This is a genomic window from Collinsella aerofaciens (assembly GCF_032584215.1).
Taxonomy (GTDB): Bacteria; Actinomycetota; Coriobacteriia; order Coriobacteriales; family Coriobacteriaceae; genus Collinsella.
The window spans coordinates 1-57,671 of sequence record NZ_JAWHPN010000009.1 but is presented as its reverse complement, the minus strand read 5'-3'; the positions used below and the strand labels follow the sequence as shown (position 1 = coordinate 57,671).

Annotated in this window: 46 protein-coding genes and 1 tRNA gene (1 of these 47 running past the window's edge); 23 read left to right on the top strand and 24 right to left on the bottom strand. The window is 60.9% G+C overall.

The genetic code is table 11. The annotated features are described in order from the left end of the window. Positions 1-2,494: the 3' portion of an FtsW/RodA/SpoVE family cell cycle protein gene (locus RX395_RS04135; protein ID WP_035136730.1), read on the top strand. It extends 377 nt beyond the left edge of the window; 2,494 of the gene's 2,871 nt are visible here — the last part of the coding sequence; its start codon lies beyond the left edge, outside the window; its stop codon occupies positions 2,492-2,494. A 132-nt stretch (positions 2,495-2,626) separates the two neighbouring features. Next, positions 2,627-4,594 (top strand): Stk1 family PASTA domain-containing Ser/Thr kinase, encoded by a 1,968-nt coding sequence (gene pknB / locus RX395_RS04130; protein WP_316365673.1) that lies wholly within the window; start codon positions 2,627-2,629, stop codon positions 4,592-4,594. Positions 4,595-4,891: 297 nt separating this feature from the next. Here pknB and RX395_RS04125 read toward each other — a convergent pair. The 7 genes from RX395_RS04125 to RX395_RS04095 all read right to left on the bottom strand — a co-directional run bounded on the left by RX395_RS04125 (position 4,892) and on the right by RX395_RS04095 (position 12,191). Continuing rightward, positions 4,892-4,967: transfer RNA gene (locus tag RX395_RS04125), tRNA-Arg, on the bottom strand. Positions 4,968-5,102: 135 nt separating this feature from the next. Further along, entirely contained in the window at positions 5,103-5,501 is a 399-nt protein-coding gene (locus RX395_RS04120) for a DUF956 family protein (protein WP_006235193.1), read from the bottom strand. A gap of 120 nt (positions 5,502-5,621) precedes the next feature. Next, positions 5,622-6,542 (bottom strand): PTS system mannose/fructose/sorbose family transporter subunit IID, encoded by a 921-nt coding sequence (locus RX395_RS04115; RefSeq protein WP_022094170.1) that lies wholly within the window; start codon positions 6,540-6,542, stop codon positions 5,622-5,624. Between the two features lie 16 nt (positions 6,543-6,558). Continuing rightward, positions 6,559-7,377 carry a PTS mannose/fructose/sorbose transporter subunit IIC gene (locus RX395_RS04110; protein WP_316365668.1) on the bottom strand — a complete coding sequence of 273 codons (819 nt, stop codon included), beginning with the start codon at positions 7,375-7,377 and terminating at the stop codon, positions 6,559-6,561. Positions 7,378-7,395: 18 nt separating this feature from the next. Then, the gene (locus tag RX395_RS04105) at positions 7,396-8,385 is read right to left on the bottom strand and encodes a PTS sugar transporter subunit IIB (protein WP_006235196.1); all 990 of its coding nucleotides are present in this window, start codon (positions 8,383-8,385) and stop codon (positions 7,396-7,398) included. A 405-nt stretch (positions 8,386-8,790) separates the two neighbouring features. After that, positions 8,791-9,219 (bottom strand): hydrogenase maturation nickel metallochaperone HypA/HybF, encoded by a 429-nt coding sequence (locus RX395_RS04100; RefSeq protein ID WP_316365665.1) that lies wholly within the window; start codon positions 9,217-9,219, stop codon positions 8,791-8,793. A 194-nt stretch (positions 9,220-9,413) separates the two neighbouring features. Then, positions 9,414-12,191, bottom strand: a complete 2,778-nt coding sequence (locus tag RX395_RS04095) for an FAD-dependent oxidoreductase (RefSeq protein WP_316365663.1) — start codon at positions 12,189-12,191, stop codon at positions 9,414-9,416. A gap of 188 nt (positions 12,192-12,379) precedes the next feature. On the opposite strand from RX395_RS04095, the gene RX395_RS04090 reads away from it, so the two are divergent. The 3 genes from RX395_RS04090 (at position 12,380) to RX395_RS04080 (ending at position 15,846) form a co-directional block, all read left to right on the top strand. Further along, the gene (locus RX395_RS04090) at positions 12,380-13,042 is read left to right on the top strand and encodes a TetR/AcrR family transcriptional regulator (RefSeq protein ID WP_316365662.1); all 663 of its coding nucleotides are present in this window, start codon (positions 12,380-12,382) and stop codon (positions 13,040-13,042) included. A gap of 63 nt (positions 13,043-13,105) precedes the next feature. Beyond that, positions 13,106-14,113 carry a DUF5692 family protein gene (locus RX395_RS04085; protein WP_118205874.1) on the top strand — a complete coding sequence of 336 codons (1,008 nt, stop codon included), beginning with the start codon at positions 13,106-13,108 and terminating at the stop codon, positions 14,111-14,113. A gap of 236 nt (positions 14,114-14,349) precedes the next feature. Beyond that, complete coding sequence (locus tag RX395_RS04080) at positions 14,350-15,846, top strand: hypothetical protein (RefSeq protein ID WP_316365659.1); 1,497 nt, start codon at positions 14,350-14,352, stop codon at positions 15,844-15,846. A 73-nt stretch (positions 15,847-15,919) separates the two neighbouring features. On the opposite strand, the gene RX395_RS04075 is transcribed toward RX395_RS04080, so the two are convergent. The 3 genes from RX395_RS04075 to clpB form a co-directional block, all read right to left on the bottom strand. Next, a complete protein-coding gene (locus RX395_RS04075; protein ID WP_316365657.1) occupies positions 15,920-17,272 on the bottom strand; it encodes an ATP-binding protein in 1,353 nt (450 codons plus the stop codon). Positions 17,273-17,593: 321 nt separating this feature from the next. Next, on the bottom strand, positions 17,594-17,794 hold the full coding sequence (locus RX395_RS04070; protein ID WP_117746527.1) for a hypothetical protein: 201 nt from the start codon (positions 17,792-17,794) through the stop codon (positions 17,594-17,596). Between the two features lie 125 nt (positions 17,795-17,919). Beyond that, positions 17,920-20,547 (bottom strand): ATP-dependent chaperone ClpB, encoded by a 2,628-nt coding sequence (gene clpB, locus RX395_RS04065; RefSeq protein ID WP_316365656.1) that lies wholly within the window; start codon positions 20,545-20,547, stop codon positions 17,920-17,922. A gap of 887 nt (positions 20,548-21,434) precedes the next feature. Here clpB and RX395_RS04060 point away from each other — a divergent pair. Continuing rightward, on the top strand, positions 21,435-22,082 hold the full coding sequence (locus RX395_RS04060) for a hypothetical protein (RefSeq protein ID WP_260699699.1): 648 nt from the start codon (positions 21,435-21,437) through the stop codon (positions 22,080-22,082). A gap of 168 nt (positions 22,083-22,250) precedes the next feature. Here the strand turns inward: RX395_RS04060 and RX395_RS04055 are convergent, their stop codons facing one another. The 5 genes from RX395_RS04055 to dnaK all read right to left on the bottom strand — a co-directional run bounded on the left by RX395_RS04055 (position 22,251) and on the right by dnaK (position 29,297). Next, positions 22,251-24,551, bottom strand: coding sequence for a hydratase (locus RX395_RS04055; protein WP_316365652.1), 2,301 nt, complete (start codon positions 24,549-24,551; stop codon positions 22,251-22,253). 445 nt (positions 24,552-24,996) lie between these two features. Continuing rightward, on the bottom strand, positions 24,997-25,413 hold the full coding sequence (locus RX395_RS04050; protein ID WP_006235210.1) for a heat shock protein transcriptional repressor HspR: 417 nt from the start codon (positions 25,411-25,413) through the stop codon (positions 24,997-24,999). A gap of 72 nt (positions 25,414-25,485) precedes the next feature. Continuing rightward, complete coding sequence (locus RX395_RS04045) at positions 25,486-26,451, bottom strand: DnaJ C-terminal domain-containing protein (protein WP_316365649.1); 966 nt, start codon at positions 26,449-26,451, stop codon at positions 25,486-25,488. A gap of 108 nt (positions 26,452-26,559) precedes the next feature. Beyond that, complete coding sequence (locus RX395_RS04040; protein WP_118267368.1) at positions 26,560-27,402, bottom strand: nucleotide exchange factor GrpE; 843 nt, start codon at positions 27,400-27,402, stop codon at positions 26,560-26,562. A gap of 2 nt (positions 27,403-27,404) precedes the next feature. Beyond that, the gene (gene dnaK, locus RX395_RS04035; RefSeq protein ID WP_006235214.1) at positions 27,405-29,297 is read right to left on the bottom strand and encodes a molecular chaperone DnaK; all 1,893 of its coding nucleotides are present in this window, start codon (positions 29,295-29,297) and stop codon (positions 27,405-27,407) included. Positions 29,298-29,890: 593 nt separating this feature from the next. Between dnaK and RX395_RS04030 the strand changes: the two genes are divergently transcribed. After that, complete coding sequence (locus RX395_RS04030) at positions 29,891-30,142, top strand: indolepyruvate ferredoxin oxidoreductase subunit alpha (protein ID WP_158564522.1); 252 nt, start codon at positions 29,891-29,893, stop codon at positions 30,140-30,142. A gap of 200 nt (positions 30,143-30,342) precedes the next feature. Here the strand turns inward: RX395_RS04030 and RX395_RS04025 are convergent, their stop codons facing one another. Genes RX395_RS04025 through nadA form a run of 4 tightly spaced genes read right to left on the bottom strand, consistent with a single transcriptional unit; the run spans position 30,343 to position 34,210 of the window. After that, positions 30,343-30,888, bottom strand: a complete 546-nt coding sequence (locus tag RX395_RS04025; protein ID WP_316365645.1) for a transcription repressor NadR — start codon at positions 30,886-30,888, stop codon at positions 30,343-30,345. After that, positions 30,888-31,748 carry a carboxylating nicotinate-nucleotide diphosphorylase gene (nadC, locus tag RX395_RS04020; protein ID WP_117793939.1) on the bottom strand — a complete coding sequence of 287 codons (861 nt, stop codon included), beginning with the start codon at positions 31,746-31,748 and terminating at the stop codon, positions 30,888-30,890. The genes RX395_RS04025 and nadC overlap by 1 nt, the downstream gene beginning before the upstream one ends. A 3-nt stretch (positions 31,749-31,751) precedes the next feature. Then, complete coding sequence (locus RX395_RS04015; RefSeq protein ID WP_316365642.1) at positions 31,752-33,128, bottom strand: L-aspartate oxidase; 1,377 nt, start codon at positions 33,126-33,128, stop codon at positions 31,752-31,754. 56 nt (positions 33,129-33,184) lie between these two features. Then, positions 33,185-34,210 carry a quinolinate synthase NadA gene (nadA, locus tag RX395_RS04010; protein WP_316365640.1) on the bottom strand — a complete coding sequence of 342 codons (1,026 nt, stop codon included), beginning with the start codon at positions 34,208-34,210 and terminating at the stop codon, positions 33,185-33,187. A gap of 292 nt (positions 34,211-34,502) precedes the next feature. On the opposite strand from nadA, the gene RX395_RS04005 reads away from it, so the two are divergent. Continuing rightward, positions 34,503-35,225: a LytR/AlgR family response regulator transcription factor gene (locus tag RX395_RS04005; protein ID WP_316365637.1), complete on the top strand. Its 723-nt coding sequence runs from the start codon at positions 34,503-34,505 to the stop codon at positions 35,223-35,225. Beyond that, the gene (locus RX395_RS04000; RefSeq protein WP_316365635.1) at positions 35,225-36,502 is read left to right on the top strand and encodes a GHKL domain-containing protein; all 1,278 of its coding nucleotides are present in this window, start codon (positions 35,225-35,227) and stop codon (positions 36,500-36,502) included. The genes RX395_RS04005 and RX395_RS04000 overlap by 1 nt, the downstream gene beginning before the upstream one ends. A 64-nt stretch (positions 36,503-36,566) precedes the next feature. Here the strand turns inward: RX395_RS04000 and RX395_RS03995 are convergent, their stop codons facing one another. Then, complete coding sequence (locus RX395_RS03995; RefSeq protein WP_117786248.1) at positions 36,567-37,142, bottom strand: hypothetical protein; 576 nt, start codon at positions 37,140-37,142, stop codon at positions 36,567-36,569. A gap of 136 nt (positions 37,143-37,278) precedes the next feature. Between RX395_RS03995 and trxA the strand changes: the two genes are divergently transcribed. The 9 genes from trxA to RX395_RS03950 all read left to right on the top strand — a co-directional run bounded on the left by trxA (position 37,279) and on the right by RX395_RS03950 (position 44,582). Then, entirely contained in the window at positions 37,279-37,599 is a 321-nt protein-coding gene (gene trxA / locus RX395_RS03990; RefSeq protein ID WP_022093990.1) for a thioredoxin, read from the top strand. Between the two features lie 231 nt (positions 37,600-37,830). Continuing rightward, positions 37,831-38,079, top strand: a complete 249-nt coding sequence (locus tag RX395_RS03985; protein WP_006235225.1) for a hypothetical protein — start codon at positions 37,831-37,833, stop codon at positions 38,077-38,079. Between the two features lies 1 nt (position 38,080). After that, a complete protein-coding gene (nikR, locus tag RX395_RS03980) occupies positions 38,081-38,593 on the top strand; it encodes a nickel-responsive transcriptional regulator NikR (protein WP_316365630.1) in 513 nt (170 codons plus the stop codon). 116 nt (positions 38,594-38,709) lie between these two features. Then, entirely contained in the window at positions 38,710-41,181 is a 2,472-nt protein-coding gene (gene hypF / locus RX395_RS03975) for a carbamoyltransferase HypF (protein WP_316365628.1), read from the top strand. Positions 41,182-41,315: 134 nt separating this feature from the next. Beyond that, positions 41,316-41,576, top strand: coding sequence for a HypC/HybG/HupF family hydrogenase formation chaperone (locus RX395_RS03970; RefSeq protein WP_006235228.1), 261 nt, complete (start codon positions 41,316-41,318; stop codon positions 41,574-41,576). Next, entirely contained in the window at positions 41,576-42,688 is a 1,113-nt protein-coding gene (hypD, locus tag RX395_RS03965; RefSeq protein WP_316365626.1) for a hydrogenase formation protein HypD, read from the top strand. The genes RX395_RS03970 and hypD overlap by 1 nt, the downstream gene beginning before the upstream one ends. A gap of 84 nt (positions 42,689-42,772) precedes the next feature. Next, positions 42,773-43,807 carry a hydrogenase expression/formation protein HypE gene (gene hypE, locus RX395_RS03960; protein WP_316365624.1) on the top strand — a complete coding sequence of 345 codons (1,035 nt, stop codon included), beginning with the start codon at positions 42,773-42,775 and terminating at the stop codon, positions 43,805-43,807. Positions 43,808-43,912: 105 nt separating this feature from the next. Further along, positions 43,913-44,470 (top strand): HAD family hydrolase, encoded by a 558-nt coding sequence (locus tag RX395_RS03955; protein ID WP_316365622.1) that lies wholly within the window; start codon positions 43,913-43,915, stop codon positions 44,468-44,470. Further along, on the top strand, positions 44,382-44,582 hold the full coding sequence (locus tag RX395_RS03950; RefSeq protein ID WP_316365620.1) for an HAD family hydrolase: 201 nt from the start codon (positions 44,382-44,384) through the stop codon (positions 44,580-44,582). Before RX395_RS03955 ends, RX395_RS03950 begins: the two co-directional genes overlap by 89 nt. Positions 44,583-45,061: 479 nt before the next feature. On the opposite strand, the gene RX395_RS03945 is transcribed toward RX395_RS03950, so the two are convergent. Both RX395_RS03945 and RX395_RS03940 read right to left on the bottom strand, forming a co-directional pair. Beyond that, positions 45,062-45,619 (bottom strand): hypothetical protein, encoded by a 558-nt coding sequence (locus RX395_RS03945; protein WP_035136614.1) that lies wholly within the window; start codon positions 45,617-45,619, stop codon positions 45,062-45,064. Positions 45,620-45,855: 236 nt separating this feature from the next. Continuing rightward, positions 45,856-46,392 carry a PTS sugar transporter subunit IIA gene (locus RX395_RS03940; protein ID WP_035136613.1) on the bottom strand — a complete coding sequence of 179 codons (537 nt, stop codon included), beginning with the start codon at positions 46,390-46,392 and terminating at the stop codon, positions 45,856-45,858. Between the two features lie 577 nt (positions 46,393-46,969). Between RX395_RS03940 and RX395_RS03935 the strand changes: the two genes are divergently transcribed. Beyond that, positions 46,970-48,142, top strand: a complete 1,173-nt coding sequence (locus RX395_RS03935; RefSeq protein WP_316365617.1) for a Fic family protein — start codon at positions 46,970-46,972, stop codon at positions 48,140-48,142. A 353-nt stretch (positions 48,143-48,495) separates the two neighbouring features. On the opposite strand, the gene pyrE is transcribed toward RX395_RS03935, so the two are convergent. Next, positions 48,496-49,176, bottom strand: coding sequence for an orotate phosphoribosyltransferase (gene pyrE, locus RX395_RS03930; RefSeq protein ID WP_148332521.1), 681 nt, complete (start codon positions 49,174-49,176; stop codon positions 48,496-48,498). 436 nt (positions 49,177-49,612) lie between these two features. Here pyrE and mgtA point away from each other — a divergent pair, with 436 nt between their 5' ends. Continuing rightward, positions 49,613-52,381, top strand: a complete 2,769-nt coding sequence (mgtA, locus tag RX395_RS03925) for a magnesium-translocating P-type ATPase (protein ID WP_316365615.1) — start codon at positions 49,613-49,615, stop codon at positions 52,379-52,381. A gap of 181 nt (positions 52,382-52,562) precedes the next feature. On the opposite strand, the gene RX395_RS03920 is transcribed toward mgtA, so the two are convergent. Then, on the bottom strand, positions 52,563-54,107 hold the full coding sequence (locus RX395_RS03920; protein ID WP_316365613.1) for a helix-turn-helix transcriptional regulator: 1,545 nt from the start codon (positions 54,105-54,107) through the stop codon (positions 52,563-52,565). A 377-nt stretch (positions 54,108-54,484) separates the two neighbouring features. Between RX395_RS03920 and RX395_RS03915 the strand changes: the two genes are divergently transcribed. The 3 genes from RX395_RS03915 to RX395_RS03905 form a co-directional block, all read left to right on the top strand. Continuing rightward, complete coding sequence (locus RX395_RS03915) at positions 54,485-55,222, top strand: DUF4428 domain-containing protein (RefSeq protein WP_035136607.1); 738 nt, start codon at positions 54,485-54,487, stop codon at positions 55,220-55,222. Between the two features lie 24 nt (positions 55,223-55,246). Continuing rightward, positions 55,247-56,569, top strand: a complete 1,323-nt coding sequence (locus RX395_RS03910; protein WP_316365611.1) for a hypothetical protein — start codon at positions 55,247-55,249, stop codon at positions 56,567-56,569. A 48-nt stretch (positions 56,570-56,617) separates the two neighbouring features. Next, on the top strand, positions 56,618-57,671 hold a 1,054-nt coding region (locus RX395_RS03905; RefSeq protein ID WP_316365609.1), incomplete at its 3' end, for an SPFH domain-containing protein.

Sequence of the window (57,671 nt, the reverse complement as noted above, 5' to 3'; positions counted from 1 at the left end):
CGGCATCATCCTGCTGATGCTGCCCATCTTTATCGGCACCACGATCTCGGGCTCCAAGCTGTGGATTCGCATCGCGGGCTTTACCATCCAGCCTGGCGAGTTCGCCAAGGTCTTTATCGTCCTGTTCCTGGCCGGCTACCTAGCCGAGAACCGCGAGCTGCTCTCCATCTCCAACCGCAAGATCCTGGGCTTTAAGATCCCTCGTCTGCGACTGCTGCTGCCGCTGTTTGCCGTGTGGGGTGTGTGCCTGCTCGTCGTCGTCTTCGAACGCGACCTGGGTTCGGCCGTGCTGTTCTACACCATCTTCTTGCTGATGCTCTACGTTGCCACGGGGCGCTTTTCGTATGTCGTTATCGGCCTTGCGCTCTTAGCCGTTGGAGCCGTGGGCGCCTACAAGTTCCTGTCGCACGTTCAGGTGCGTTTCCAGGTTTGGGTCGATCCGTTTAAGGACGCCCAGGGCCAGGGCTACCAGATTGTCCAGTCGCTCTTCTCGCTTGCCGACGGCGGTCTGGTCGGCGTTGGCATCGGCAACGGGATGGCCAACAACATCCCCGTCGTCGAGTCCGACTTTATCTTCTCGGCCATCGGCGAGGAGATGGGCCTTTTGGGCGGCGGCGCCGTGCTCATCCTGTTTATGCTCTTTGCCGTGCGTGGCCTTACCACAGCTGCCCGCGCTAAATCCGACCTCGCCGCCTTTAGCGCCACCGGTCTTACGGCAGCCATCAGCTTCCAGGCCTTTTTGATCGTGGGCGGCGTCACCCGCCTGATTCCGCTGACCGGCGTCACTCTGCCCTTTATGAGCCAGGGCGGCTCCTCGCTGCTGGCGAGCTTTATCATCGTCGCGCTCCTGCTGCGCGCCGGTGACGAGGCGACCGGACGCGAGGCCGAGCTTACCGGTACCGGCACCATGGCCGCCATCACCGATGATCAGGTCGCATCTGCCGCCGCCCCGACGGGCACGCGCTTTGCCACCTCGTCTTCCTACGGCAGCGGCAGCCATTCCGTCGGCTCGCGCATGCGCCGTCGCCTGCTCGACACGCCTGAATCCGGTGTGCTCGGCCGCGTGGCGCTCGCCAACCGTCTAACCCGTGCAGTGCTCGCCTTTACGGCGCTGTTCGCCATCCTTATCGGCAACCTCACCTATGTCCAAGTCATCAAGGCCAAGGACTATCAGGACATGCCGACCAACAACCACACCATCGCCCGCTCCAAGTACATCCAGCGCGGTTCCATCATCACGTCCGACGGCGTGACGCTGGCCGAGTCGCTGCAGCAGGAGGACGGCACCTACGTACGCTCCTACCCCAACGGTAACCTAGCAGCGCACGTGGTTGGCTACGTGAGCCAGCAGTATGGCACCACCGCCATCGAGAGCGTCATGAACGACACGCTCACCGGCTCTAAGGATTACTCCAGCTGGAACAACGCCATCGCGTCGCTCGCGGGCCAGACCCAGCCGGGCAACACCGCCAAGCTCACCATCGACTCGCGTATCCAGACGGCGGCCGAGCAGGCGCTCAAGGGCTTTAAGGGCGCTGTAGTGGTCATCGACCCGCGTACCGGCGCGGTGCTCGCATGTGCCAGCTCGCCCACCTACGACAACACCAACATCGATGCCCTGCTGCAGACGGGCGGCGGCGAGGACGGCTCCATGTACAATCGCGCCATGGACGCGCTGTACACGCCGGGCTCAACGTTTAAGGTCGTTACGCTTTCCGCGGCACTCGAGACCGGTACCGCCAGCCTTACCAGCACCTACCAGGCGCCCGGCTCCATGGACATCGGCAACGCACCGGTCACCAACTATGCCAACGAGAGCTACGGCACCATCAGCCTGCAGCAGGCCTTTGCCGTGTCCTCCAACGTCGTCTTCGGCCAGGTGGCAAACGAAGTTGGCGCAAACACGCTCGTGCAGTTTGCCAACGCCTTTGGCTACGGCCAAAAGCTCGGCCAGGACCTGACCTCCGCGGCCTCCATCATGGCCGACCCGTCGCTCATGACCGAGTGGGAGACCGCCTGGGCCGGCGCCGGCCAGCCTGTCGGCATGGACCACACGCCCGGCCCGCAGACCACCGTCATGCAAAACGCCGTGATTGCCGCCGCCATCGCTAACAGCGGCGTGGTCATGGACCCGTACTTTGTAGCCCAGGTACTCGCCCCGGACGGAACCGTGGTCAAGACCACGCAGTCCCGCTCGCTGGGTCAGGCCGTCAGCTCCGCCACGGCCGACCAGGTCAAGCAGGCCATGCTTGCCGTCGTCCAGTCCGGCACCGGCACCGATGCCCAAATCCCCGGCGTCAAGGTCGCCGGCAAGACCGGCTCGGCCGAGACCGGCGGCACCAACGTCAACTCGATGTTCGTTGGCTTTGCACCTTACGATTCACCCACGGTCGCCATCTCGGTGGCCTTGGAGGATTACGACAAACATGACGTCAAGGCCGCCAAGATCGCCGGCATCGTCCTGACCGCGGCGCTTGCCGCACAGGGAGCGTGATGCCCATGATCGAATCGGACACCCGAGGCGCGCCGCGGCCGAAGAGTTAGCGGCAACGCGCCACACGGCCTCAGCGGCCACATCGTAGGTACTACACACATCGTTGAGCGAATAGTTATGTTAGGAGCAGGAATGGAACAGAGGGTCCTCGGGGGAAGATACCTCCTCAAGGATAAGGTGGGAACAGGCGGCATGGCGACCGTCTACCGCGCACAGGACCAGGTCCTCGACCGCACCGTAGCCGTCAAGATCATGCTGCCGCAGTATGCTGGCGACGCAACCTTCGCCGCACGCTTTAAGCAGGAGGCCCAGGCAGCAGCCGGTCTCTCCTCCCCCTATATCGTGGGCGTCTACGATTGGGGCAAGGACGGCGACACCTATTACATCGTCATGGAGTACCTGCGCGGTACCGACCTTAAGAGCGGCATCAAGAGCCACGGCGCCCTCGACCCCAAGAAGGTCGCCCAGATCGGCTCGCAGATCAGCTCCGCGCTTTCGGTCGCCCACAAGCACGAGATCATCCACCGCGACATTAAGCCGCAGAACATCATGGTGCTGCCCGACGGCAACATCAAGGTGATGGACTTTGGCATCGCGCGCGCCAAGAACAGCCACCTCACGCAAGACAACAACGTGCTGGGAACCGCCCACTACGTCAGCCCCGAGCAGACCCGTGGTCAGGATCTCGGCCCCACCTCGGATATCTACTCGCTGGGCGTCGTGATGTATGAATGTGCCACCGGCCGCGTTCCCTTTGACGGTGACGACGCTATCTCGGTCGCACTCAAGCAGGTCAACGAGCTGCCTATTCCGCCGAGCCAGATCAACTCCGGTGTCGACGCCGACCTTGAGCGCATCATCCTCAAGTGCATGGAGAAGGACCCCGCAAACCGCTTCCAGACCGCCGACGAGCTGCGTCAGGTGCTCAACAGCTACCTGTCGGGCCGTGCCGTCAACGTCTCGGAGCCCACGCGCATTATCGGTGCCCCCGGTGAGTTGGGCGCCACCAAGACTCGCGAGCTTTCCGATCAGACGCGCGCCATGGTGCGTCCCGTCTCGGGCGTGAGCGGCCAGAATACCGCCCGTAGCTCGGTTTCGGGCTCCACCGGCTCCTACGAGGTCGAAGAGCCCAAATCCAACAAGAACAAGATCATCGCCGCCGTGGTGGCAGCGGTTGCCGTCATCGGCATCGTGGTGGCCCTTGCCACAGGACTCTTTGGCGGCGAGCAGGTCACCGTGCCCGACGTGCTGGGCAAGGACCAGCAGACTGCCGTCGAGCTGATCAAGGAAGCCGGCCTCGAGGTCGGCACCATCGACCAAAGCTACAATGACGATGTCGACGAGGGCAAGGTCGCCGAGCAGACGCCCAACGGCAACACCAAGAAGGCCAAGGGCACCAAGGTGAACCTGGTAATCTCCAAGGGCCCCAAGCCCTCCGAGAAGGTTGAGGTTCCCCGGCTTGTCGGCCTGACCAAGGACCAGGCAGAAGCCGCGCTGGCAAGCGTTGGCCTGAAGGGCAACGCCTCCGAGGAGGCCAACGAGGCCGATGAGGGCCAGGTCTTTGAGCAGGGCACCGAAGCCGGTAAGGAAGTCGCGAAGGGCACGACCATCTCGTACAAGGTCTCGAGCGGCCCGGATACCACGTCCGTCCCCGATCTGACCGACATGACCGAGGCCCAGGCGCGCAACGCCCTCGATATGGCAGGCTTTGGCGTCGACGTTAGCTACCAGGAGAACGACTCGGTTACCGAGGGCACCGTGATCAGCTGGAACCCCAGTGGCAAGCAGAAGCCCGGCGCCACGATTACCGTCGTCATTGCCAAGAAGTCCGGCAAGGCCAGTGTTCCGGGCAACCTGTACGGCAAGAGCATCTCCGCCGCCGTCACCGCGCTCAACAACGCCGGTTTCTATAACATCGGCTTCTGTGACCAGAACGGCAATCCCGTAAGCGGTAACGAGGATGCCACCGTTACGGGCGTCTCCCCCACCGGCAAGCAGTCCACCGACAGCACGATCACGCTAACAGTCGCACTTTCTGGCTCGGGCTCTGGCTCTGGCTCTGGCTCGGGCACGGGTGACGATTCCGGTACGACCAACTAGTCGCCACCCCACCGCTCATCACGGCTTTCGCCGCAAACATATTCGCTCACAGGCGCCCGCTTGCTCCCCCAGCAAGCGGGCGCTTCGTTTATCTGAAGCAGCTAATACTCCGGCATGCCTTAAACTAGAAGAGCCCGGCACCGTAGCGGTACCAGGCTCGATATTTCTCTGGTGCCCCCGGGCGGATTCGAAAACTCCCCCCGCGGGGAAATTGGTGACGCGGGTGTCGACAGCCCGAATCCTGCCCTTAGACCAGAAGAGCCCGGCGCCGTAGCGGTACCGGGCTCGATATTCCTCTGGTGCCCCCGGGCGGATTCGAACCGTCGACACCCGCTTTAGGAGAGCGGTGCTCTATCCCCTGAGCTACGGAGGCATGTTGTACTAGTGTAGCAGATTTACTGCATCGCAATACGTCGCATGACTAGACTTCGAAGTTGCGGTGGAATAGTTCCTGTCTGAAGCATCTAAAGCCGTATTTAGGAACTATTTCACCGCAACTTGTGAGGAGCTAGTTACCTTTGTGGAAGAGGTTTTTGATGACGGAGGGGATGCTCTTGGCACCTTTGGCGGTCACATCGATAAAGTCGGGCGAACGCACGAGCTTGTCCTCGTCAACGTACTTGCGGACCGCGCGCAACGTCTCTTTGTCGTCGCGCGTCGAAAACGTAAAGTGACCGTTGTCCTTGGTGAAGATGGCAAAACGCGTGATCTTCTTGGTGCCGCGCAAAACCTCGGCGGCAATATAGTCGACCTCGTCCCACGGGATTTGAATATAATCCTCGGGATTGCGCTCGTTGTAATACTCGAACGCCTTATTGCCCACCATCACGTTACCGTGGCTGGTAAGCCCCATCAGGCAGGTTGCCGGCGTTGCCAGATCGACCGTGCTGTTCTGAGATTGCGCCATGCGCACCTCGCCCTCCAAATAAAACAATCGGACCGCATCCAGTGTACCCACCGGGTGCGGTCCGTTTCAATGGCTCAAAAGCCCTTGCCTAGCAATTCTCGGTCTTAAGCCGAAACGTGCTTACATGAAGCCGCAGACGCGACCGATGATGCCGATGGCGAAGAGAGCCAGGATGATGACGATCGGGCTGACCTTCTTCTTGAGGAGCTTGCAGACCAGCAGGGTCAGGCACACGGCGGCAAGGCCGGGGATGAGCTGATCGAGGTTGGCCTGAAGCGTGGTGACCTTCACCTGATCAAGGGCGTTAGCACCGATGGAGTTGTACATCGTCAGTGCTTCCTTGACACCCTCAGAACCGGAGGGCAGGTTAGCCCAGTCGATAAAGGCGCCAGCAGACTGCGTGACCTTGGAGACGACCGGGGTGAAGGAGATGGACACCCAGCGCTCGACCAGGGCGCCGATGATGAACATACCCAGGATGGAAGCACCCTCGGTGACCTTGCCCATCAGACCGCCGGAGAGGTCCTTGGCGATGGAGGAGCCGACCTTGTAGCCAAACTCCTGCGTGTACCACAGGAAGGCGTAACGGATGATGTTCCACGCGAAGAAGAACAGCAGCGGACCGGCGATGCTGCCGGACAGGGCCAGGGAAGCGCCCAGAGCGCCCAGAATCGGGCGAAGGGTGAACCAGAAGGCGGGGTCGCCGACGCCGGCGAGCGGGCCCATCATACCGACCTTGACGCCCTGAATGGCGACGTCGTCAATCGGGGCACCGTTGGCGCGCTCCTCCTCGAGAGCGAGGGTAACGCCAATGACGGGGGCGGAAACATAGGGGTGGGTGTTATAGAACTCCAGGTGGCGCTTAAGAGCGGCAATCTGGTCATCCTTGCTGGTGTAGAGCTTCTTGATCGCAGGGATCATTGCGAAGCACCAGCCGCCGTTCTGCATACGCTCGTAGTTCCACGAGCCCTGAAGGAACTGATGACGGAAGCAAACCTTCTTGCGGTCAGCCTTGGTGAGCTGAATCTTGTTCTCTGCCATATGTATCACTCCCCTCCTACTCGTAATCGTTCAGAATGTCGCCGAGCGGGTCACCGGAGCCGCCGCCCATGCCGCCACCCTGCTTGGCCAGATCCTTAAGGCCAAGGTAGATGAGGGCAAGGGAGATGCCGATGAGGCCAAGGGCGATCAGCGTGAGCTGAGGGATGGCAGCAAGGACAAAGCCGAGGATGAAGAACGGCCAGGTCTCCTTGGTGGCCATCATGTTGATGACCATGGCGTAACCGACGGAAGCGACCATGCCGCCGCCGACAGCCATACCGCCGGACAGCCAGTCGGGCATAGCGTTAAGCGCGTTGGTAACGGCCTCGGCCGGGATGACGCACAGAAGTACTGCCGGGATGGCGATACGAAGGCCCTGCATGAGGATGGCAGCGTACTGCCAGCGCTCGATGCCGGAGAAGTCGCCCTTCTCGGCGCAACCGTCCATGGCGTGAGCGATAGCGGTAGCCAGGGTACGGCAGATCATGGTCAGGAACAGACCAGCGACCGACAGCGGGACGGCGACGGCGATGGCGGCGGTAACGGCCTTTGCCGAATCAGTGGCGCCACCGTTGAGGGCGAGCACCATGATGATCGAAGAAGCGACCGAGGCCAGAGCGGCGTCAGGCGCGACAGCGGCGCCAACGTTAGCCCAGCCAAGGGCCATCATCTGGAGCGAACCGCCCAGGAGGATGCCCTCCTGAAGGTGACCGGTTACGAGACCGATAAGCGTGCATGCCACGAGCGGCTGATGGAACTGGAACTCATCCAGAATGCCTTCCATACCGGCAAGCAACGCGACAATCGCAACAAGCAGAATAGTGATTGCAGACATGTATCGGACCCTCCTTTACTATGCTTGAGCGGCCAGTTCGGCCTTAGCTTTCTTCAACATGGCGTCGAGATCCTCGGAGGAATCCGAAGGAACCTTGCGGACCTCGAACTTGACGCCCTTGGCCTTAAGGGCCTCGAGAGTCTTGACGTCGTCATCGCCCATAGCGACGGCGTTGGTAACGACGACCTTGCCCTTGGAGTGAGCCATGGAACCGATGTTGACTTCCTTGATGTCGACGCCGGCCTCGATGGCCTTGAGCAGATCCTGCGGGTTCTCAAAGAGCAGCATGGCCTTGGTGTCACCAAAGCGCGTGTCCTTGACGACCTCGGCCATCTTCTTGATGGGAACGACGTTGGCATGGACTCCCGGAGGGGCAGCCTGCTCGATCATGGTCTTGCGGAGCTCGTCGTGAGCAACGCCGTCGGAAACCACGATGATGCGGTTGGGGTTGATCTGCTTGGTCCACGTGGTGGCCACCTGACCATGCAGCAGACGGGTGTCGATACGGACGTGGGCAATCTTGATGTGCCCGTCGCCGATGACCGTTCCCGGAGGGATGGCGCCTGCAGGAGCAGCGGCGGCCGCAGCCGGCTTCTTCTCCTCGGGCTCCAGAGACTCGGGCTTGACGCGCACGCCAGCCTTAGCCTCAGTCACGAGATGTTTTGCGATCGCATGTGCAGTGTTCTTTGCGTCAAAGCGCTGCGAATATGCCTCGATGAGCATAGGCAGGTTGACACCGGTGACGATAGCCCAGGAATCGTGGCCCTCGATGAGCCCGCTGATCTGGTTGAACGGCGTGCCGCCCCACAGATCAACGAGGAAGAGCACCTGCTCCTGGTCTTCGAAGGAAGCGATTGCTTCCTCGACCTTGGCACGGAAATCGTCGGGGCCCATGCTCGGCTCGAGCGAGACCACGGCAACAGACGGCTGATCGCCAAAGACCATCGAGCCCGTCTGCTTGATTCCAGCTGCCAAGTCCCCGTGGCTAGCAAGAACAATACTTACCATCACATAACCTCCTTTTTGTCTACGTATTTCCTACACGACATGAAAGGAGTATAGCTGTTTGGTTTGTGGAATTATAGCTAAATCCGCAAAAGGTTGGATTATTTGTTTAAACGTCTAGGTTTGTTACAAGTTGATTACGTTACTGCTTTTTGACTCATTACACGACAAGGCGTCGCTCATCAAGCCATGCATTTTACAGATACAAGCAGGCTGTTCATTAATATCGATTTTAGGCAAGCGCGAATGCGCTTGTACTGCCGCTATTTTGTTTAAACAGACATGGCTTGACTATTTTCGTGACTTATGGTCTATGAAACCACTCAAAATAGTTGCGGTGGAATAGTTCTTGTTTAAGAGCCAGAAGGCTGGATTTAGGAACTATTTCACCGCAACTTATAGGGGATCCTAGACAATGTGGAGGGGGTTGGCGGCGTCGACGGCATCGGGGGCGTCGGAGAGGCCATCAGGAGCAGCGTCTGCCGGGTCCTCGTCGGGGGTCTCGATCTGTTTGATCATGACCTCTTGGCCCTGCAGCAGGTATGTCTCGCCGCTACCGCAATGGGGACAGGTCTTGCCGTGCTCGACCGTCGCGTAGTCGCGGCCGCACGCCTCGCAATGTGTCACGGCCTCGACGGGCTCCACGATAAGCTCCGCGCCCTGCGCGATAGGCTTTTTATCTACCGCCCAGCGCCAAGCGTCGAGCAGCAAGTCGGGAACGACGCCCGAGACCTCGCCCGGCAGCAACGTCACGCTCGAAACGCGACGCACGCCATGAGCGCGCGCCACGTTCTCGACATCGCGAATGATGTGGTAAACGATCCCCAATTCATGCACTTTTAATTCCTTTCGCCGTTCTAACGAACGGCGGTCGGCTTGACGCTGCGCGAGTCCCAGACGGGCGATCTGCCTTTCAATCGTCGGGCATGGGCAAAAGCCCTATGCCCTCCTCTTTCAAGGCACCTCGCCACGCCTGGGACCCGCTCGCTGTCCAACCGCCCTCTGCGCCGTTCACTTACTTGTTAGGTCTCTTACTTCTTCCCAAATTTGATTTTGATTGCGCGTTTCAAAGCGTACTTGCCGAGGCTTGGGAGCTTTTGCTCGTATTTGACCATCGTGGAGCACTCGGGGCGGTCCCGATCCAGGTGGATGGCATCGAACGCGCACTTGGTGGTGCACAGGCCGCAGCCGATGCACTTGTTGGGGTCGACGATCGAGGCACCGCAGCCCAGGCAGCGGGCGGTCTCGGCGCGCACCTGCTCTTCGGTAAAGGTCTCAACATACTCGCTAAACGGCGCGGCCTTCTCGCGCTCGCGGTCCACGTGGGCAACCTCGCGGCTCGCGTTGTCGTAGCTCTCGAGCACAACGTCGTCGCGGTCGAGCGCGGTGTAGCGGCGCTGATTGCGGCCGATGGTGAGCGTGGATCCCGGCTGCACAAAGCGATGGATGGACACGGCGGCCTCGTGGCCGGCGGCGATGGCATCGATGGCAAAGCTCGGACCGGTGTAGACGTCGCCGCCCACAAAGATGTCTGGCTCGGCGGTCTGGTAAGTCTGGGGATCGGCAAGGGCGCCCTGGCCGCGGCCGAGCTCCACCTTGGAGCCAGCCAGCAGGTCGCCCCACACAATGGACTGGCCAATCGACATGACGACACGGTCGGTATCGACACGGCGCAGATCGTTCTCGTCGTACTCGGGCGCAAAACGGCCCTCGTCGTCAAAGACACGCGTGCAGCGCTTGAAGGTGATACCGCACACACGACCGGCCTCGTCCAGGTGAATCTCCTTGGGGCCCCAACCGCAGCTGATGTGAGCGCCGTCCTCAACGGCCTCGCGACGTTCCTCCTCGCTGGCGGGCATCTGGACCTCGCTCTCCAGGCAGAACATCTCAACGTGCTCAGAGCCCAGACGGCAGGCGTTGCGGGCAACGTCGATGGCCACGTTGCCGCCGCCCACCACAATGGTGCGGCCGGACAGGGTATCGATCTTGCCGCTGTTAACCTCGCGAAGGAAGTCGACGGCCACGGTCACGTCCTCGGCATCCTCGCCCGGAATACCGGCAAGGCGGCCGCCCTGGCAGCCAATAGCAACGTAGAAGGCCTTAAAGCCCTGCTCGCGCAGCTCGTCGAGCGTCACATCACGACCGACCTCCACGCCATAGCGGAACTCGGCACCCATCAGGCGAATGATCTCGACCTCGGCCTCGATGACGTCCTTCTGCAGCTTAAAGCTGGGAATGCCATAGGTGAGCATGCCACCCGGGCGCTCGTTCTTCTCGAACACGACGGGCTTGTAGCCCTTCTCGGCCAGATAGAAAGCACAGGACAGGCCGGCCGGACCGGCACCGATGATGGCGATCTTCTGATCAAAGCCGCCAGCGCGCGTCGGCGTCACCACGGGCGGGACGTAGCGGGTCGCGGCATCCAGATCGCGCTGGGCGATGAACTTCTTGACCTCGTCGATGGCCACGGCGGCGTCCACACGGCCGCGGGTGCAGGCGTCCTCGCAGCGGCGGTTGCACACACGGCCGCAGATAGCGGGCAGCGGGTTCTCGCGCTTAATGAGTGCTAGGGCCTCGTCATAGCGACCCTGAGCCGCGAGCTTCAAATAGCCCTGAACGGCAACGTGCGCAGGGCAGGCCGTCTTGCAGGGAGCGGTGCCGGACTCATGCGTCTCGATACGGTTGTCGTTGCGGTAGTTGGGCGACCACTTGGTGTGATCCCATTTGGTGGCGTCGGGCAGCTCCTGGCGCGGATACTCGGGCACCTGTCCGCCGGCCTTTTTGCTGCAGAGCTTCTGGCCCAGCTTGGCGGCGCCGGCCGGGCACACCTCAACGCAGCGACCGCAGGCAACGCACTTGTCCTTCTCGACCTTGGCGACATAGGCCGAGCGCGACAGGTTGGGCGTGTTGAACAGCTGAGAGGTGCGCAGGGCATAACACACGTTGACGTTGCAGTTGCAGATAGCGAAGATCTTGTTCTCGCCGTCGATATTGGTGATCTGGTGCACAAAGCCGTTGTCCTCGGCCTGGCGCAGGATGTCGTAGACCTCGTCGCGCGTCACGTAATGGCCGCGGTCGGTCTCAACCACATAGTCGGCCATATCGCCCACGGCAATGCACCAGTCGGCGGGGTCGTCGGCGCAGCCCTCACCCATCACGCGACGGCTCGCGCGGCAGCTGCAGGTGCTAGCGGCATATTTGCCATCGTATTTGTCGAGCCAATGCTCGATATGCTCGATCGGCACCGAGGTGCTCGCGGCGTCGATAGCCTTCTCGACCGGAATGACATGCATGCCGATACCGGCGCCTCCGGGCGGCACCATCGGCGTGGCCTTGGACAGCGGTCCCTTGGACGCCTGCTCAAAGAACTTGGCATAGACCGGGTGCTCCTCGAGCTGGCTCACGCGCATGTTGAGGAACTCGGCGGAACCCGGCACCAGCATGGGCAACACCCATTGCTTGGCGCGCTCGGGGTTTTCCCAGTTGTACTCGAGCAGGCCCGTGTAGCTCATATCGTCGAGCATCTTCTCGATATCAGCCTCGGGCATGCCGGTGAGCTTGACCATCTCGGGCAGCGTGTAGGGACGGCGCATCTTCATCTTGCAGAGCACTTCGGCCTGCTCGTCGGTTGCGGCCTCGGCAAACGACCAGTACTCGTAGCCCAGCAGCTCGTCGCGATGCAGCAGACGGTTGGTGCAGTGCTCACACAGTTTGACGATTGCCTCGCGCGGATGCTCCGGCAGCGGCGGCACGAACTCCGAACCGATGTCGGGCTCGGTGTAGCTAATTCCCGGTCCGTTGAGAATCATGTTTGTCCCTTCTCTTGCCGCAGCCCGACGAGGCCGCAGCGCCCCTCTTTTTTTGCAGGCCGGGCATGCCCCATGCCGTTCACCCGCCATTGTTGACATTGTGTCAAAAATAGTATTGACGAACCGTCAACAATATTCAAGACTGTTAGGCGAACGGTCAGGCAAAAGAGGATGAAAGGCGGCAAAACATGGGCAACAACACAGCAGGTACCTCTGTAGTCAATGCCGTCCCCGCATCCGATAGCGCGGCAAAGCGCCTGACGGGCGACGAACGCCGTCGCGAGATCCTCGATGCCGTGCGCACCGTAAGCTCCGAGCTGGGCGTATCCCACCTATCGGTATCGGCCGTGACCAAGCGAGCCGGCTGCACGCGCTCGCTGTTCTACCACTACTTTGCCGATATGGACGCCGCCGTCACCGCTGTTATGGACGAGGCGATCGACGGCTTTATCTCCGAGCTCGAGCAGTGGAACGCCGACCGCACCGTCGGTGATATCGAGGGCGCGCTCGACACCGTCGCCCCGCTCTTTAAGCGCCTGGTCGCCAGCGGCCACGAGCTGCCGAGCACGCTCACTTCAAGCAGCGGCGCGCTCTACGGCGGCTTTTTGCACAACGTGGTTCAGCGCGTGGCGCAGTATATCTGCGACACCACCGTGGTGGACTTTGTCGCCCATCATGAGCTACGCATCGACCATGTCTACGAGACGTTCTACACCCTCATCATGGGGTTGTTGATGTATATCCGCACGCACCCCGATGTGCCCGACGAGACGGTCAAGGAAATCATCGCCTCGACGCTCCACATCGAGGGCTACACCGCCAAGTATCCGGAGCGCATGCCCCAGAACTGACGACATTTGGCCAAACTGCCCGCGATCAGAAGAGGGGCCGCGGGCGTGTGAAAGGAGAGCAGCATGCTGTTCGATGTTTGGGGTAGCGATACCCTTATCCACTGGGCCGGCTGGGCCATGGTCTTTATCGGCCTGATCGTGCTCAACGAGGTCGGCCGCCGCACCAAGCTCGGCGCGGCAATCATCTTTGGCGTGGCTCCGCTGGCCATGACCATCTACTGCGTCGCCATCGCCGTGGGCGTTTCGCAGGGTGCCGAGTGGGCGCTCACCAACCCCACCCATGTGTACCAGAACAGCTGGTTCCACTACGCCAAGGTATACGCGGCGCTCGCCGGTTGCTGGGGCTTCATTGCCATTAAGTACCAGTGGGGAAAGATCGGCAAGGCGCATTGGTTCCGCGCATGGCCGTTTGTGATCGTCGCCATCAACATCATGATCGCCGTCGTGTCCGACTTCGAGAGCGCCTATCACTTCTTTGTCCTGGGCGAGTCCACCTGGGTCACCTCCGAAGGTGCCACGCAGCTGGCCGGCTGGAACAACGTGTTCAACGGCATCGCCGGTATCATCAACATCTTCTGCATGACCGGTTGGTGGAGCGTCTACGCCTCCGAGGATCAGACCGACATGCTGTGGCCCGATATGACCTGGGTCTACATCATCGCCTACGATATCTGGAACTTCTGCTACACCTACAACTGCCTGCCCACCCACTCCTGGTTCTGCGGCTTTGCACTGCTGCTGGCGCCCACCGTCGCCGCCTTTATCTGGAACAAGGGCGGCTGGATCCAGAACCGCGCCTTTACGCTGGCCATTTGGTGCATGTTTGCCCAGGTGTTCCCCTACTTCCAGGAGGAGTCCATCTTTGTGACCCACTCCACGCTCGACCCCGGCGCCGCCACCGCGGTCTCGATTGCCGCGCTGGTCGCCAACGTCGCCGCGATCATCTACATCGCCTACCGCGCCAAGAAGCTCGGCCGCAATCCCTACAAGCAGGATGTCTTTGAGGGCACCAGCGATTGGGAGAAGGCCACCGCTCGTCGCGCCAAGGTCGATTACGCTCACGCCGAGTAACATGTTGGTCGCTGTTGGCGCCTGGGCATAGGCCCGCCCGCCAGGTTTTTCATCCAATGCCTCGCAGAGCCCCCGGAAAGCGTTTCGCTCGCTTTTCGGGGGCTTTTGTCGTTGCGTCTCTATTCATCTATTCAAAAACATGCGCATATATAAAATCGGATTTCAAATCATGAGGCGGCTCTATAGGGTCCTGTTTTTGGGTACAGTGTTGTCCCGATATTGAGCTTGGGGGATATATGAAAGATGAGACGACGGGCCAAGAGGACGCGGTCCAAGATGCAGAAGCGTGTGCCGAGGCCCTGGAGAGCCTAGACCGGATTTCGCTTGACGATGTTGCGTTTGACGATTCGAGCGTTGATGTGCAGGATGAGCCGGAAATCGAGGCGCAGCCCGATGATCAGGATACAGGCGACGTTGAGCCTGCCGAGGATGAGGCAGATCACGAAGACACCGAAAGCGAGGCCGACGACCAGCCCGGATCCGACACGAGCGAGGAAACCATCTTGCTCGACAACTTGCCGGCCGAAGATTCGCTGACCCGCGAGCTCCCTGGCTTAGGCTCTGCGCCTGCCGTGGACGAGACCATCGCCATGGGCGATATTCCCCTGCCGTCCGTTCCCTCGGCACGCGAGGCCGAGGTCCGCCATCGCAAGATGTCGCCCAAGCGCCGCAATCTGATGGTCGCCGGTGTCGTGGCCGTCGCGCTCGTCGCCGGCGGTGCAGGCTATGCTGCCTGGAACGGATATCAGCAAGAGCAGGCTGCCGCTGTCGCCGCCAATGCCCACACGATGATGTCGGTGCAGATTGGCGTGCATGCCGCGGGCCTCGACTGTTCCACTGGCTCCAAGATTCCCGTACAGGTGAGCGGTCAGGATTCTGACGGCTCCTCCGTGAGCGAAACGCTCTATGTTGACGAGCACGGCCGCGGCATCAAACTGCTGCCCGGCGATTACACGCTCTCCATCGCTGCCTCCCCCATCGCGGCCGACGGCACCATCTATACCGTCCCGACCACCAAGACGCAGGTCACCGTTAAGAGCGATGGACAGGATCTAAGTGCCCAGGCTACCTTTAAGTTCAAGGTGCCTTCGGCCGACACGGTGACTGACGACCAGATCGATGCCGCCGCCAAGTATGCCGAGGAGGGCGGTGCGAGCTCCGCCGCGGCTGCCAAAGTGCTCCAGCAGGCAGCAACCGCGCGGCGCGACGCCGCCGTCAATGCCGTGAGCGCGCAAAAGGCACAGGCGTCCCGTGATGCTGACGCTCGCCACAAGGCAACCGACCTCTACCAGCTCGATATTCCCGTCGAGTGGTACGGCAAGGTCGCAACTTGGCAAAACGGAAGCACGCTATGCATCTATCTGGGCGACGACGCCAATACGCCGCTCGTGACGCTCGTCGCGGTGCGCGAGGGCGAGAGCTTTACGCCCGATGAAGGCGATACGGTTTTGGGTGCGGCCAATCTAGGCAACGGTTATACCGTCTACGCCAGCGGCCCCGTCTATCCGTACGTGGTGCCCCAGACTATCAACGGGCGCACCCAGGATCCAGTGTCGACCTACCCCATGGACACGGCCATTGAGCTTGTTGAGCTGACGACCGGCAACCGCTATACGTATAGCCAGATCAAGAACGACCTGGTGGGTAAAGACGGCAAGGCCGATGGTGCCACTAAGCTCGAAACCGACTACCTCGCGCAGATCCTGCTGCCGAGTATCAAAGCCCAGGACTAGCCTGGCGCAGCAAGGTGCTCCCCAACCGTGATGAAGGAGCCAGGAGGTCCTGACCCCACAGGCCCATAGATGATTAGGCAAGGAGCCACTTCCATGCGGGCATAACGTGTATCACACCGTGCTCGCATGGAATATCGGTCTGTTCATCCATGGTAACGATTGCCGACTCGCCAAGATCAAACTGGGCCATCGAGGCATCAAGCGCGGCGATTTCGCGCTCGCGCGTTTTCTCACTTGCCATATCCGCACTCACCTGAATCAGGCTATAAGCCCGCATGAGAAGCGCATCCCCAGCCACAAAGTCCACCTCATGGCTTTTGCTCTTCTCTTTGATTAGCAGGCGGCAGACCGAGCCGGTCCTCACCGCGGGAGTCCTTCTTCTTAGCGCATTGAACACTGCGGTCTCGAGCCTCTGGCCCTGGTCCAATGCCGATGCGGGAGAGAATGCTCCAAACATCGCAGGGTCGACAGCGTAGACCTTAGACGCAGACCGCATGTTATTTGCCAGTGAACGCGTGAACTCCGGCACAGAAAATAACAGGTAGGCGTCCTCATAATACTCAAGTAAGTCGCTGAGCGAATTACGACTGACGGGTATCTGTCTGCTCTTGAACTCGTTGTACACTTTGTTCACTGACAGCTCTCGTCCCGAAGATGCCATACACCGCGTCAAGAACAGTGATGCCAGGCGAGGGTTCTTGACGTCGTAACGTTCAACGACGTCCATGGCGACCGTTCGCGAAGCATATTCCTGTAGCAGCTGAATCGCGTCTGCAGGCGTCTGCTCAAGTGTCGCGATGAATCCCCCTCGTTCAAGATACCCGATCAGATGATGTCGAAGCAGCGCTGCATCGCTCGGGGAAAAGGTCGCATCTGACTCGAGAACGCTCCCCGTCTTATATCGAACGTATTCCGAAAAACTCAACGGAAAAAGCTCTCGCACAAGAGAACGACCCCTGAACTCGCTCTTAAGTTCTGAGGACAGCATCTTAGAAGAAGATCCCGTCACATAGACGGTCGCTTTCTCCGTATCGACTACACGCCGCAGAAACGCACCCCATTCGGGAATTTCCTGGATCTCGTCAAAGAAAATGTAAGCGCCCTCGGTTCGAGCAACAGGATACAGCGCATAGAACGTGTCGAGCACGTCCGCCAGCAGCGATGGCTCATACGGGCGCAAGCGCTCATCCTCAAAATTGAAGTAAAGCATCCGGTCAAGCTCGACGCCCCGGTTCTGAAGCCGCCACATCTCCTGATACAGGCGATACGTCTTTCCACAACGGCGGGCCCCCACAATCACATTTACGATGTTGTCGCGCTTTGGCTCCTGTGGGTTTCCTAGATCAAGGTCTCGCTCAAAGACCTGCGGAACCCCCTGCTGTTCAAAGTCCTTTATTTTCTGGGCGATCAAGTCGTTGAATGCCATTATTCTCCAATCTTGCTCTCTAGCTAATCAAAATTATAGTGATTCTTGATTAATTAGAGAGCAAGATTATATCTGACTTGATTAACACTTAAGCAAGTTTTTTCACTATTACTGCTCGAAGGATGCCGAGTGGCTGAGAGGACAACCAAGCTCGAATGCGACTCCCTGGACAGTCGATTTGGGACGGGACTTTTTTGACTACCCTCCCCCTGTAGAAAAATCCCTAACGCAGTTGCGGTGAAATAGGGGCTGTTTTTGCTGGTCAAACCGCAAAACAATCCCTATTTCACCGCAACTTATTGGTGGCCTTTTGGGTGGCACTCAGCGCCACGGATCGGCTTCGAACATCGGCTCGCGCTCGGGGCGTCGGTCGCTGTAGGGATCGTAGCCGTCATCGTCCTCGTTCTCGGCACGGATGTAGGGGTCGCGCGGCTTGGGTGCCGGTTTCGGCGCGGGCTTTGGTGCGGCGGACGCTATCTCAGCCGCCGGTGCGTTCGTCTTGTTCTCGTCTTTCATCTGCATAGCTCCTTGCATCGCATCCGCTCAACATCATCGATTGTCGCACGAAAAAGGGCGGCGGACCCGATTGGATCCACCGCCCTTGGCGTTTAGAGACGACTGGCAGATTTTAAGGCATTGCCCAAAATCTACTCGGCGTCGGGAACCTCGTAGGTGGCCGCCGGCGTGTTATCGCACACGACGGTAAAGCCGCCGTCCTTGTCGACATCGACCGTCACCTGATCGCCCTCGCGCACCGTGCCGTCGATGATGGCCGCTGCGATGGCATCGACAACCTCACGCTGCACCAGACGCTTGAGCGGACGGGCACCAAAGACCGGGTCCAAGCCGCCCACGGCGAGCAGCTGCTTGGCCGCCGGGGTGATGGCAAGCGTCATGCGTTCCTTGGCCAGACGCGCGCGGACGTCGGCGAGCTGAATGTCGACGATCTTCTCGATCTGCGCCATGCCAAGCGGATGGAACACCACGATATCATCGATACGGTTGAGGAACTCGGGGCGGAAGGTCTGAGCCATGGCCGCGTCGACCTGATGGCGCATCTCCTCCTCGTCCTTGCCGGAAAGCTCAGCGATAGCCTTGGAGCCCACGTTAGACGTCATGATGATGATCGTGTTCTTGAAGGACACCTGGCGACCCTGACCGTCGGTCAGACGGCCGTCGTCAAGCACCTGCAGCAGCACGTTGAAGACATCCGGGTGAGCCTTCTCCATCTCGTCGAGCAAGATCACGGAATACGGACGACGGCGCACGGCCTCGGTGAGCTGGCCGCCCTCGTCGTATCCCACGTATCCCGGGGGCGCACCGATCAGACGCTGGACGCTGAACTTCTCCATGTACTCGGACATGTCGATACGCACGAGTGCGCGCTCGTCATCGAACAGGCACTCGGCTAGAGCCTTGGCGAGCTCGGTCTTACCCACGCCGGTGGGGCCCAGGAAGAAGAAGCTGCCAATGGGCTTGTCCGGATCGGAGAGGCCCGCACGGCTGCGGCGCACAGCTGCGGCGACGGCGGAGACGGCCTCGTCCTGGCCGATGACGCGCTTATGCAGCTCACCTTCCAAGCCCTTCAACTTGTCGAGCTCGCCCTGCATCATCTTGGACACGGGCACGCCGGTCCAGGCACTCACGACCTCGGCGATCTCATCGGAGGTCACCTGTTCGTTGAGGCCCTCGCCGTCCTGCTGCTTTTGTGCCTCGAGCGCAGCCTCGGAATCCTGAATCTGTTGCTGCAGACCCGGGATCACGGAATAGCGCAGCTCGGACGCACGGCCCAGGTCGCCGTTACGCGTCGCGCGCTCCTCTTCGCTCTTGGCCTCGTCAAGCTGGCTCTTAAGCTCCTGCACGTGGTCAATGGCGTTCTTCTGGTTGAGCCAGCCGGCCTTTTGCACGTTGAGTTTTTCCTGGACCTCGGCAATCTCCTGGCGCAGGGCCTCCAGACGCTCCTTGGAGGCGTCATCGGTCTCTTTCATGAGCGCCTGTTCCTCGATCTGCAGCTGAGTGAGCTGACGCGTGGTGGCGTCGATCTCGACCGGCATGCTGTCGAGTTCCATGCGCAGGCGGCTTGCCGCCTCATCGACCAAATCGATGGCCTTGTCGGGCAGGAAGCGGTCGGCGATGTAGCGATCGGAGAGGTCGGCAGCTGCCACGAGCGCGCTATCGGTGATATGCACACCGTGGAAGATCTCGTATTTCTCCTTGAGGCCACGCAGGATCGAGATGGTGTCCTCGACGGTAGGCTCGCTCACCATCACGGTCTGGAAACGACGCGCGAGCGCCGCATCCTTTTCGATGTACTTGCGGTATTCGTCGAGCGTGGTCGCGCCGATCGCGTGCAAGTCGCCACGGGCAAGCGCCGGCTTGAGAATGTTGCCGGCGTCCATGGAGCCCTCGGTGGCACCCGCGCCCACGATGGTGTGGAGCTCATCGATGAACAGGATGACCTTGCCCTCGGACTTTTGCACTTCCTTGAGCACGGCCTTCAAGCGGTCCTCGAACTCGCCGCGGTATTTGGCGCCGGCGACCAGCGCGCTCATGTCGAGCTCGATAAGGTCGCGGTCGCGCAGGGTGCTCGGCACGTCGCCGGCCACGATACGCTGGGCGATGCCCTCGACGATGGCCGTCTTGCCGACGCCCGGCTCACCGATGAGCACGGGGTTGTTCTTGGTGCGACGGGACAGGACCTGGATGGTGCGGCGAATCTCATCGGTACGGCCGATGACCGGGTCGAGCTTGCCGGCGCGGGCCAGATCGCAGATGTTGCGACCGTACTGCTCCAGTGCCTCAAACTGAGTCTTGTCCTCGGCAGACGTCACGCGGTCATCGCCACGCAGCTCCTCGTAGACTTGCTCGATGCGCTCCTTGGTGACGCCGGCGTCGCGCAGTACGCGGCCCGCCTCGCCCTTGTCCTCGGCAAGCGCCATCAGCAGATGCTCAGTCACCACAAAGCTGTCGCCCATCTTGGTGGCCTTCTTCTCGGCCTTTTCGATGACGCGGACGAGCTCGTTGGACAGGCCCATCTGCTGGCCCTCGCCCGAAACCTTGGGCACGTGGTCGATGGCATCCTGTGTGGAGCGTGCGAGCTGAGCCGGGTCGGCACCGATGCGCTCGATGATCACGGAGATATTGCGCTCGCCGGCACCGAGCAGGGCAGACAGCAGATGAATCGGCTCCACCGCGCCGGCCTGCGCATCGGCAGCCGTGCTCATGGCGGTCTGCAGCGCCTCGCGCGACGTCATTGCCAGCTTATCGATTCTCATGGAATCACCTCTCTTGGGGTGGCCGCCCTACGGGGCGGCTTCACGTTGTTCGAGAAGTATTGTTGCCAGCTTTGCGCGATCTTATACACAAATCTAAGTCTCTATATATAAGATTTTCTGAGTGATTGAAAGATAGGGGTAAAGATGTCGGCCCGCCGCCGCACAGGTGCGCTACCGTCTAAATCTGTAACATCTATCGACCGTTTCTGGCTCCAGATGTTACAAATCGAGACGAATTGTTCAGCGGCACCCGTTTGTCTCAATCTGTAACATCTACTCGGCAAATAGAGCTCTATCTGTTACAAATCGAGACGAACAGAAGACACCCGAATCGAAAATCTAAATCTGTAACACCAGGCCCACTTTTAGCGGCCAAGGTGTTACAGATTAAGACAAATCGAGCCGCCACAAAGGCGCCTGTCCCCTTTGTGGCGGTTTTCGACAAAAAGAAGCCGCCCCGATAACAGAGGCGGCATCAAGCAAGTCCATTTCTTAGCGTCCCTCAAGATCCAACGAAAACGCAGCGATGGAATCGAGAACCGACAATAGCCCGTTCGCACAGATAGAGGCAGAGATTCAAGGTCAGAGTCCGGCTTAAACGGCTTAGCTATCGCACGTCACATTGTTCTCGTCGTCCCCCTATCATATTTATAGTGCTTATAGTGAAAATAGTGAGTTTAGTGAGAAGAGTATCGCTCAAAACTCGTGGACTCAATTATTGACCTCACGCCCAGAATGAGTGGGGCAAATATTTCTATTAGAGGTCAAATCGAAGCCCAATAGGGCCTTTTCACCCCGTCATTTCGATCGATCGCTTTCTTTTGAATATTGTCGTAAGCTGGTATCACTTATCTTAATGAATGCATACTGTTTGCGAGGTACCCGCCGTGAAACGCTCCACCTATATCGGCCTGCTCGTCTTAGCGTTTGCAATTACCGCAGTCGGCGTGGGCATTATCTATCTCGCATTTCTCCCCGCCTCGGCAACGCAGGCGGCGGTTGAAACCGTAAGCTACCCCATCGAAATCCTCACCGATATCATCAAACCCGATTCAATCACCGTCGATTTCGACGGTACGCCCGCAGCGCTTGGGGTCAGTAACTATCCCCGAATCGAACTTGGAGCCACGCGCTATACCCAAGATGAGCAGCTTATCGGCAAGGCAACCAGTTTACTCAAAGGCAAGACGTTTAAGCGATGGTACGGCGCCGCAATATATCGAGCCAAGAATGGCCAAATGGTTGGCGGGTATTATTCGACCCTTGAGCTCGATGCGGCAAACGGGAGCAGATTGTGCAACGTCTCATACGACCCCGGTTACGTGGACAATGAAGGACCGGGGGTCTATATCTCGGATGGCGACGTAATCTACGTCATGGAGGGCGACCAGACGGCAGTCGTCGATTTTATGGATCGGTGTACCGAAGATGCCTACGAACAAACTTGCGAGCCCGATCCGCAGACAGCGCGCAACAGTGGCTCGTCACGCACTTGGCTATTTGACGATGAAATAACCTGGACCCCATCGAAATAAGGTCCCGCCGGGCAGGCAACTTTGTGGTGGTCCCGGTCAATTATTAGCGCCCCTCAAGACCCAACGAGAACGTCGCGGTAGCCCCGGCCACACCTTTCCCTCGGGCGACCCTCGCGAAGCGCGTGAGCACGAGGGAAAGGTGTGGCCCCGGGCGGACAATTAAGTGCGTTACTCGGCAGCTGCCTTGAACTTGTTGTAGTTGATCAGGCAGCCAGCCTTGACGATGGCACGCTCCTCTGCCGTCATATCGGCAATGTAGAGCTCAATCTGCTCGACCGCACCATCGGCGCGCACCACGTAGGCGGCGATGCCCTTCAGGTCGCCATCGAGCGCGGCGCGGATACCCGGCACAAAGACGTAGTCGCCCACCTCAAAGCTGGGCTCGGCCTCCATCTGGAAGGGCACCATGCCCCAGTTCATCACGTTGGAGCGATAGCGCTTGGTGGCGTACTCGTGGACGATGTTGGCCAGGCCGCCAATTACGCGCTGGCAGCTCGCGGCCTGCTCGCGGGCAGAACCGTCACCGGGCTTCTTGGCATAGAGCATGGAGCCGTACTCAGTCGCCTTGGCATCGGCCGCGACACCCGCGCCGGTCAGCGCCTCAAACACGCTGGCAAGCTCGGCATCGAGTGCCACCAGGTCGCCCGCTGCCTCGCCGGCAACGCGGCGCTTTTCCACCGCGTCGACCTCCTTGGAGCGGCGCACGTAGGCAGGGTCGCGACGGCTGAGCGTAAACTCGGCCAGACCCAGCGGGTTGGAGCGGAAGGAGCTCGTCTCGCCCGAGGGAATGAGCTCGTCGGTCGTAGTGACCGGGTCCATGATCTTGGAGCACACCTTGAGCAGGATGTCGTCGCCGAGAGGCTCCATCGCGGGCCACGGCTTGATGTTGGGGCCCTCGACCAGCTCGTCGGCCGGCTCAGCCTTGCCAAAGCCCCAGTACACGCGCTTCTTGTACGGCGCGTCGTCAAAGGTATACTCGCAGGCCTCGTCCCAGGTCTCCTCGGGCAGGTCGGTCGCTGGCGTCAGGACGCCGCCGTTGGCAGCCGTCGCCGCAATGGAGCGGGCGTCCATCAGGGCCACCGCGCTCAGCTGGCCATTGCCCGGCTTGGAGCCCTCGCGGTTGGGGAAGTTGCGCGTGGTGTGGCGGATGGACAGGCCGTTGTTGGCGGGTGTGTCGCCGGCGCCGAAGCACGGGCCGCAGAATGCCGTGCGCACGATCGCGCCGGCCTCCATAAGGTCGTAGATATAGCCGCGGCGTGTAAGCTCGAGTGCCACGGGCTGGCTCGTGGGGTAGACCGACAGCGAGAACTCGCCGCAGCCGGTGTTGGCGCCCTTGAGCACGCGGGCGGCCTGGACCACGGAGTCGTAGTTGCCGCCCGAGCAGCCGGCGATAACGCCCTGCTGCACGTGCAGCTTGCCGTCGACGATCTTGTCGAGCAGACTAAAGTGCGTCTTGCCCTCGCCGATCTTGGCGGCCTCGAGCTCCACCTCGTGCAGGATGTCCTCGAGGTTCTCGTTGAGCTCGTCGATCTCAAAGCCGTTGGAAGGATGGAACGGCAGCGCGATCATGGGCTTGATGCTCGACAGGTCGACCTCGACGCAGCCGTCGTAGTAGGCGACATCGGCGGGCTTGAGCTCGCGGTAGTCGTCGCCGCGGCCGTGCATGGTCAAAAACGCGTGCGTGTCCTCGTCGGTGGCCCAGATGCTCGACAGGCAGGTGGTCTCGGTGGTCATGACATCGACGCCGTTGCGGTAGTCGGTCGTCATGCTCGCGATGCCGGGGCCCACAAACTCCATGACCTTGTTCTTGACGTAGCCCTTGGCAAAGACGGCGCGGATGATGGCGAGCGCCACGTCGTGCGGGCCGACGCCGGGGCGCGGGGCGCCCGTGAGGTAGATGGCGACAACGCCGGGATAGGCGACGTCGTAGGTGTCACGCAGCAGCTGCTTGGCCAACTCGCCGCCGCCCTCACCCACGGCCATGGTGCCCAAGGCGCCGTAGCGGGTGTGCGAGTCGGAGCCCAAAATCATCTTGCCGCAGCCGGCGAAGTTCTCGCGCATAAAGGAATGGATGACCGCGATATGGGGCGGAACGAAGATGCCGCCGTACTTTTTGGCAGCCGAGAGACCGAAGACGTGGTCGTCCTCGTTGATAGTGCCGCCCACGGCGCACAGCGAGTTGTGGCAGTTGGTGAGCACGTAGGGCAGTGGGAACTGCTCCATGCCCGAGGCGCGCGCCGTCTGGATGATGCCGACAAAGGTGATGTCGTGGCTCGCCATGGCATCGAAACGAATCTTGAGCGCCTCGGGGTCGCCGGACGTGTTGTGTGCCTGAAGGATCGAATACGCGATGGTGCCGCGCTTGGCATCCTCGGGCGTCTGCGTAATACCGCGCTCGGCAACCTCGGCCGCAGGCACAACCTCGCTGCCACCGCGCAGGTAGATGCCGTCCTCGTACAGCTTAACCATACTGTCTCCCACTCTGCCCGAAAGGCTCGGGCGCATAGCATACATTCGTTCAATATCGTGCCATAGAACGGTTGCGAGTGGGTTACGAATCTGCACGTTCACTTTATCTCAGTAAAGTAAAGGACGAGCACCTTGCATCACTCTTCTGACAAGGAGTGTCCCAAAGTGCCGGCACAAAAGGAACGTCCCCAACTGCCAAGTGCCGCAAGAATGTCCCCTTTGACCAGTCATTTAAGAACGTCCCCAATGACTACCCTACCGTATCCGGAGCAAGGCAACGCCGCAGGTAGAGGACGGACAGCGAGCGACGTCCAGGGCGAACAAGTTGGCATGAAAAAGGCAAGGCATAGACCTTCTGGTCATGCCTTGCCTTTTGAATGACAAATTGTCGCCCTGGACGTCGCGCAGCGTCGAGCCGTTACGCCGTTCGGCAGAACGGCGTAACCTAGAGATCCCCGCCTGCGCCCAAAAGCTTGCGCATGACTTGCTCGGGGTTGACTGAGCCGTCGCGCGGGGCTAAGGCAGTGATCTTCTTCTGCATCTTGTACTCGTGCAGCTCGTCCTCGAGCTGGCGCACGCGAGCACGGAGCTTTTCGTTTTCGCGCTCACGCTCCTCGGCACGCTCCTTCATATCGAGGATGCGCACCACGCCGGCAAGGTTGATACCCTCGTCGGTCAGCTGGTTGATGAGCTCCAGGCGCTCGATATCGGCACGCGAATACAGACGCGTGTTGCCGCCCGAGCGCTGGGGGTTCACCAGGCCCTTGGACTCGTAGACGCGCAGAGTCTGCGGATGCATGCCGGTCAGCTCGGCCGCCACGCTGATCATGTACAGCGGTTTGTTCCTATTGTCCTCGGCCATGCTACCTGACCCCTTTCCGTCTCGTTATCGTCCATCATAAGCCCGCGGGCGTGGGCGTGCGCCGCGACCGCCCTAGTACGTCGCCTTGTAACGATTGACCTTCTCGCGGTAGTCGCGCGTGTCGGCCTCGCGCAGCTTGGTCATGGCATCGCGCTCGTCAATGGATAGGTTCGTGGGAACCTGTACCTTGATCTCGACGAGTAGCGCGCCTGTGCGGCCACGGTGCTTAACGTCGGGCGCACCCATCTCCTTAAAGCGGAACTTCTTGCCCGTCTGGGTGCCCGCAGGCACTTTCAAACGGACCGTCGCCCCGCCGGGCGTGGGCACGTCCACCGTGCAGCCGAGCGCCGCCTCGTAGACCGAGATCGGTACCTCCATGGTCACGTCGGCGCCTTTGCGCTTAAACAGCGGGTGCTCCTCCACGTGCGTGGTCACGACCAGGTCGCCGCGCTCGCCGCCGGCAACGCCGTACTCGCCGCGACGCTTGTAGCGCAGCTTGCCGCCGTCGACCGCGCCCGCAGGCACCGAGACCGTAATGGTCTGCTGCTCGCCCGTCGAGGGAATGCGATAGGTGACCTTGTGCGTTACGCCGCGAAACGCGTCCTCGGCCGTCACATCAACGGTCAGCGACAGGTCGCCGCCCTTGCGAGCGCGGCTGCGGCCAGCGCCGGCACCGGCAGCGCCCGCAGCCCCGGCAAAGCCCGAGCCCCAATCGCTGCCCCAGGCGCCGTTGCCGCTAAAGATGCTGTCGAAGATATCGCCCCAGCCGCTGGCGCCCGCGCCGGCACCGTAGCCGCCGCCATACGCGCCGCCCGCGCCCGGCATACCGCCAAACATGAGCATCTGGTCGTACTCTTTGCGCTTCTTCTCGTCCGAAAGCGTCTCGTAGGCCTCGCTGATCTCCTTGAACTTGGCCTCGTCGCCGCCGGCATCGGGGTGATATTTTTGCGCGAGCTTGCGAAACGCGCTCTTGATCTCTTTGTCGGAGGCGCTCTTGGATACGCCCAGGATGTCATAGAAGGTTTTGCCTGCAGCCATCGTAGCTCCTCTCCTGTTACGTCCGCCGCCCATGCAGACGACGGCTCATGCTGTCATATGGCACTAGGCCAGAAAGGGCCCCGGGTGTTGCCCCGGGGCCCTTCTCAATTACTCCTCGGTGCTCTCGGCCGTATCGGCCGTAGCATCCTCGGGCGCCGCTTCGGGCTCCGGTGCGGGGCGCTTCTCGCCACCGTAGGTCACCGTCACCATCGCGGAACGCAGAATGCGGTCCGCCATGCGGTAGCCCTTCTGGTACACGTCGTTGACGGTCTCGTCGTACTGCGATGCGTCCTCGACGCGGCCCACAGCCTGATGCTCGAGCGGATCGAACGCCTCGCCCTTGGGGTCGATGGGCTCAACGCCCTCGTGCGCAAACACATCGAGCAGCTTGGCATGAACCGCATCGACGCCGTCGACGAACTGCTTAAAGTCGTCGGAAAGCTCTTGACTGCGGGCATGGTCGATCGCGCGCTCGATATCGTCGATCACCGGCAACAGCGCGGTGACAAGCTTCTCGGTCGCGCGCTCGCGCTCGGCAATGCGCTCGTTGGCGGTGCGGCGACGGAAGTTCTCCCAGTCGGCCTGCAGACGGGCGGTGCGCTCGGTGGCGTCCTTTGCCTTGTCCTCGGCGGCCTTCTGAGCCTCTGCCGCAGCATCGAGCTCATTGCGCACGTCGGCAAGCTCTTTCTGAGCCTGCTCGAACTTGAGCTTAAAGTCGTTGTCGGCGGCTTCTTCACCGGCGCGGATAGCGGCTTCCACCATCTCGTCCTCGGTCATCGTCGCCTCCTTGTTGGAATCCTCTACCTGGTTCTCGGCAGCCTCGGCGGCCTCGGCCTCGTTGGCCTCGGTATCGTCTGCGGCCTCTACGGGAATCTTCACGTCCTTCTCCTCAGAGTCAACGGGGGCGGCGCCAGCGGCGGCCGCCTCCGTGCGAGCTTTACGGGCGGACATGATTATTTGTCCTCGTCGTCCACAACCTCGTAGTCGGCGTCGACGACGTCATCGTCGGCAGGCTGGGCGCCGGCGGCACCGTCGGTCTGCTGCTGAGCGTCGGCGTAGACAACCTGGGCCAGCTCGTAGGCCACGGACTGCAGGGACTCGCCGGCGGCCTTGATGGCCTCGACGTCAGAGCCCTCGAGCGCCTTCTTGGCGTCGGCGATAGCGGCCTCGGCCTTGGACTTCACGTCGGCGGAAACCTTGTCGCCCAGCTCGTTGAGGGTCTGCTCGGTGGAGTAGCACAGGCTGTCGGTCTGGTTGCGGACCTCGACCTCTTCCTTCTGCTTCTTGTCCTCCTCGGCATGAGCCTCGGCGTCCTTGACCATACGATCGACTTCGTCGTCGGACAGAGCGGTGGAACCGGAAATGGTGATCTGCTGCTCCTTGCCGGTGCCCTTGTCCTTAGCGGAGACCTTGACGATGCCGTTGGCGTCGATGTCGAAGGTGACCTCGATCTGCGGCACGCCGCGGCGGGCAGCCGGGATACCGGTCAGCTGGAACTTACCGAGCGACTTGTTGTCGCGGGCAAGCTCGCGCTCGCCCTGGAGCACGTTGATCTCGACGCTGGTCTGGTTGTCGGCAGCGGTGGAGTAGACCTCGGTCTTGGAGGTCGGGATCGTGGTGTTGCGGTCGATCATCTTGGTCATGATGCCGCCCATGGTCTCGACGCCCAGCGACAGCGGGGTAACGTCGAGCAGCAGGATGCCCTCGACATCGCCGGTGAGCACGCCGCCCTGGACGGCAGCGCCGTCGGCAACGACCTCGTCGGGGTTCACGGACATGTTGGGCTGCTTGCCGGTCATGGTCTTGACGAGCTCCTGGACGGCGGGCATACGGGTGGAGCCGCCGACGAGGATGACCTCGGTCAGATCGGAGAGCTTAAGCTTGGCGTCGCGCAGGGCGTTGGTGACAGGCTGCTTGCAGCGCTCGAGCAGGTCGCGGGTGATCTTCTCGAACTCGGCGCGGGTCAGCGTGTAGTTGAGGTGCAGCGGGCCGGACTGGTTCATGGTAATGAACGGCAGGTTGATGGTGGTCTGCTGGGCGGCAGAGAGCTCCTTCTTGGCGTTCTCGGCGGCCTCCTTCAGACGCTGCAGGGCCATGGGGTCCTGACGCAGATCGACACCGTTCTCCTGCTGGAACTTATCGGCCATCCAATCGATGACGCGCTGATCCCAGTCGTCGCCGCCCAGGTGGTTGTCGCCCGAGGTGGACAGAACCTCAAACACGCCGTCGGCGAGGTCGAGGATGGAGACGTCGAAGGTGCCGCCGCCCAGGTCGAAGACCAGGATGCGCTGGTCGGTGCCCTGCTTGTCCAGGCCATAGGCAAGAGCAGCAGCGGTCGGCTCGTTGACGATACGCTTGACGTTGAGGCCGGCGATCTTACCGGCGTCCTTGGTGGCCTGACGCTGGGCGTCGTTGAAGTAGGCCGGGACGGTGATGACGGCGTCGGTGACGGTCTCGCCCAGATACTTCTCGGCGTCGGCCTTCATCTTCGCGAGCGTCATGGCGCTCACCTGCTCGGCTGTGTAATCCTTGCCCTCAATGTCGACGACGGCACGGCCACCCTGGCCCTCCTTGACCTCGTACGGCACGGTCTTGATCTCGGAGGTGCACTCGGAGTACTTGCGGCCCATGAAGCGCTTGATGGAGAACACGGTGTTCTTGGGGTTGGTGACAGCCTGGTTCTTAGCGGCCTTACCCACGACGCGGTCGCCGTCGGCACGGAAGCCCACGACGGACGGGGTGGTGCGGTCGCCCTCGGCGTTCACGATAATGGTCGGAGAACCGCCCTCGAGAACGGCCATAGCGGAGTTAGTAGTACCAAGGTCGATACCAAGAATCTTGCCCATTAGAAATTCCCTCTCTCTTGTGCGTTTGCACCGACTCGGCGGTCTGCCGAGTCGGTGTTTCAGCTTGTCTTTCAGGATGTAGTGTATCCCCTTATGGGCCGGAATATACAAAATCTAAGTCAATTCATATAAGATTTCTTATTGCCGAGAGTTTAGGTTCGCAAATACGCAGGTAGACGCACTGTTTGAGTTCTCGGCAAATCTATCGAGATCTATGTAGAGATGGCTGAGGTTTGCGTCCGGGGGTGCCTGGGGGCCGTCTTGCGGAAAGCTCATCCCGGTTTGAGCGTGGATTCCGGGTCGCAGTTTCCGTCTGAAGGCTCAACCGGAAACCGTATCCCGTTTTGAGAGCTGATACCGGCTCGCATTTTCCGCTAGCGGGCCTAACCGGAAACTGCAACCCATTTTTCGACAAAATAATGGGATGCGGTTTCCGCAAGCACGCTCAATCGCCCTATATTTCAAGTCACCTTTAGCTAACATTTACGCAGCTCAACGGCCCCACCTGCGCGTTTTTTAGTAAACCTTGGCATACTCGGCGAACGGTATGAAGATGCCGGCCAGAGGGTATTGCAAACGGTCGCTCCCGTGGTATGTTTTTGCCCGAATCAAACCGGCGCGCATCGCCTGTAGCGTCGGTCAACAGAGAGGAAACTACCATGGCTCATCCCGTAATTGATGCCGACGAGTGCATCGCTTGTGGCGTTTGCGTCGACTCCTGCCCCGCTGGCGTTCTGGAGCTCCAGGACGTCGCTACCGTCGCTGACGAGGACTCCTGCGTCGCCTGTGGCGCTTGCCAGGACGCTTGCCCCGCTGGCGCGATCACCGAGATCGTCGAGGAGTAACAACTCCCCACTTGCACACTCAAAAGTACACCGTGCACAAAAAAGGAGGCTTCCGCATCGCCGCGGAGGCCTCCTTTTGCATGTGTGGGCAGCTAATTTGGAGCGGGACCCTTGGCAGTTGCGGTGGAATAGTTCCTGTTTTATGTCTTGGATGCCGATTTTAGGAACTATTTCACCGCAACTTATAGATGCGGCGTCGACTAGGACAAATCGTCTTCGTAGGGCATCAGGTCTGCTAGGTAGCCTTTTTCCTTGAGCATCGCCTCGATCTCGTCGAGGGTCTGTTCGTCCTCCGCCGCAATGCGATGGAAGTGATAGCCACTCGTCACCGTAAGCAGCGGAAAGCTCTTGCCGCTCTCGATATCGCGCAGATAGCGCTCGACATCGCGACGATTGCGGATGTCCAGGTCGGCCGTGATCTTGCCGTACACACGATGGTTGACGATCACGTTGAGCACGGCGCCACCCGCGTCGACGATACTCGTAAGCTCGTCGCCCGCCTGCTCCACACTGTGGCGCACCTTAACAAGACGCGTGGGCACGGCGGGGCTGCTGGGGGCCTCCTGCAGCACGTAGCCGCGATTGGTCGCCACGATATCGTGCCCGTCGGCGCGCAGCAGAGCGATGTCTTGCACGACAATCTGGCGGCTCACACCCACCTCGCGGGCAAGCGCGCTGCCCGATACGGGTCCCTTGGCTCCCTCGAGCACGGCCATGATGGCACGGCGACGCTCACGGGCGTCCATTATTTACCGTCCAGCAGGCGCAGGTGCTTAAGCGAGAGGTCGAGAATCGGCGCAGAGTGCGTCAACGCCCCCGAGCTAATAAAGTCAACGCCCAGATCAGCCAGGGCGCGGATATTGCTGGCGTCCACGTTGCCCGAGCACTCGGTCTTGGCACGGCCGGCGATAAGCTCGATGGCGGCGGCCATGTCGTCGTGGGTCATGTTGTCGAACATGATGATGTCGGCGCCGGCCTCCACGGCCTCGCGCACCATGTCCAGATTCTCGCACTCGATCTCGACCGTCGTGGTAAACGATGCATGGGCGCGCGCCATCTCGATCGCGCGCGTCACGCCACCGGCGGCATCGATGTGGTTGTCCTTGAGCATGACGGCCGTCGACAGGTTGTAACGGTGGTTGCTGCCGCCGCCAATCTCAACCGCCGCCTTCTCAAACACGCGCATGCCCGGTGTGGTCTTGCGCGTGTCGACGAGCACGGTCTTGGTTCCCTCGAGCGCCGCGGCCATGCTGTGCGTATAGGTAGCGATGCCGCTCATGCGCTGCAGGTAGTTGAGCGCCACGCGCTCGCCCGAAAGCAGCACACGCGCATCGCCGCGCACCTGACCCACGTGGTCGCCGGCATGCACCTCGTCGCCATCGGCAACGTCGAGCAGCACCGAGCTCTGCGAATCCAGCAGCTCAAAGGTGCGGGCAAACACATCCAAGCCGGCGATAATGCCGTCGGCCTTGGCGATAAGCTCCACCGTGGCGGGGCGCGCCGTGGGACACACGCTCGCCGTGCTCACGTCCTCAAACGTAATGTCCTCGCGCAGAGCCTGCAGAATCAGATCATCGACGACGAGCTTCATGGTAATGGGATTCATGGTCTACTCCTCCACGGCCTGCGTGCCGGCGGCACGGGCCAAATCATCGATTGCCAGAGGGTCGGCGCCCAGGGCGCGATGACGGCCATCGAGCGCGGGATCGCCCGCCTGCTCCACTGCGAGCGACTCGCCGGTGCGCATGTACCACGCGGCGCGACGACCCCAGACCAGCGCCTCGAGCAGGCTGTTGGAAGCCAGGCGATTCTTGCCGTGAACGCCGTTGCAGGCCGTCTCGCCCGCGGCGTAGAGCTCGGGCATCGAGGTGCGGCCGTCCTTGTCGACCCACACGCCGCCCATAAAGTAGTGCTGCGTCGGCGTAACGGGAATGGGCTCGTCCAAGATGTCGCGGCCGTCCTCCAGGCAGCGCGCGCGAATGTTGGCAAAGTGCCCGGTCACCACGTCGCGCTCGACGGGGGCAAAGCTCAGCCACTCGTGCTCGGTACCGTCCTGCTTCATCTGCTCGCGAATAGCGGCGGCGACCACATCGCGCGGCTGAAGCTCGTCGGTAAAGCGCTCGCCGGCGGCGTTGAGCAAAATCGCGCCCTCGCCGCGGCAACTCTCGCTGATCAGGAAGGTGCGACCCGGCTGCGGCGAGAACAGTCCCGTGGGGTGAATCTGCACGTAGTCCAGATGCTCCATCTTAATGCCATGCTCCTGAGCGATGTAGCAGGCATCGCCCGTGAGCTGCGGGTAGTTGGTCGAATGGTCGTATACGCCGCCGATGCCGCCCGTTGCCCACAGCGTGTGGCGGGCATGGATCTTAAACGGCTCGCCGGCATGCGCGCCCTCGGCGGCATTTACCAGCTCGTCGGCGGGACGAACCGAGTTGTTCTCGTCCACGGGAACGGCGACGATACCGGTGCACACCGTGGCGCCGTCACGCTCGCCCGTCAGGATGTCGGTCATGGCCACGTGCTCCAAAATCTGCACGTTGTCCAGCTTGCGGACAGCCTGAAGCAGCTTGGTCGTAATCTCCTTGCCGGTGATATCGGCATGGAAGGCAATGCGCGGACGGCTGTGTGCGCCCTCGCGGGTAAAGTCGAGGCCGCCGTCGGCCTTGCGCTCAAAGTCCACGCCCATCGCCAGCAGGTCGTTGATGACCGAGCGGCTCGAGCGAATCATGATGTCGACGCTCTCGCGGCGGTTCTCGTAGTGGCCGGCGTGCATGGTGTCCTCAAAGAAGGCATCATAGTCCGAGCCCTCGGGCAGCACGCAGATGCCGCCCTGCGCGAGCATCGAATCGCACTCATCGACCGCGCCCTTGGAGAGCATGATCACGCGCGTGCTCGTCGGCAGATTGAGGGCCGCGTACAGACCCGCCACGCCGCAGCCGGCAATGACGACGTCGCACTCCATATCGGGGTATTGCTTGGTTTCCACAGGAATCCTCTCCCTTGTAATGTGGCATAAGGGACCGTCCCTCATGCAACATTGTTCTAGCGTGCTGCGTACTCGAGCATACGGTCGAGCGTGAGCTTGGCCTGGTCGGCTGCCTCGTCCGAGACGCCGATCTGCACCTCGCCCTCACCCGTCTCCAGGCAGCGCACGAGCTTCTCGAGCGTGATGAGATCCATGTTGACGCAGGTGGGCTGCACCGCGGGGAAGTAGAACTTCTTGCCGGTGCCCTGGCAGCGGCGCTCGAGCTCGTAGAGCACGCCGCGGACCGTCACGATAATGAACTCGCTCGCGTCGGACTCCTCGGCATACTTGATGATGCCAGCGGTGGAGCCGATGTAGTCGGCCTCGGCCAGAACGTCGGCCTTGCACTCAGGATGCGCCAGCACGAGCGCGTCGGGGTGGGCCTCCGTCGCGTCGACGATCTGCTCGACGGTGATGATGTGATGGCGTGGGCAGTAGCCGTTGTTGAGGATGACGTGCTTTTGCGGCACCTGCTCGGCTACGAAGCGTCCCAGGTTTTGGTCGGGAATGAACAGGATATGCTGCTGCGGCAGCTCGGACACGATCTTAACGGCGTTGGAACTGGTGACGCACACGTCGCTCCAGCTCTTGATCTCGACCGTGGAGTTGACGTAGCACACCACGGCCAGGTCGTCGCCGTACTCGGCGCGCGCCGCGTCGACCGTCTCGCGCTTGACCATGTGAGCCATGGGGCAGTCCGCGCCCGGCTCGGGCAGCAGCACGGTCTTAGTGGGATTGAGCAGCTTGGCGCTCTCGCCCATAAACTCCACGCCGCACAGCACGATGGTCCGCTGTGGCAGGCTCTTGGCGAGCTTGGCCAGGTAGAAGCTATCGCCGACGTAATCAGCCACAGCCTGCACCTCGGGCGCCACGTAATAGTGCGCTAGGATCACCGCGTCACGTTGGGTTTTTAGTTGCTGAATGGCCTCGACGAGCTCTGCGGGCACCAGTGCCGCGCGCTCCGTTGCCGTCGTTGCCGATGCTAGGCCGGCCGCGATATCGCGTGCAAGCTCCGACGCATCCATGTTCGCGCTCTGTGCCATCAAGGCCCCTCTCTTTTGGCGAATCTTGGGGCTTTAGTATGACACCTAGGTTTACAGCTGACAAGACAGCTGTAAACCTAGGTGTAAAGTTGAAATAAAGATTCAATCATGTGGCAGGTCCATTTTCGAACTGGCAAGCTGAGGATAGCCGAGCTCTCGATAGCGCAGGAGGCATCTTTCGCCACCGCAATACCGCTTGGCGCGAGTTGCACGCCGTGGGGCGCAAACGGTCCGCACCCCCACAAGCGGTCCGCACCCAATGTGGCAAAATCGAACTACTTAAGGGGGCCGAATGCTCAAGATTATTGCCTGCGACGATGACGTCGCTTTTCTAGATAGACTGCACCGAATGATCGATCGTTGGTCGACCGAGACGGGCACGGCGGTCGATGTTGCGCTCGTCACGCGCGGCGAGGACCTACTGGCCCGCCATGCCGCATCGCGCGCCGACATCATTCTGCTCGACATGATCATGCCGCTCGTCAACGGCATGGACACCGCACGCGAATTGCGCCAGGCCGATACCGCCGTGCGCCTGGTGTTCCTCACCTCGTCGCCCGAGTTTGCGCTGGAGTCCTACGAGGTCCGCGCCTTCGACTATCTGCTCAAGCCCGTGACTTACGAACGCCTGGCGCAGTTACTTAACGAGCTTTCGAGCATGCGCCCGGCGGCAACCGACGAGCTCGTGATCAAAACTTCCTTTAGCTACCACGCCCTGCGCCTGTCCGACATCGAATATGCCGAGGCGCGCAACAAGCACGTGGTCTTCCACCTGCGCGACGGACGCGATATCGAGGCACTCGAATCGTTCCGCAGCGTCGAGGACCGTTTGGCGCAAAACGCGGTCTTCTTTAAATGCCACCGCAGCTACCAGGTCAACCTGCGCAATATCGATCACTTTGACCGCACGGACATCGTCATGCGCTCGGGCGCTTGCATCCCGCTTTCGCGCAGCTGCAAGCAGGGATTCCAAGACGCCTACTTTGCGGTGCGCTTTGAGGGTGGGAGACACTGATGGTCTCCTCGGCCGAAATGGTCCTTTGGGCAATCCACCACGCCACGACGCTGCTCTTTGGCGTCTTTGCCTCGGCGGCACTGTGCGGTGTCGAGATCAACCGGCGTCATGCGCTTGAACTGGTGTTGGTCGGTGCCGTAACCGGATGCGCATTTGGCCTCGCCAATGCCGTCGGCGGCGAGCTTTTTGCCCGCCAGGTATATCCGCTCGTCGTGCATCTGCCGCTCGTCATCTATTTGTGCGCGCGCTACCGCCTGAGCCCGCTGCTTGCCGTGCTCGGCATTACGAGTGCCTATCTGAGCTGCCAGTTCAGCAATTGGATGGGCATCGCCGCATTTGCCGCAACCGATTCTCAGATCGCGTACTATCTGGCGCGCATCGCGACCACACTCGCCGTCTTTGCCGTCCTGCTGCGTTGGGCCGGCGACATCGGTCCGCGCTTGGCGATTAAAAGCACCACCGAGCTGGGCATCCTTTTAATCCTGCCGCTCGTCTATTACGTCTTTGACTATGCCACCAACGTCTACACCACGCTGTTCCACTCGGGCTCGGTGGTGACGGTTGAGTTTTTGGCCTTTGCACTCTGCGCGTTCTACCTTATGTTCCTCGCCGTCTACCTGCGTGAATACGAAGAAAAGGAAACCGCCGAGCGAGAGCGCTGGATGCTCGAAACCCGCGACAGCGCCGCCATCAAAGAGCTCGAGGCTTGGCGTCAATCTGGGCGCGAGCTGTCGATTCTGCGCCACGATATGCGTCACTTCCTACGCGGCCTGGCCGCTTTAATTGAGGAGGGCCACACCGACGAGGCGCTCGATCGCATCGACGAACTCTGCGAAGCCGGCGACCGCACCGCCGTACGCCGCTTCTGCGCCAACGAGACCGTAAACATCGCGCTTTCGTCATTTAACTCGGATATCAATAGAAACGGCATTACCGCCAACCTGCGCGCCGCCGTACCCGAAACCATCCACGTAGGTGACGCCGACCTGTTTAGCGTGCTCTCAAATGCCTTGGAAAACGCTATCACCGCCGCAAGCGCCGCACCCCAAGGAAAGCGATTCGTCGACTTTGACCTGCGATTAGAGGACGCCCAGCTGCTGCTGTTAGTTTCCAACACGTTTGACCGCGCGCCGCGCATGGTCGACGGCATGCCCGTAACCCGGCATGCGGGCCACGGCTTTGGCACCAGGAGCATCAAGCTTGCCGTGGAGCGCATGAACGGCAACTGCCAGTTCCGCATTAACGGCGATCGGTTTGAGCTGCGCGCTGTGATGTAGAAGTGCGGCGCCGATCTCGCGGCGTGTCTTGCCCGCCAGGCAATCGCTCACCGGCGCCAATCTGCTACAGCGGAGCGGCCGCCGGGGTCAGCTGCTTGATGTAGGCCCACATGCGCTGCTTGGCGGCTTTGTCAGTGAGCGCCGCCTCAAAACCGTCGAGCGCGAGCACGCGGCGACCCTGCACATGGGCGACCAAGCCGGGCTTGAGCATGGCGGTGTCGAAGTCATCGATCGCCACGAGCATATCGGCGTAGGTCTCGCGCATGGCATCGGCCGCGTTGTTGTCGAGCAGTAGCACCGCCTCGGGGTCCAAAGCCTCAAGCGCCTCACGGAACAGCTCGCACGGCAGAGTCTCGCCCACCGCGACCGCTCCGTCACCCACGCCGGCGACGCTTGCCAGCACGCAAAAATCCTCGGGCGCGTAGCCGATGGCCCCAAGCGCCTTGCGCAACGCCGCGCCATCCGGGCCGGCGGCAAGCTCGCCACCCGAACGCTCGGCCTCGTCCAAATCGCCTTTGACCAGCACGATCGGCGAGCACGCGTTGCCCGCGATACGCACGCCACGGACCGCAAGCGATGCGAGCTCCTGCTCGGCCGCCTGGGCGATGGCTTCTTTTTTCTGGCTTTGTGACGTGGACATGCGCTCTCCAATCGTTTGCGTGCCCACCATTATATAAAAGAGCTGCCCGCGAGTGGTTGCTTTGCGGGCGGCTGGGTATAAGCACGGTCGTACTGAGTTTTACGCGGCCGAGCCGCGTCGCATTATGGAGGTCACCATGGCTGACATTAATCAGATTACCCCCGAGAACTTCGATTCCATCGTTAACGACAGCCTGCCCGTGCTGGTCGATTTTTGGGCACCGTGGTGCGGGCCCTGTCGATCCCTCTCGCCCATCGTTGACGAGGTTGCCGATGAGCTGGCGGGCAAGCTCGCCGTTGCCAAGTGCAACGTCGACGACAACCAGGACCTGGCCATGAAGTATGGCGTCATGAGCATCCCCACGCTGATTGTGTTTAAGAACGGCGAGGAGATTGACCGCTCGGTTGGCGCTCTGCCCAAGGCGAGGCTGCAGGCGCTGCTGGAGAAGCATCTGTAATACGCTTGTTACATGTTGCCGTCTGCCTGCCGTCCATGAGCGCTTTTACGCCGCTCGCCGGACTTCTGAATGCACCGAGTGCAACCACGGATAGTATGGTAGTCACAAACAGCCCCCAGTGAACGGGTGCGGGTCGCACAGACTCGTACCCGTTTTCTTATGCAGCTGCGCGCAGAGCGGGCGTAGTAAAATCTGAACCACTGAACTGCCCCATACAAAAGGAGATTTCCCATGCATGATGTTGGAATGAACATGAGCCAGCTTGCCATGAGCGTCAAGCAGGTCGACGACACCATCGAGCTCGCTCACGAGTGGAGCCATCAGCTGCTGCATGCGACCGAGAATTTTGACATGGAGCGCATCGGCGCCAAGCTCGAGGCCGCCATGGCCGCGCTGCACGAGGCCCACGACGCACTCGAGGGCTACGAGGAAGCCATCGAGGCCGACCACAACTCCGTCGGCTCCGTGAAGCTGGTGTAAGGTGGCCGAACACGAGCACAGCTGCGGGTACGAGCACGAGCATCCGCATGGGGCGGACGGTGACGCGGGCTGCCACTGTAGTGGCTCCGGCTCCGAGCTGGTCCGTTTTTCGGTTACCGCACCGGACGACCTGCTGCGCCGTTTTGACGAACAGATCGCGCGCCGCGGCGACGTGGCCAACCGCTCCGAGGCCGTGCGCGACCTGATTCGCGCCTCGATCGCCAAGGAGCAGATGCGCACGCCCGATGAGCATGTTATCGGGTCGCTCACCATGATCTACGACCATCACACCGGCGATCTGACACGCCGCCTGGACGAGGTGCAGCACGACTACACCAACGAGATCGTATCGACCATGCACGTGCATCTGGATCACCACAACTGCTTGGAGATTCTGGCGCTCAAGGGTCGCGGCGAGCGCGTCTACGAACTAGCCGACCGCCTGCTGGGCCTGCGCGGCGTTAAGCACGGCGAGCTCACGTGCGCCGCCACCAAGCAGAGCCTGGGGCTGTAGCGGAATTTCCCGCAGCGCACCTGCCAAAAAGGGACAGGTTTGTTTTGGCAGGTTTACCGTTTTACCTACCAAAATAAACCTGTCCCTTTTTGGTCGGTTTTGATGAGGGGTGTCGCATGCGGCATGTGCATATTCATGTGACGGGCATTGTGCAGGGCGTTGGCATGCGACCGTTTGTGTATCGCGAGGCCATGGCGCATGGCATTTGCGGATGGGTGCTCAATGCGGGCGACGGCGTGCATATCGAGGCGCACGCTTGTGCCGAGGCGGTTGACGGATTTGTCGCTGCGCTTTCTGAGCATGCGCCCGCGGCGGCTCGCGTTGAGCGAGTCGATATTGCGGATTTGGAGCCTGGCGGTTGGAGCACTGCCGATGAGCAGGGCTTTCACATTGTGGCGTCGCAGGACCAGACCGCGCACACCACACTTGTCTCGCCCGATATCGCCACCTGTGACGATTGCCTGCGCGAGTTGTTCGATCCCGCCGACCGACGCTATCACTACCCCTTTATCAACTGCACTAACTGCGGACCGCGCTTTACCATCATCCGCTCGCTGCCTTACGATCGAGCGGCTACCTCGATGGACCGTTTTCCCATGTGCCCCGAGTGTGCCGCGGAGTATGCCAATCCGCTCGACCGGCGTTTTCACGCGCAGCCCGATGCCTGCTTTGATTGCGGGCCGCATATTACGTGGCGTGAGGCTGTGAACGGCGATGCGTGCGGGAATTCGTCCGCGACACCGGCCGTCGGCACCACACGCGAGGCCAGCGACGCCATCATCGAGCGCTGCGTTGAGCTGCTGGCCAGCGGTGGCGTCGTCGCCATCAAGGGCCTGGGCGGATTCCATCTAGCCTGTGATGCTGCCAACGAGCAGGCGGTGGCCGAGTTGCGCCATCGCAAACGCCGCAGTAACAAACCACTTGCCGTCATGGTGCGCAGTCTTGCCGATGCCGGGCGCCTATGCCATATCGACGACGCTGAGCGCGAGCTTCTCGCCGGCAGTATCCGTCCCATTGTGCTGCTGCGCCGACGCACTGTTGGCGAGGGCAACAGCGATTCTCCCGACGCCCTCGTACTCGCACCGCCCGTCGCGCACGACCTGCCCGAGCTTGGCGTTATGCTCCCCTACACCCCGCTTCAGCATCTTCTGCTTGCAGCTGCCGCGTCGCACGGCATGCACGCGCTCGTCATGACCAGCGGCAACCTGAGCGAAGAGCCCATCGAGACCGATGACGATCTTGCCTGGGAACGCCTCGTTGCCGCCGGCATTGCCGACGCGCTGCTCGGCAACGATCGAGCGATTCTCTCGCGCTATGACGATTCCGTGGTGCGCGTGGTTGACGGCGCCGTTATGCCCGTGCGCCGCGCTCGCGGATATGCACCCCAGCCGCTACCGTTGCCGGCGCTCGACCGCGCTCCGTCCTGCGTGCTCGCCTGCGGGCCACAACAAAAGGCCACGATTGCGCTCACGCGTGAAGGGACGAACGGCGAGGCAACCTGTTTTGTGTCGCAGCATATCGGCGATGTTGAAAACGGCGGGACCTTCGATGCCTGGAACGCCGCGCGCACGCGCTTGGAAGATCTCTTTGACTTGGCGCCCGCCGCCTTGGCCTGCGATGTACATCCCAGCTATCTATCGGGCCAGTGGGCGCGCGAGCAGGCGCGAAAATGCAATCTGCCGCTCGTCGAGGTGCAGCACCATCATACGCATATCGCGAGTGTAATGGCCGAGGCCATCGCCGCGGGCCAGCTTACAACCGACGCGCGTGTCCTTGGCATCGCCTTTGACGGCACCGGCGCCGGCACCGATGGGACCATTTGGGGCGGCGAGTTTCTTGTTGCCAGCCTTGGCGGCTTTGAGCGCGCCGCGCATTTGCGCACTTGGGCGCTCCCCGGTGGGGCGGCCTCCGTGCGCGACGCCCGCCGCAACGCCTTTGCCCTGCTCAGTGAGCTCGGCCTGCTCGAGCACCCAGGTGCCGCTCGGCTTTTGGACGGCCTCGACGAGCAAACGCGCAGCGTGACAGCCACCATGATCGAGCGCGGCATCAACAGCCCGCGTACCAGCAGCATGGGGCGTCTCTTTGATGCCGCGGCAGCGATTCTGGGCATCTGCGACAAGGCAACCTACGAGGGCGAACCCGCCATAGAACTCGAAGCCGCCGCCTGGCGCGCGCTCGACAACGAAATCGCCCATTTTCCCGACGACAACGCCGGCTATTTCGCATCTGGCCCATCGTGGCTGGACGGCCCCTATGTTCTGGACCAGAAAGCACTCTTTGAGGCACTTTTGGGAGGAATTGAAGCCGGAGCGCCCGCTAACAGGCTCGCACTCGACTTCCATGTCGCCGTCGCGCGCTCCTCGGCGCGCATCGCCAGCGATATCTGCGTGCACGAGGGTATCGACACCGTCGCGCTCTCGGGCGGCGTGTTCATGAACCGACTTCTGCTTCAGCTCCTCGCCCGCGAGCTCAAAAGCGCAGGCCTTACTGTCCTTGTCCCCCACACCGTACCCGTCAATGACGGCTGCATCGCCTACGGTCAGGCGGCGGTCGCAAGCGCTCGTCTTGCGCAGATTGCATCACAGTAGCTCGCCCTCGCACGCCGCCGCGCCCAGCCGTCTCACAGGCGTAACGCGTTTGCCCGCGAACCCCGCGAGCGCTACCATCAACTGATGGATTATTGAGCGCCCGTCCAGCGCAAAGCGTATAAAAGGGGAACAATATGTGCCTTGCCGTTCCCGGTAAAGTAGTCAAACGCGACGACGACCTCAAGGCCACCGTCGACATGATGGGCATCGAGCGCCCCGTGTCGCTGCGACTCGTGCCGACGGCGCAGGTTGGCGACTATATTCTCGTACACGCCGGCTTTGGCATCCAGATTGTCGACGAGCAGGAAGCACAGGAAACGCTCGAGCTTGTTAATGCCATGTCCGAGCTGGTCGAAGAAGACCAGCTTGCCACCAACCCGGCCGAGGCATACTAGTGGCGGCCGAGCAGCCGGCGCGCTCCGGTATCGACTTCTCGGCATTCCGCGATCCCAAGCTGGCTCGCGAGCTCATCGAGCGCATTCATGAGCTTGTCGGCGACCGCGCCATCAACCTTATGGAAGTCTGCGGCACGCATACCGTGAGCATCGGGCGTTATGGCTTTCGCTCCATTATGCCGGCCGGGCTCAAGCTGCTGAGCGGCCCAGGCTGCCCCGTCTGCGTCACCGCCAACCGCGACATCGACCACGCGATCGCGCTCGCCAACATAGACCGCGCCATCATCACCACCTTTGGCGACATGATGCGCGTGCCCGGATCGTCCACCTCGCTCGCTGCGCAAAAGGCGGCAGGGCGCGATATTCGCATCGTCTATTCCCCGCTCGACGCGCTCGACATTGCCAAGCAAAACCCCGATCGCCCGGTCATTTTTATGGGCGTGGGCTTTGAGACTACGACGCCCACCATCGCCGCCGCCATCTTGGAGGCCGATGCACGCGGACTCCAGAACTTCTCGGTCTACTGCGCCCACAAGACCACGCCGCCGGCGCTGCGCGCCATCGCCAACGATCCCGAGACCACTATCGACGGCTTTATCCTGCCGGGCCACGTCGCCACCATCACGGGCTTAGCCCCCTTTGGCTTTTTGGTCGACGAGTTTAAGACTCCAGGCGTGGTAACGGGATTTGAGCCGGTCGACATCTTGCAGGGCATCTGCATGCTGGTTCAGATGGTTGTTGAGGGGCAACCCGCGATCGACAACGCCTACCGTCGCGGCGTCAATGCCGACGGCAATCTTGTGGCGCGCCAGCTGGTCGAGCAGGTATTTGAGCCGTGCGATACCACGTGGCGCGGGCTGGGATCGATTGCGGCTTCGGGACTCGCCATTCGTCCCGAGTTTTCGCACTTTGATGCCAGCATGCGCTTTGACGTGTCCATCGAGCCGACGGTCGAGCCACGCGGGTGCCGCTGCGGCGACGTGCTGCGCGGGGCCATTACGCCGAGCGACTGCCCCCTGTTCGGCCACGCTTGTACGCCCGAGCATCCCGTCGGCCCCTGCATGGTGAGCTCCGAGGGCAGCTGCGCAGCATATTTCCGCTACCGAGGCTAATAGGCTCCGCCGTTCTAACGAACGGCGGACCAGTCGACGCTGCGCCTCACCCATATAATTCCACCCACGATTGGAGTTTTCGATATGTCCCATAGCGTTACCGATAGCACCGTCCTGCTGGGCCACGGCTCCGGCGGACAGATGATGAAGCGCATCATCGATGAGGTCTTTTTGGATGCCTTTGGGTCGCCCGAGCTGCTCGAAGGCAACGACGCCGGCGTCGCCGCGCTGCCCGCGAGCGGGCGCATCGCCATGTCGACCGACAGCTTTGTAGTCTCGCCGCAGTTCTTCCCCGGTGGCAACATCGGCCGCCTCGCCGTGTGCGGAACCGTCAACGACGTCGCGACCTCGGGCGCCAACGTGCGCTACCTATCGTGCGGCTTTATCCTCGAAGAGGGCTATCCCATGGATAAGCTCCACCAGATTGTGCAGACGATGGCCGAAACGGCGCACGAAGCGGGCGTGTCCATAATCACGGGCGACACTAAGGTGGTCGAGCGCGGCGGGGCCGACGGCGTCTATATCAATACCGCCGGTGTGGGCGAGGTACCCGCGGGCGTGGCGCTCAGCGGCGCAAACTGCCGGCCCGGCGACGTCATCCTGGTGTCGGGCACACTGGGTGACCACGGCATCGCCATCATGAGTCAGCGCGAGGGTCTGGCGTTTTCGAGCACCATCGAAAGCGACGCCGCGCCGCTCAACCACCTGATTGCCGATGTGCTTTCCGCAGCACCCGACACACGCTGCTTCCGCGACCCCACGCGCGGTGGCCTGGCCTCGACGCTCAACGAGTTTGCGCAGGCCAGCGGCGTTGCCATGGAGGTCGACGAGGATGCCGTGCCCGTGCGTCCCGACGTGCAGGCCGCCTGCGAGATGCTCGGCTACGATGTGCTGCAGGTGGCAAACGAGGGCAAGATGGTTGCCGTCGTGCCGGCCGAACAAGCCGATGCGGCGCTGGCCGCCATGCGCGCCGCCCGCTACGGCGAGAACGCCGCGATTATCGGCCGCGTGCTGCCACTTGGATCGGACGCTCGGCCCGCCGTGCGCGTACGTACCGGCTGGGGCTCGACCCGCATCCTCGACATGCTCGTAGGAGAGCGGCTGCCGAGAATTTGCTAACGACAAAAGCTCAGGGCTATTAAAGATATTCAGATTCCAAACATGCCCGGCACGCATGCCCAGTATTATGGGGTGCGTTTTACAACTCAAGCGGCAGGAGCACCCATGGCAGCGGATTATTCCCATGTGATTTTTGATCTGGACGGCACCATCCTCAACACGCTCGAGGACCTGGCAGCCGCCGGCAACCATACCTGCGAGATGCACGGCTGGCCCACGTTTGCCGTTGACGAGTACCGCTACAAGGTGGGAAACGGCATGCTCAAGCTGGTCGAACGCTTTATGCCTGCCGAGTATGCGGGCGACGGTCGCATGTTTGAGCAGACGCTTGCCGAGTTTAGGGCTTATTACGGCGAGCACAAGGAGGACCACACCGCTCCCTATGCCGGCACGACCGAGATGCTCGACCGCCTGCACGCGGCGGGCGTGCAGCTTGCCGTGCTCACCAACAAGGACCACGTCTCGGCGGCTCCGCTTATCGAGAAGTATTTTGGTTCCGAGCGCTTTGCGCTGGTGCAGGGCCGCGTCGATGCGTTTCCCCCCCAAGCCCGAAGCGCCCGTCACACTGCATGTGATGGAGGAGCTAGACGCCGATCCGTCGACCACGCTCTACGTGGGCGATTCCAATGTCGATATCCTGACCGGTCACAACGCCGGCCTTAAGAGTGCAGGCGTCAGCTGGGGCTTCCGCGGCCGCGCAGAGCTGGAAGCCGCCGGCGCCGACTACGTGGTGGACACCCAGGCAGAGCTCGCGGCGCTGATCCTGGGCGAGTAACGAGCGACACTGCTTAACGCAGCTGCGACAATTCTTCCGCGCGGAAAGCGCATCCCGTTTTGAAGCTCCGGAATGGGATGCGCTTTCCGTTTGAGGCGCATCAGGGAAACCGCATCCCGTTTCAGAGCAATATTCCGGGTCGCACTTTCCGCAACCCACCCCATCCGGAAAATGCGACCCACTATTCGGGCAAAAACCGGGTCGCGGTTTCCCAAGCACTCGATGCAACGCTGGCACAAGGAGTGTCCCCAACTGCCGCCTGGTCATTTAAGAACGTCCCCAATGACTACAAGTGCCGCACCATGGCAACGACGCAGGTAGAGGATGGACAGCGAGCGACGTCCAGGACGAACAAGTTGGCATGAAAAAGGCGAGGCATAGACCTTCTGGTCATGCCTCGCCTTTTGAATGACAAATTGTCGTCCTGGGCGGCGCGCAGCGTCGAGCAGTTGCGGCGTTTGGTAAAACGCCGCAACGAACTAGCTCAGCATTGCATCCATCATCTCGGAGTTGACGGAGTCGTCGGCAGACCACTCGCCATCGTCGTTGCAGGTGTACTTGAAGATAACCGTGGTCTTCCTGGGCTCGGTGGCCTTGGTCACATCGACCATAACCTGACCGGCCATCTTGTACAGCTCGTCATCGGAAGGAACCGTGTCAAGCGCAGCGACCTTCTCCTGATACTGGGTGGAGAAGTCCTCGACGATCTTGTTCATAGACTTGCATGTGATAGAGACCTCGGCGGTCGCGACACCCTTGTCCTCGTCGACCGTCACGTCGCCGATCTTGTAGTCAAAGCCCTCGAGATAGGTCTTGGCATACTCCTTGGGATCGATACCCAGCTGCTCGAACTCGTCGCCCGAAGCCTCCTCCAGACCAGAGAGGAAGTCGTCGCCACCGTTCTTGACCTCGTCAAACTGCGTCGTAAGATCCTCGGTGATGAGCTCCTCAACCGAAGGACCTCCACAGCCGGAAAGCACGACCACGCATGCAACCAAGACGGCCATGAGGGGCGCAAGCAGCAGCTTCTTTTTCATGTTGTTCCTCCCAATGAGCGGCACCGCGCTTCCCGGACGCGGCACACGTTGTAATAAGTAAGCCCATACTATCCACTTATGAACACCCTCAGCAACGCGAAGGCGCGGTCGGTTCGTTTTAGCGTCCGAACGGTTTGCAAGCCCGCCCAACGTACAATAAAACGCTTTCCCGCGATGCAATAAAAAAGGTGGCCGGAAAACCCGACCACCCTTGCACATCCTTTGGATGCCGCAGTTTACTTGCGGACGACCTTAACGATGGCGTCACCGGCGGCGACGGCGGACTCAGCCTCAACGGTGAGCTCGACGTCGGCAAACTCGGCGGTGTTGGACACGGCCACGACGACGCAGTCCTTGTAACCGGCAGCGGCGATCTTGGCGCGGTCGATCTTGAGTATGGGCTGGCCAGCCTTCACAACGTCGTCGGCCTTGACGAAGCCCTCGAAGCCGTCACCGTTCATGTTGACGGTATCGACGCCAACGTGCACCAGAACCTCGATGCCGCTATCGGACTGCAGACCCACGGCGTGACCCATGGTGACGGTCACCTTACCGTCGCAGGGAGCGTAGACCAGATCGTCCTCGGGCCACACGGCACAGCCCTTGCCCAGAACCTCGCCACCAAAGACGGGATCGGGCACGTCGGCCATCTTGATGACCTTGCCCTTGACGGGCGAGCACAGCACGTCGGCGCCGGCAGAAGCAGAGATGGAGGCCGGAGCAGCGGCAGCCGCGGGCTCAGCCTTCTTCTTGAACATATCAAACAGACCCATACGTTTTCTCCTCTTGATTAAGCGCAACGTTGTGCGCATGCCTACGGTAATTATAGTGCCAAATGGTTCAAATGCTAAGGTGGGGACTCGAATCGCGAGCCCTTCCCGGTAGCGCTCGTGGAATGAGCGTCTCCTTTGCATCGCGGTTCGATAAGCCGAGTATCGCCCACGCGCGGGACAGGCAGAAGCGGGCGCGCCAAACCCGACACTTCTTTTCGCGCCCACGGACCGCCGCCGCCCCGTCCCTGACACTTCCTGATACCGACCGAAACGTGCCAAAATAAACCCGTCCCTTTTTGGTAGGTTTGGCGAGTGTGGATTTTCGGACGCTTAACTAACGAGCGTGGATAATCTCCCACTTTGAGGCCGTCACCGAGCCAAAAACGGGAGATTATCCGCTCTCATTTTGGATAACCCCCCTTGTACCAAGCCGAGCTCCATGGTCAAGTAATAACGACTTCTCATCATTAGATTGTTTACATCAATTCTAATAACTATTTAATCCTTAAACTCGTTATTAGAATTGATATGATTGGCCTAATAACGAGTTTCCGGCACTAAAGATATGGAGGGCGCGATGCAAATCGAGGAGAACGGCCAGGGAACGCTCCGCAATAATCTATCGGGGAAATTGGCTTACTATTCGTTTTTTCCAACGCCCTTGCAATCATTGAGGCAGCTAAACCTCACCGAGGAAACCTATCGCACGCTTTCCGCATGCTCACGAAAGCTTGGAGAGCTTGAAGGCATGCTCTACTTTGTTCCCAACGCCGACATGTATCTGACAATGTACGTGCGCAAAGAAGCACTCCTTTCTTCGCAAATTGAGGGAACCCAGTGCACGCTTGACGACCTACTTAGTCCATCGCAAACACAACTCCATCATAAAGATGTCGCAGACGTCGTGAATTACGTCCGTGCTGTCGACCGCGGCGTAGAACTGCTCAAAAAGATGCCCTTGTGCACGAGACTTCTTAGGCAAGTTCATGCGGTCCTGCTGGACGGAGTGCGCGGAACGGAGAAGAATCCAGGCGAGCTGCGCTCCTCACAAAACTGGATTGGCCCCTCAGGCTGCACCATTGCAACCGCATCGTTTGTCCCTCCAAACATTGAAGATTTGAGTAACACGCTCCAGGACCTCGAACGCTTTATCAATGAGCCTCAAGTCGAAATGGATCCGATTGTGCGGGCGGCGCTCGTCCATTACCAATTTGAAACTGCCCATCCATTCCTAGACGGAAACGGTCGCCTGGGCAGGCTTCTCATTACACTTATGCTCATCAATGATGGCGTTCTTCATTCTTGCTTGTTCTATCCATCGTTCCAGTTCAAGAAAAATCGAAGCGAGTACTACCGGCAACTCACATCCGTAAGGGAGAGAGGCACTTACGAGGAATGGATAGAGTTTTTCTGCAACAGTCTTCTCGAAAGTGCGAAGGACTCGGTAGGGTCTTTAAAAAACCTTGTTGACCTCCATAACCGTTCCACAGCAACCATTACCGAAAATCTCGGAAGGACTGCTGCAAACGGGCAAAGGCTGTTGGGCATTCTTGAAGAGCACCCCATCGTCGACACCGCATTCATCGCTGCCCAACTCGATATCGGCAGGAGTACCGCGAGCTCGCTCGTCAAATCATTTGAAGAATTGGGTATCCTCCGTCCGCTCGACGAGTCAAGACAGAGATACCGGCAGTACGGGTATGAAGAGTATCTTTCGATTCTCAGGGAAGACGCCGAGCCGATTAGATAGGCATCGCAGCCCAGGCAAATTAAAGCGAGCGCGGATAATCTCCCACTTTGAGCCTGCACACAGGCCAAAAACGGGAGATTATCCACGCTCATTCCTGAGTAGTCATTTATGAACGTCCCCAATGACTAGTCCGGCAACGCCGATGCCTTGGCAACGGCAGCGAACGGGCCGCATTCGGAGCAAGACGACGCCGCAGGTAGAGAACGGACAGCGAGCGGGTCGCATTTGAGACAAGGTGACGTGAAACGAAAGGGCGCTGACCTTCTGGTCGCGCCCTTGAAGTTGAACGTCAGATTGTCCAAATGCGGCCCGCGCAGCGTCGAGCAGTTACGGCGTTTGGTAAAACGCCGTAACTAACGTGCTCCGTACTGCTCGTAGTAGGCGTCGATGGCGGTCTTGAGCTCGTCGTCGATGACAACCTTGCCGTCGATCTCGTGGTTGTAGAGGGTCTCGACGACCTCGGCCATGGAGACGATGCTCGCGACGGGGAAACCGTACTTGGCCTCGATCTCCTTCTGCGCGGTGGTCACACCGCCCTTGCCGACCTCCATGCGGTTGAGGGACACGATCAGGCCCTTGATCTCGACATCGGCAGCAGCCTTGACCTTGGGATAGGTCTCGTCGATGGACTTGCCGCTGGTGGTAACGTCCTCGACCATGACCACACGGTCGCCGTCCTTGGGCTCATAACCCAACAGGTTGCCCTTATCGGCACCGTGGTCCTTGGCCTCCTTGCGGTCGCAGCAGTACTTGACCTCCTTGCCGTACAGCTCGTGGTAGGCAATTGCGGTCACGACGGCCAGCGGAATACCCTTGTAGGCCGGTCCAAACAGCACATCAAAGTCGTCGCCAAAGTTATCGTGGATGGCCTGGGCGTAATACTCGCCCAGCTTCTTGAGCTGATAGCCCGTCACGTAAGCGCCGGCGTTCATAAAGAACGGGGACTGACGGCCGCTCTTGAGCGTAAAGCTGCCGAACTTAAGGACGTCGGACTCGACCATAAACTTGATGAACTCTTGCTTGTAAGCCTCCATGCGGGCTCCTCTCGTAATCGCGTACGTGCCTTCCAGTTTAGCGCAGGCGAAGCGTCGATGCGGGCGCGCTTTGGGGCCACGGCATTCTGTAAAGGCTTTGTCAGGGGGAATGGTTTTCCGAACAATGGGGTTGACATGTCAAACCCCCTCATCAAGAATACGGGCGGATTAAAAAGGGGTACGAGATACCCAAAGTGCGCTGCGCTCAGCCTTTAGGAGGTGTGCCATGGAAGGCAGTCCTAGTCGAAAAACCTGCATGTCGCCCTCGGCACGCCGCGAGGACTCCGCACACGCATAAACGCCACCGGCAGATCGCCAAAACCACCGCAAAGCGCGCTGCACCCTTTGTGGGCTCAAGAGCTTGACGTGAGCGACATCTAGGTTTTTTGAAGCAAATACGACACGTACGCTAACTCCCCTCAACAAGGAGGACCCTATGCTGATGCTCAAAACCGTCACGGTACTCGAAGCCATCTCCAAGCGCCGCCGCACGGCGCGCCCTGCCGCTCATACCGGCCTGTCCAAGAACACCATATTCGCCGCCACCCATAGTGCCGAGGACGCCCTCGTACTGCTTGACGCCACGGCAAACGGCCTCACCGTCGAGCAGGCAACTGAGCGCCTGAACGCCGTCGGCCCCAACACCATCGAGGCAACGACCAAAACGCTCGCCCGCCGCATCGCCGACGCGTTCATCGATCCCTTCGCCGGCATCCTCGCCGCGCTCGCACTGGTCTCGCTCTACATCGACGTGCTCGCCGCACCCGAGCCGCAGCGCGACCCCTCCACGGTCATCGTCATCGGCATCATGCTGCTGGTATCGGGCGGCATGAAGTTTATCCAGGAAGCCCGCAGCGGCAATGCGGCCGAAGCCCTCAAGGACCTGGTCTCCAACACTTGCACCGCCCTGCGCGACGGCGAGCGCATCGAGATCCCCTTCGACGAGCTCGTCCCCGGCGATGTAATCCGTCTCTCTGCCGGCGATATGGTGCCGGCAGATGCCCGCATCATCACCGCGCGCGACCTGTTTGTGATCGAGTCCGCACTCACCGGCGAGAGCGAGGCCGTCGAGAAGACCACCGCCGTCACCGTCGTCGAGGGCGCCGACGGCTCCGCACTGCCACTCTCTGCCTGCAAGAACATCGTCTTTACCGGCACCTCCGTGCAAAACGGCGCCGCCATGGCGCTTGTCGTTGCCACCGGCTCGGACACCTACCTGGGCGGCATCGCCAAGATGCTCAACGGGCGCGGCGAAAAGAGCGCGTTTGACCGCGGCGTCTCGAGCGTCTCCATGCTGCTGGTGCGCCTGATGCTCGTTATGGCGCCGGCCGTCTTTGCCATCAACGCCGCCACCAAGGGCAACGTCATCGACGCGCTGCTGTTCGCCACGAGCGTGGCCGTGGGCATCACGCCGCAGATGCTTCCCGTCATCGTGACCACGAGCCTGTCGCAGGGCGCCAAGGACCTCGCCCGTCGCCAGGTTATCGTCAAGGAGCTGCCGGCGATTCAAAACCTCGGAGCGATGGACGTCCTGTGCTGCGACAAGACCGGCACCCTCACCGAAGACCGCATCGTGCTCGAGCGCTACCTCAACACCGATGGCAACGAGGACGCGCGCGTGCTGCGCCATGCGTTTTTGAACAGCTTCTTCCAGACCGGCCTCAAAAATCTTATCGACCTGGCCGTAATCGACCGTGCCGATGTGACACCCTCGACCGTCGCACCCGATTCCATGCTGGGCCAGAGCCTGCGCGACCGCTACACCAAGGTCGACGAGGTTCCCTTCGATTTCTCGCGCCGTCGCCTGAGCGTAGTTGTCGCCGACGCCCAAGGCAAAACCCAGATGGTTACCAAGGGCGCTGCCGAGGAAATGCTCGAGATCTGCTCCTTTGTCGAGATCGATGGCATCGCTCAGCCGCTCACCGACGAGAAGCTCGCCCAGATTCGCAAGCAGATCGCCGGACTTAACGCCGAGGGCCTACGCGTAATTGCCGTGGCGCAGAAGACCAATCCGCGCTGCGTGGGCGAGTTTGGCATCGCCGACGAGTGCGACATGGTGCTGATGGGCTTTTTGGCCTTCCTCGATCCGCCCAAAGCAAGTGCCGCGGGCGCCGTCGCCACCCTCGAGGCCAAGGGCGTGGCGGTCAAGGTCCTAACCGGCGACAACGACCGCGTCGCCGCCACCGTCTGCGAGCAGATTGGTATCGATGCGAGCAACGTCTTGCTCGGCTCCGAGATCGATGCGCTCGATGACGCCGAACTTGCCAAGCGCGCCGAGAAAACCCACCTCTTCGCCAAGCTCTCGCCGCTGCAGAAGGCGCGCCTGGTACGTGTCATGCGCGAGATGCTCGGCCACACCGTGGGCTTTATGGGCGACGGCATCAACGACGCCGCCGCCATGCGTGCGAGCGATTGCGGCATCTCGGTCGATTCGGCCGTCGATATTGCCAAGGAATCCGCCGATATCATCTTGCTTCAGAAGGACCTGGGCGTGCTCGAGCGCGGCATCATCGAAGGCCGCCGCACTTACGGCAACCTGCTCAAGTACCTCAAGACCACGGTGAGCTCCAACTTTGGCAATGTGCTGTCCGTGACCGTCGCGAGCCTGTTCTTGCCGTTTTTGCCCATGAGCGCCCTGCAGCTGGTACTGCTGTCGCTGGTCTACGAGATCGTGTGCATCGCACTGCCGTGGGACACCGTCGATGACGCCTGGACTGCCCGCCCGCGTGCCTGGGACGCCGCGTCCATCAAGGGCTTTATGCTCGAGCTGGGCCCCGTGAGCTCGCTGTTTGACATCGTGACCTTCGCCGCGCTCTTCTTTGTCGTGTGCCCCGCCGCCGTGGACGCAAGCTGGTCCGAGCTTGCCGCCGCGGGCGACGTCGCGGGTATGGCGACCTTTGCTGCGCTCTTCCAGAGCGGCTGGTTTGTCGAGTCCATGTGGTCGCAGACACTCGTGGTCCACATGTTGCGCTCCCCGCATCTGCCGAGCCCGCGCGACCGCGCCGCGCCCGCATTGTGCGTTCTTACCGTGCTGGGCCTGGCGCTCGTCACCTGGCTGCCGGCAAGCCCCATCGCCGATGTGCTCGGCCTCATGCCGCTGCCCACGAGCTTTTTTGGGCTGCTCATTGGCATCGTTACCGCCTATATCGCGCTCACCCAGCTGGCAAAGTGCCGCTACATTGCCCGCCACGGCGAGCTGCTGTAGCAAGTAGACGGAAAACACCCTGCCAGCTGCCGTTGCCACTACCACAGCTGCCAACGCCGCTGCCGCTGCCTCTGCCGCCGCCGCAGTCTATCCCCCCAGCAGTTGCGGTGAAATAGTTCCTGTTTAAAGCCCCGTGACTTTAATTTAGGGACTATTCCACCGCAACTTATTGGGAGATTAGCTAGTCCTTGGGTGTCCAGGACCAGAAGAAGTTGATAAGGGCCACACGCGAGGCGGTACCGGCCTTTTTGTTGATCGAGGAAATGTGGCGATAGAGCGTGGAGCGCGAAAGGGAGAGCGTTGTGGCGATGTCCTGAACGCTCTGGTCCGAAACGACCAAGACCTCAAGAATATCGCGCTCGCGCTCTGTAAGCCCAAAGGTGGCGACGAAAGCATCGAGGCGTTCATCGGACGTGAGCTCCGCTGCCTCCACGGGCTCGGGGTCGGAGCATGTGGGCGCAAGATCCCCACCAAGATCGTCGGTGGCAAGCGGCGGTCCGTCCCGCATCGCGGCATCATCGGCTCGTTGCCCCAACTGCCCCAGCAGCGTAATCGCAATGCCCACAAACATCACGAGCGCCGCACCGACCGCAGCCAGCACATTTTGACTCGAGATAATCGCCACTGCCGGCGCCGTCACGAACATCGAGCACACGTTGTTGACGACGCGACCCATGCACGGCCAAAAATATGACCAGCGCGCATAGAGCGAGACGGCGGCATATTTTGTGGTAAAGAACACCACGAAAAAGCCCGAGCCCAGATAAAAGATGATCGTGGCAGCAAGCTCGTTGCCGCCATTGCCATCGACGATGAGCACAAAGAACGAAAGCGTGGACAGTATGGCGGCACACGTCATGCCGATATTCATATACGAGCGGCCGTGCAGGTCAAATAGTGCGCCAGCGACCAACGAGCTCACGACAAGCAGCAGGCGCGGCCAATCGCCCAAATCGACGGCTCCGACAGCATGCAGGGTCGTGAAGCCCGCGTTGAGAGCGGCGAATACGCTGGAAAGATACGCCGTCGCCACGGTCAGGCGAACTACGGCGCGACGGAATGCCGCCTTTGCCTCGGGATCGTCATGCCACTTGGCGCCATATTCCAGAGCATCTACCGAAAGCCCGGCAGCACTGGGTTCAAAGTTGGGATCGGACTCGTCGCGCAGCTTGGCGCGTCGGGCACCGTGGAGCAACGCCACCTGCGCGATCGCGCAGACGACCAGAACAGCCTGCTGAGGAATGCCGGCAGGCATCACCATGTGGTTGAGCACCTGCACCAGAACGCCCATGGCGTAGGAAAGTGCAGCCGCACGCGCCAAGCAGGGCGTCCGTGCAAAGCGCCGCGCAAAGTTTGCATGGGCAGTCGATCCGCAGTAGCCCAGCGCGCAGCACGCCACCAAACCGCCGGCAATTACCACCTCAACCTGAACCGCCATAATCAACAGCAGCAATGCCGCCACCAGCAAAACGCCCGTAACGTCACTCGTTGCTTCAATGGCATGGGGACGACGATAGTACAGAATAGGACGCACAAAAAAGCCAATCACGCTCGCGCCGATAACAAGGCTCTCATAAATAACAACCTCGTCCGGAGACACGAACTCGGCCATGCGCGCATCAAAAAGATACTCGCACGCCAAAAACGTGAAGAAGAACAGCGCCAGGCATATAATCTCCCGAATGCCCCGACGCAGATATGCGGTTGTGTCTCCCATGTCCCTCATGGTTAACCCCCAGCTGCTCAATTGTCTGGAAAACTATTTTAATAAAGAACCAGTCTCAATATCGAAGCCGAGCTCGAAATGCTGCAAATTTGACCCCAGGCGTCCACATCACGCCGCGGTTTTGAGCCTCATGGACCAGAAGGGACACGCGCGGCCTCAAGCTCGGCAAGGAGTGTCTCCAACTACCACTCATTTAAGTACGTCCCCAATGAGTGCCCAATGACTACCCGCAGCAAGGAGTGTCCCTATGTGTCGGATGAAAAATGGGCCATGTGTCCCAGTTGTGGAGACTCCTTGAGCCGTCTGGGTATCGCGAAGGATCGCGCACTCCCCCATCATCAAAAGTGACACACGCTACCAGTTGATGGGAGGCAGCCATGGGCTTCTTTGACAAGATGTTCGAGAAGAAAGAGTGCGCGATTTGCGGTACCGAGCTGGGACTTCTAGGTAAGACAAAAATCAATGAAGGCTACCTGTGCAAAGAGTGCGCCGGCAAGCTCTCCCCCTACTTTCACGGCTATCGCTCCAGCACCGCGGACGACATCCGTGAGCAACTCGCCTACCGCGAGGCCAACGCCGAACGCCTGTCTTCGTTCAACCCCACGCGCACGCTTTCTGCCGGGCGCACCAATATTATGCTCGATGAGGACGCGGGCCTGCTGATCATCACTTCGCAGAGCCGCTGGCGCGACGCCAATCCCGACATCATCGAGTTCTCGCAGGTACTCGGCTGCGATATGGATATCGACGAGCATCGCACCGAGATCTATCGTGAGACCAAGGACGGCGAGCGCGAGAGCTACAACCCGCCGCGCTACGACCTGGATTACGACTTTAATCTGACCATCCACGTCAACACGCCGTACTTTACCGAGATCAACCTGCGCGTGAACGACTCCACCATCGATCAGCGCGGCTCCATCGAATACCGCGAGGCCAAGCGCCAGGCAACCGAGGTCCGCGACGCGCTGGTGCAGCTGCGCCAGGAGACGCGCGACAGCGTCGTGGCCGCCAAGGCCCCCAAGACCGCGGTGACCTGCCCCTTCTGCGGAGCCACCACCATTCCCGATGCCAGTGGGCGCTGCGAATACTGCGGCGGCGCCATCGGCGCATAGCCTCCGGCAGCGAAAGGACCGATCATGGCCTTCGAGAGCGTTAACTATCAGTGCCCTGCCTGCGGTGGCCCCTTGCATTTTGCCAGCGCCGAGCAAAAGCTCGTCTGCGACTACTGTGACTCGCGCTTTGAAGTCGAAGAAGTCGAGGCCCTCTATCGCGAGCGCCAGGACAAGGCAGATGCCAAAGCCGATGCCGCAGCCGCGGCCCCCAAGCCTGCTGTCGACGATGCCGTGCAGGAGCTGGCCCAAAACGCCGGCTACATCTGCTCGTCGTGCGGCGCCGAGCTCGTGTCCGACGGCACCGTCGCCGTCACCACCTGCCCGTACTGCGGTAACTCCGCCGTGGCGCCCGGCCAGCTCTCTGGCGACTTCTCGCCCGACCTGGTGATTCCGTTTAAGCTCGGGCGCGATGACGTCACGGCCGCACTCAAGGAACACTACAAGGGCAAGATCTTGCTGCCCAAGAGCTTTGTCACCGGCAACCACATCGACGAGGTCCAAGGTGTCTACGTGCCGTTTTGGCTCTACGGCGCCCGCGTTGACGGCGAAGTGTACTTTGACGCGACCAACGAGACCGTGACCGAGGAATCCGACCGCACCGTCACGACCACCGACCACTACGATGCCTATCGCAAGGGCAATATCTCGTTTAAGCGCGTGCCCGTCGACGGATCGTCCAAGATGCCCGACGGCCACATGGATGCCATCGAGCCGTTTGACTACGACGCGCTGCGCCCGTTCTCGGTCGCATATATGCCCGGCTACATCGCCAACCGTTACGACGAGGACTGCGAGACCTGCAAGGCGCGCGCCGAACGCCGTATGGAAGAAAGCACAATCTCGGCCCTGCGCGAGACCGTCGTCGACGAATACGACGATGCCACGGTCGAAAGCAAGCAGCTCGACTACACCTGGGAAGACAGCGACTACGCCCTGTTCCCCGTCTGGATGCTCTCCACCTCGTGGAACGGCAAGAGCTACCTGTTTGCCATGAACGGCCAGACCGGCCGCTTGGTCGGCGAGCTCCCCTGCTCCAAGCCCAAGCTCGCCATCGCCTCGGTGCTGTTCTTCGTGATCGGATTTATCCTCTCCCAGATTCTCTTTATGGGGGAATACGCCTTCGATCCGGATTACCTCACCTTTGATATCGAGGGCATCCTCATCAACGTCATCGCGCCGCTGATCATCGTGATTATCGGAGACGTGCTACTGGTAGGCCAGCTCAAGACGGCCAACGAAGCAGCCCATGCCGATGAGTATTGTGGTGAGCTCGACCTGACCGAGAAGCACGACACCTTCAGCCACACCGAGACCACCGTTGTCATGAAAGACGACAAGGACGACTAAGCAATCCAACCAATACCACCCAGCCTTTGACGAGAAAGGAAGATCACCATGGGACTCTTGAAAGCTGGATTGGGAGCTGCCGGCGGCGTCATGGCCGACCAGTGGAAGGAATTTATCTACTGCGAATCGATGCCTGCCGACGTCTTGGCCTGCAAGGGCAGCAAACGTACCGGTGGCCGCAGCTCCAACACGCGCGGCGAGGACAACGTCATCTCCAACGGCTCGGTCATCGCCGTCAACGACGGCCAGGGCATGCTCGTGGTGCAAAACGGCAAGATCATCGAAGTCGCGCTGGAGCCCGGTGAGTTCGTCTTCGATACCGGCAGTGAGCCGAGCGTCTTTAGCGGCAACCTGGGCGATTCCATCAAGGAGACCTTCGCCAATATCGGCAGCCGCTTTACCTTTGGCGGCGACGCGGGCAAGGACCAGCGCGTCTACTTCATCAACACCAAGGAGATCATCGGCAACAAGTACGGCACCGCCTCGCCCGTGCCCTTCCGCGTGGTCGATAACAACATTGGCCTAGACGTCGACATCTCCGTGCGCTGCAACGGCGAGTATTCGTACCGCATCACCAACCCGCTGCTGTTCTACACCAACGTATGCGGCAACGTGACCGATAGTTATACGCGCGACAAGATCGACAGCCAGCTTAAGTCCGAGCTGCTCACCGCCCTGCAGCCCGCCTTTGCCAAGATCTCGGAGATGGGCATCCGCTACAGCGCCATCCCCGGCCACACCACCGAGCTCGCCCGCGCGCTCAACGAGGTCCTCTCTGCCGACTGGCGTGACCTGCGCGGCGTCGAGATCGTGAGCTTTGGCGTTAACTCCATCGCCGCCTCGCAAGAGGACGAGCAGATGATCAAGGACCTGCAGAAGGCCGCGGTTATGCGCGATCCCACCATGGCAGCAGCCAACATCGCCAGCGCCCAGAGCGACGCGATGCGCGCGGCGGCCGCTAACCCCAACGGCGCAATGGCCGGCTTTATGGGCATGGGCATGGCAGGTGGCATGGGCGGCATGAATGCCAGCCAGCTGTTCGCCGCCGGCCAGGCACAGCAGCAGGCCGCCCCGCAGCCGGCTCCGGCGCCCGCCCCCGCAC

Bases quoted from the DNA above. Each gene is read 5' to 3' on its own strand.
- pknB (WP_316365673.1), top strand. From the start codon at position 2,627: ATGGAACAGAGGGTCCTCGGGGGAAGATACCTCCTCAAGGATAAGGTG.
- RX395_RS04120 (WP_006235193.1), bottom strand. From the start codon at position 5,501: ATGGCGCAATCTCAGAACAGCACGGTCGATCTGGCAACGCCGGCAACC.
- RX395_RS04115 (WP_022094170.1), bottom strand. From the start codon at position 6,542: ATGGCAGAGAACAAGATTCAGCTCACCAAGGCTGACCGCAAGAAGGTT.
- RX395_RS04110 (WP_316365668.1), bottom strand. From the start codon at position 7,377: ATGTCTGCAATCACTATTCTGCTTGTTGCGATTGTCGCGTTGCTTGCC.
- RX395_RS04105 (WP_006235196.1), bottom strand. From the start codon at position 8,385: ATGGTAAGTATTGTTCTTGCTAGCCACGGGGACTTGGCAGCTGGAATC.
- RX395_RS04095 (WP_316365663.1), bottom strand. From the start codon at position 12,191: ATGATTCTCAACGGACCGGGAATTAGCTACACCGAGCCCGACATCGGT.
- RX395_RS04090 (WP_316365662.1), top strand. From the start codon at position 12,380: ATGGGCAACAACACAGCAGGTACCTCTGTAGTCAATGCCGTCCCCGCA.
- RX395_RS04085 (WP_118205874.1), top strand. From the start codon at position 13,106: ATGCTGTTCGATGTTTGGGGTAGCGATACCCTTATCCACTGGGCCGGC.
- RX395_RS04080 (WP_316365659.1), top strand. From the start codon at position 14,350: ATGAAAGATGAGACGACGGGCCAAGAGGACGCGGTCCAAGATGCAGAA.
- RX395_RS04075 (WP_316365657.1), bottom strand. From the start codon at position 17,272: ATGGCATTCAACGACTTGATCGCCCAGAAAATAAAGGACTTTGAACAG.
- RX395_RS04070 (WP_117746527.1), bottom strand. From the start codon at position 17,794: ATGCAGATGAAAGACGAGAACAAGACGAACGCACCGGCGGCTGAGATA.
- clpB (WP_316365656.1), bottom strand. From the start codon at position 20,547: ATGAGAATCGATAAGCTGGCAATGACGTCGCGCGAGGCGCTGCAGACC.
- RX395_RS04055 (WP_316365652.1), bottom strand. From the start codon at position 24,551: ATGGTTAAGCTGTACGAGGACGGCATCTACCTGCGCGGTGGCAGCGAG.
- RX395_RS04050 (WP_006235210.1), bottom strand. From the start codon at position 25,413: ATGGCCGAGGACAATAGGAACAAACCGCTGTACATGATCAGCGTGGCG.
- RX395_RS04045 (WP_316365649.1), bottom strand. From the start codon at position 26,451: ATGGCTGCAGGCAAAACCTTCTATGACATCCTGGGCGTATCCAAGAGC.
- RX395_RS04040 (WP_118267368.1), bottom strand. From the start codon at position 27,402: ATGTCCGCCCGTAAAGCTCGCACGGAGGCGGCCGCCGCTGGCGCCGCC.
- dnaK (WP_006235214.1), bottom strand. From the start codon at position 29,297: ATGGGCAAGATTCTTGGTATCGACCTTGGTACTACTAACTCCGCTATG.
- RX395_RS04030 (WP_158564522.1), top strand. From the start codon at position 29,891: ATGTTTTTGCCCGAATCAAACCGGCGCGCATCGCCTGTAGCGTCGGTC.
- RX395_RS04025 (WP_316365645.1), bottom strand. From the start codon at position 30,888: ATGGACGCCCGTGAGCGTCGCCGTGCCATCATGGCCGTGCTCGAGGGA.
- nadC (WP_117793939.1), bottom strand. From the start codon at position 31,748: ATGAATCCCATTACCATGAAGCTCGTCGTCGATGATCTGATTCTGCAG.
- nadA (WP_316365640.1), bottom strand. From the start codon at position 34,210: ATGGCACAGAGCGCGAACATGGATGCGTCGGAGCTTGCACGCGATATC.
- RX395_RS04005 (WP_316365637.1), top strand. From the start codon at position 34,503: ATGCTCAAGATTATTGCCTGCGACGATGACGTCGCTTTTCTAGATAGA.
- RX395_RS04000 (WP_316365635.1), top strand. From the start codon at position 35,225: ATGGTCTCCTCGGCCGAAATGGTCCTTTGGGCAATCCACCACGCCACG.
- RX395_RS03995 (WP_117786248.1), bottom strand. From the start codon at position 37,142: ATGTCCACGTCACAAAGCCAGAAAAAAGAAGCCATCGCCCAGGCGGCC.
- trxA (WP_022093990.1), top strand. From the start codon at position 37,279: ATGGCTGACATTAATCAGATTACCCCCGAGAACTTCGATTCCATCGTT.
- RX395_RS03985 (WP_006235225.1), top strand. From the start codon at position 37,831: ATGCATGATGTTGGAATGAACATGAGCCAGCTTGCCATGAGCGTCAAG.
- hypF (WP_316365628.1), top strand. From the start codon at position 38,710: ATGCGGCATGTGCATATTCATGTGACGGGCATTGTGCAGGGCGTTGGC.
- RX395_RS03970 (WP_006235228.1), top strand. From the start codon at position 41,316: ATGTGCCTTGCCGTTCCCGGTAAAGTAGTCAAACGCGACGACGACCTC.
- hypE (WP_316365624.1), top strand. From the start codon at position 42,773: ATGTCCCATAGCGTTACCGATAGCACCGTCCTGCTGGGCCACGGCTCC.
- RX395_RS03955 (WP_316365622.1), top strand. From the start codon at position 43,913: ATGGCAGCGGATTATTCCCATGTGATTTTTGATCTGGACGGCACCATC.
- RX395_RS03950 (WP_316365620.1), top strand. From the start codon at position 44,382: ATGGAGGAGCTAGACGCCGATCCGTCGACCACGCTCTACGTGGGCGAT.
- RX395_RS03945 (WP_035136614.1), bottom strand. From the start codon at position 45,619: ATGAAAAAGAAGCTGCTGCTTGCGCCCCTCATGGCCGTCTTGGTTGCA.
- RX395_RS03940 (WP_035136613.1), bottom strand. From the start codon at position 46,392: ATGGGTCTGTTTGATATGTTCAAGAAGAAGGCTGAGCCCGCGGCTGCC.
- RX395_RS03935 (WP_316365617.1), top strand. From the start codon at position 46,970: ATGCAAATCGAGGAGAACGGCCAGGGAACGCTCCGCAATAATCTATCG.
- pyrE (WP_148332521.1), bottom strand. From the start codon at position 49,176: ATGGAGGCTTACAAGCAAGAGTTCATCAAGTTTATGGTCGAGTCCGAC.
- mgtA (WP_316365615.1), top strand. From the start codon at position 49,613: ATGCTGATGCTCAAAACCGTCACGGTACTCGAAGCCATCTCCAAGCGC.
- RX395_RS03920 (WP_316365613.1), bottom strand. From the start codon at position 54,107: ATGAGGGACATGGGAGACACAACCGCATATCTGCGTCGGGGCATTCGG.
- RX395_RS03915 (WP_035136607.1), top strand. From the start codon at position 54,485: ATGGGCTTCTTTGACAAGATGTTCGAGAAGAAAGAGTGCGCGATTTGC.
- RX395_RS03910 (WP_316365611.1), top strand. From the start codon at position 55,247: ATGGCCTTCGAGAGCGTTAACTATCAGTGCCCTGCCTGCGGTGGCCCC.